At 71.1% G+C, this 56,465-nt stretch carries 49 protein-coding genes and 2 pseudogenes (1 of these 51 only partly in view); 16 read left to right on the forward strand and 35 right to left on the reverse strand.

What is annotated here, in order from left to right:
• Nucleotides 1-127 precede the first annotated feature (127 nt).
• The 12 genes from ACZ43N_RS04720 to ACZ43N_RS04775 form a co-directional block, all read right to left on the reverse strand.
• A complete protein-coding gene (locus ACZ43N_RS04720) occupies nt 128-1,027 on the reverse strand; it encodes a TauD/TfdA dioxygenase family protein (protein WP_468094946.1) in 900 nt (299 codons plus the stop codon).
• Between the two features lie 40 nt (nt 1,028-1,067).
• Nucleotides 1,068-1,436: a 4Fe-4S dicluster domain-containing protein gene (locus tag ACZ43N_RS04725; protein WP_468094948.1), complete on the reverse strand. Its 369-nt coding sequence runs from the start codon at nt 1,434-1,436 to the stop codon at nt 1,068-1,070.
• Complete coding sequence (locus ACZ43N_RS04730; RefSeq protein WP_468094949.1) at nt 1,433-3,046, reverse strand: FAD-dependent oxidoreductase; 1,614 nt, start codon at nt 3,044-3,046, stop codon at nt 1,433-1,435. Before ACZ43N_RS04730 ends, ACZ43N_RS04725 begins: the two co-directional genes overlap by 4 nt.
• Nucleotides 3,043-4,401 (reverse strand): LLM class flavin-dependent oxidoreductase, encoded by a 1,359-nt coding sequence (locus ACZ43N_RS04735; protein ID WP_468094951.1) that lies wholly within the window; start codon nt 4,399-4,401, stop codon nt 3,043-3,045. Before ACZ43N_RS04735 ends, ACZ43N_RS04730 begins: the two co-directional genes overlap by 4 nt.
• Nucleotides 4,402-4,486: 85 nt before the next feature.
• Nucleotides 4,487-5,503: an ABC transporter permease gene (locus tag ACZ43N_RS04740; RefSeq protein WP_468094952.1), complete on the reverse strand. Its 1,017-nt coding sequence runs from the start codon at nt 5,501-5,503 to the stop codon at nt 4,487-4,489.
• Nucleotides 5,500-6,348, reverse strand: a complete 849-nt coding sequence (locus tag ACZ43N_RS04745) for an ABC transporter ATP-binding protein (protein WP_468094954.1) — start codon at nt 6,346-6,348, stop codon at nt 5,500-5,502. The genes ACZ43N_RS04740 and ACZ43N_RS04745 overlap by 4 nt, the downstream gene beginning before the upstream one ends.
• Before the next feature lie 4 nt (nt 6,349-6,352).
• Nucleotides 6,353-7,399: an ABC transporter substrate-binding protein gene (locus tag ACZ43N_RS04750; RefSeq protein WP_468094956.1), complete on the reverse strand. Its 1,047-nt coding sequence runs from the start codon at nt 7,397-7,399 to the stop codon at nt 6,353-6,355.
• A 163-nt stretch (nt 7,400-7,562) separates the two neighbouring features.
• The gene (locus ACZ43N_RS04755) at nt 7,563-7,712 is read right to left on the reverse strand and encodes a putative leader peptide (RefSeq protein ID WP_468094958.1); all 150 of its coding nucleotides are present in this window, start codon (nt 7,710-7,712) and stop codon (nt 7,563-7,565) included.
• A gap of 96 nt (nt 7,713-7,808) precedes the next feature.
• Nucleotides 7,809-8,591: a TSUP family transporter gene (locus ACZ43N_RS04760; protein WP_468094960.1), complete on the reverse strand. Its 783-nt coding sequence runs from the start codon at nt 8,589-8,591 to the stop codon at nt 7,809-7,811.
• A gap of 180 nt (nt 8,592-8,771) precedes the next feature.
• Nucleotides 8,772-10,001 (reverse strand): acyl-CoA dehydrogenase family protein, encoded by a 1,230-nt coding sequence (locus ACZ43N_RS04765; RefSeq protein ID WP_468094962.1) that lies wholly within the window; start codon nt 9,999-10,001, stop codon nt 8,772-8,774.
• Between the two features lie 13 nt (nt 10,002-10,014).
• Entirely contained in the window at nt 10,015-10,584 is a 570-nt protein-coding gene (locus ACZ43N_RS04770; protein ID WP_468094964.1) for a winged helix-turn-helix domain-containing protein, read from the reverse strand.
• Between the two features lie 273 nt (nt 10,585-10,857).
• Nucleotides 10,858-11,217 (reverse strand): hypothetical protein, encoded by a 360-nt coding sequence (locus tag ACZ43N_RS04775; protein ID WP_468095546.1) that lies wholly within the window; start codon nt 11,215-11,217, stop codon nt 10,858-10,860.
• Here ACZ43N_RS04775 and ACZ43N_RS04780 point away from each other — a divergent pair.
• From ACZ43N_RS04780 to ACZ43N_RS04795, 4 genes and pseudogenes are all read left to right on the forward strand, one after another.
• A pseudogene (locus ACZ43N_RS04780) lies at nt 11,182-11,399 on the forward strand (transposase); the annotation flags it as partial. The gene ACZ43N_RS04775 and the pseudogene ACZ43N_RS04780 sit on opposite strands and share 36 nt — an antisense overlap.
• A gap of 477 nt (nt 11,400-11,876) precedes the next feature.
• Nucleotides 11,877-12,533, forward strand: a complete 657-nt coding sequence (locus ACZ43N_RS04785) for a DUF1326 domain-containing protein (RefSeq protein WP_468095508.1) — start codon at nt 11,877-11,879, stop codon at nt 12,531-12,533.
• A 46-nt stretch (nt 12,534-12,579) separates the two neighbouring features.
• A complete protein-coding gene (locus ACZ43N_RS04790; RefSeq protein ID WP_468094966.1) occupies nt 12,580-12,837 on the forward strand; it encodes a DUF2750 domain-containing protein in 258 nt (85 codons plus the stop codon).
• Nucleotides 12,777-12,923, forward strand: a complete 147-nt coding sequence (locus ACZ43N_RS04795) for a DUF2750 domain-containing protein (protein ID WP_468095547.1) — start codon at nt 12,777-12,779, stop codon at nt 12,921-12,923. Before ACZ43N_RS04790 ends, ACZ43N_RS04795 begins: the two co-directional genes overlap by 61 nt.
• Before the next feature lie 399 nt (nt 12,924-13,322).
• On the opposite strand, the gene ACZ43N_RS04800 is transcribed toward ACZ43N_RS04795, so the two are convergent.
• Nucleotides 13,323-14,432: a hypothetical protein gene (locus tag ACZ43N_RS04800; RefSeq protein ID WP_468094968.1), complete on the reverse strand. Its 1,110-nt coding sequence runs from the start codon at nt 14,430-14,432 to the stop codon at nt 13,323-13,325.
• Between the two features lie 418 nt (nt 14,433-14,850).
• On the opposite strand from ACZ43N_RS04800, the gene ACZ43N_RS04805 reads away from it, so the two are divergent.
• Together ACZ43N_RS04805 and ACZ43N_RS04810 are read left to right on the forward strand one after the other, a co-directional pair.
• On the forward strand, nt 14,851-15,366 hold the full coding sequence (locus ACZ43N_RS04805; protein WP_468094969.1) for a hypothetical protein: 516 nt from the start codon (nt 14,851-14,853) through the stop codon (nt 15,364-15,366).
• A 107-nt stretch (nt 15,367-15,473) separates the two neighbouring features.
• Entirely contained in the window at nt 15,474-16,907 is a 1,434-nt protein-coding gene (locus tag ACZ43N_RS04810) for a flotillin family protein (RefSeq protein WP_468094971.1), read from the forward strand.
• Nucleotides 16,908-17,099: 192 nt separating this feature from the next.
• On the opposite strand, the gene ACZ43N_RS04815 is transcribed toward ACZ43N_RS04810, so the two are convergent.
• Complete coding sequence (locus tag ACZ43N_RS04815; protein ID WP_468094973.1) at nt 17,100-17,633, reverse strand: TerD family protein; 534 nt, start codon at nt 17,631-17,633, stop codon at nt 17,100-17,102.
• Between the two features lie 1,286 nt (nt 17,634-18,919).
• Between ACZ43N_RS04815 and ACZ43N_RS04820 the strand changes: the two genes are divergently transcribed.
• Nucleotides 18,920-20,989: a phosphocholine-specific phospholipase C gene (locus tag ACZ43N_RS04820; RefSeq protein ID WP_468094975.1), complete on the forward strand. Its 2,070-nt coding sequence runs from the start codon at nt 18,920-18,922 to the stop codon at nt 20,987-20,989.
• Between the two features lie 108 nt (nt 20,990-21,097).
• On the opposite strand, the gene ACZ43N_RS04825 is transcribed toward ACZ43N_RS04820, so the two are convergent.
• Together ACZ43N_RS04825 and ACZ43N_RS04830 are read right to left on the reverse strand one after the other, a co-directional pair.
• Nucleotides 21,098-22,030 carry a DMT family protein gene (locus ACZ43N_RS04825; RefSeq protein ID WP_468094976.1) on the reverse strand — a complete coding sequence of 311 codons (933 nt, stop codon included), beginning with the start codon at nt 22,028-22,030 and terminating at the stop codon, nt 21,098-21,100.
• Nucleotides 22,027-22,812: a phosphatase PAP2 family protein gene (locus ACZ43N_RS04830; RefSeq protein ID WP_468094978.1), complete on the reverse strand. Its 786-nt coding sequence runs from the start codon at nt 22,810-22,812 to the stop codon at nt 22,027-22,029. The genes ACZ43N_RS04825 and ACZ43N_RS04830 overlap by 4 nt, the downstream gene beginning before the upstream one ends.
• A 275-nt stretch (nt 22,813-23,087) precedes the next feature.
• Between ACZ43N_RS04830 and ACZ43N_RS04835 the strand changes: the two genes are divergently transcribed.
• Complete coding sequence (locus ACZ43N_RS04835; protein WP_468094980.1) at nt 23,088-23,702, forward strand: TetR/AcrR family transcriptional regulator; 615 nt, start codon at nt 23,088-23,090, stop codon at nt 23,700-23,702.
• A gap of 130 nt (nt 23,703-23,832) precedes the next feature.
• On the opposite strand, the gene ACZ43N_RS04840 is transcribed toward ACZ43N_RS04835, so the two are convergent.
• Complete coding sequence (locus ACZ43N_RS04840; RefSeq protein ID WP_468094982.1) at nt 23,833-24,849, reverse strand: DUF2510 domain-containing protein; 1,017 nt, start codon at nt 24,847-24,849, stop codon at nt 23,833-23,835.
• Nucleotides 24,850-25,540: 691 nt separating this feature from the next.
• Between ACZ43N_RS04840 and ACZ43N_RS04845 the strand changes: the two genes are divergently transcribed.
• Complete coding sequence (locus ACZ43N_RS04845) at nt 25,541-28,213, forward strand: ATP-binding protein (RefSeq protein WP_468094984.1); 2,673 nt, start codon at nt 25,541-25,543, stop codon at nt 28,211-28,213.
• 236 nt (nt 28,214-28,449) lie between these two features.
• Here the strand turns inward: ACZ43N_RS04845 and pcaDC are convergent, their stop codons facing one another.
• Genes pcaDC through ACZ43N_RS04870 form a run of 5 tightly spaced genes read right to left on the reverse strand, consistent with a single transcriptional unit; the run spans nt 28,450 to nt 33,157 of the window.
• A complete protein-coding gene (gene pcaDC, locus ACZ43N_RS04850; protein ID WP_468094986.1) occupies nt 28,450-29,580 on the reverse strand; it encodes a bifunctional 3-oxoadipate enol-lactonase/4-carboxymuconolactone decarboxylase PcaDC in 1,131 nt (376 codons plus the stop codon).
• A complete protein-coding gene (pcaB, locus tag ACZ43N_RS04855; RefSeq protein ID WP_468094988.1) occupies nt 29,577-30,965 on the reverse strand; it encodes a 3-carboxy-cis,cis-muconate cycloisomerase in 1,389 nt (462 codons plus the stop codon). The genes pcaDC and pcaB overlap by 4 nt, the downstream gene beginning before the upstream one ends.
• Complete coding sequence (gene pcaG / locus ACZ43N_RS04860; RefSeq protein ID WP_468094989.1) at nt 30,962-31,567, reverse strand: protocatechuate 3,4-dioxygenase subunit alpha; 606 nt, start codon at nt 31,565-31,567, stop codon at nt 30,962-30,964. The genes pcaB and pcaG overlap by 4 nt, the downstream gene beginning before the upstream one ends.
• A gap of 6 nt (nt 31,568-31,573) precedes the next feature.
• On the reverse strand, nt 31,574-32,347 hold the full coding sequence (pcaH, locus tag ACZ43N_RS04865; protein ID WP_468094990.1) for a protocatechuate 3,4-dioxygenase subunit beta: 774 nt from the start codon (nt 32,345-32,347) through the stop codon (nt 31,574-31,576).
• A 9-nt stretch (nt 32,348-32,356) separates the two neighbouring features.
• Nucleotides 32,357-33,157, reverse strand: coding sequence for a CoA-transferase (locus ACZ43N_RS04870; RefSeq protein WP_468094992.1), 801 nt, complete (start codon nt 33,155-33,157; stop codon nt 32,357-32,359).
• 227 nt (nt 33,158-33,384) lie between these two features.
• On the opposite strand from ACZ43N_RS04870, the gene ACZ43N_RS04875 reads away from it, so the two are divergent.
• Complete coding sequence (locus ACZ43N_RS04875; protein ID WP_468094993.1) at nt 33,385-33,840, forward strand: MarR family winged helix-turn-helix transcriptional regulator; 456 nt, start codon at nt 33,385-33,387, stop codon at nt 33,838-33,840.
• 312 nt (nt 33,841-34,152) lie between these two features.
• Here ACZ43N_RS04875 and ACZ43N_RS04880 read toward each other — a convergent pair whose 3' ends face one another.
• On the reverse strand, nt 34,153-35,082 hold the full coding sequence (locus tag ACZ43N_RS04880; RefSeq protein ID WP_468094995.1) for a DUF3048 domain-containing protein: 930 nt from the start codon (nt 35,080-35,082) through the stop codon (nt 34,153-34,155).
• Between the two features lie 237 nt (nt 35,083-35,319).
• Between ACZ43N_RS04880 and ACZ43N_RS04885 the strand changes: the two genes are divergently transcribed.
• On the forward strand, nt 35,320-36,510 hold the full coding sequence (locus ACZ43N_RS04885) for a zinc-dependent alcohol dehydrogenase (protein WP_468094997.1): 1,191 nt from the start codon (nt 35,320-35,322) through the stop codon (nt 36,508-36,510).
• A gap of 31 nt (nt 36,511-36,541) precedes the next feature.
• On the opposite strand, the gene ACZ43N_RS04890 is transcribed toward ACZ43N_RS04885, so the two are convergent.
• The gene (locus ACZ43N_RS04890) at nt 36,542-37,606 is read right to left on the reverse strand and encodes an ATP-dependent DNA ligase (protein ID WP_468094998.1); all 1,065 of its coding nucleotides are present in this window, start codon (nt 37,604-37,606) and stop codon (nt 36,542-36,544) included.
• Nucleotides 37,607-37,679: 73 nt separating this feature from the next.
• On the opposite strand from ACZ43N_RS04890, the gene ligD reads away from it, so the two are divergent.
• Nucleotides 37,680-38,690 carry a non-homologous end-joining DNA ligase gene (gene ligD, locus ACZ43N_RS04895; protein WP_468094999.1) on the forward strand — a complete coding sequence of 337 codons (1,011 nt, stop codon included), beginning with the start codon at nt 37,680-37,682 and terminating at the stop codon, nt 38,688-38,690.
• 45 nt (nt 38,691-38,735) lie between these two features.
• On the opposite strand, the pseudogene ACZ43N_RS04900 reads toward ligD, so the two are convergent.
• The 4 genes and pseudogenes from ACZ43N_RS04900 to ACZ43N_RS04915 form a co-directional block, all read right to left on the reverse strand.
• Nucleotides 38,736-39,065: pseudogene (locus ACZ43N_RS04900) on the reverse strand (TOBE domain-containing protein); the annotation flags it as partial.
• Between the two features lie 28 nt (nt 39,066-39,093).
• Nucleotides 39,094-39,537 carry a hypothetical protein gene (locus tag ACZ43N_RS04905; protein ID WP_468095001.1) on the reverse strand — a complete coding sequence of 148 codons (444 nt, stop codon included), beginning with the start codon at nt 39,535-39,537 and terminating at the stop codon, nt 39,094-39,096.
• Between the two features lie 51 nt (nt 39,538-39,588).
• On the reverse strand, nt 39,589-41,775 hold the full coding sequence (locus ACZ43N_RS04910) for an OmpL47-type beta-barrel domain-containing protein (RefSeq protein WP_468095510.1): 2,187 nt from the start codon (nt 41,773-41,775) through the stop codon (nt 39,589-39,591).
• Nucleotides 41,776-41,789: 14 nt separating this feature from the next.
• Nucleotides 41,790-44,279 carry a ThuA domain-containing protein gene (locus ACZ43N_RS04915; RefSeq protein WP_468095002.1) on the reverse strand — a complete coding sequence of 830 codons (2,490 nt, stop codon included), beginning with the start codon at nt 44,277-44,279 and terminating at the stop codon, nt 41,790-41,792.
• A gap of 196 nt (nt 44,280-44,475) precedes the next feature.
• Between ACZ43N_RS04915 and ACZ43N_RS04920 the strand changes: the two genes are divergently transcribed.
• Nucleotides 44,476-45,477: a multicopper oxidase domain-containing protein gene (locus tag ACZ43N_RS04920; protein ID WP_468095004.1), complete on the forward strand. Its 1,002-nt coding sequence runs from the start codon at nt 44,476-44,478 to the stop codon at nt 45,475-45,477.
• Nucleotides 45,478-45,534: 57 nt separating this feature from the next.
• Here ACZ43N_RS04920 and ACZ43N_RS04925 read toward each other — a convergent pair whose 3' ends face one another.
• On the reverse strand, nt 45,535-46,404 hold the full coding sequence (locus ACZ43N_RS04925; protein ID WP_468095006.1) for a hypothetical protein: 870 nt from the start codon (nt 46,402-46,404) through the stop codon (nt 45,535-45,537).
• 154 nt (nt 46,405-46,558) lie between these two features.
• Here ACZ43N_RS04925 and ACZ43N_RS04930 point away from each other — a divergent pair, with 154 nt between their 5' ends.
• The gene (locus tag ACZ43N_RS04930) at nt 46,559-47,629 is read left to right on the forward strand and encodes a LacI family DNA-binding transcriptional regulator (protein WP_468095008.1); all 1,071 of its coding nucleotides are present in this window, start codon (nt 46,559-46,561) and stop codon (nt 47,627-47,629) included.
• A 38-nt stretch (nt 47,630-47,667) separates the two neighbouring features.
• Here ACZ43N_RS04930 and ACZ43N_RS04935 read toward each other — a convergent pair whose 3' ends face one another.
• Nucleotides 47,668-48,888: a glycoside hydrolase family 64 protein gene (locus tag ACZ43N_RS04935; protein WP_468095009.1), complete on the reverse strand. Its 1,221-nt coding sequence runs from the start codon at nt 48,886-48,888 to the stop codon at nt 47,668-47,670.
• Between the two features lie 243 nt (nt 48,889-49,131).
• Nucleotides 49,132-49,923 carry a VOC family protein gene (locus ACZ43N_RS04940; protein ID WP_468095010.1) on the reverse strand — a complete coding sequence of 264 codons (792 nt, stop codon included), beginning with the start codon at nt 49,921-49,923 and terminating at the stop codon, nt 49,132-49,134.
• A 292-nt stretch (nt 49,924-50,215) separates the two neighbouring features.
• On the opposite strand from ACZ43N_RS04940, the gene ACZ43N_RS04945 reads away from it, so the two are divergent.
• The gene (locus ACZ43N_RS04945; protein ID WP_468095012.1) at nt 50,216-50,461 is read left to right on the forward strand and encodes a WhiB family transcriptional regulator; all 246 of its coding nucleotides are present in this window, start codon (nt 50,216-50,218) and stop codon (nt 50,459-50,461) included.
• A gap of 107 nt (nt 50,462-50,568) precedes the next feature.
• On the opposite strand, the gene ACZ43N_RS04950 is transcribed toward ACZ43N_RS04945, so the two are convergent.
• From ACZ43N_RS04950 to ssgD, 4 genes are all read right to left on the reverse strand, one after another.
• Nucleotides 50,569-51,546: an acyl-ACP desaturase gene (locus tag ACZ43N_RS04950; protein ID WP_468095014.1), complete on the reverse strand. Its 978-nt coding sequence runs from the start codon at nt 51,544-51,546 to the stop codon at nt 50,569-50,571.
• A 223-nt stretch (nt 51,547-51,769) separates the two neighbouring features.
• Complete coding sequence (gene ddaH / locus ACZ43N_RS04955) at nt 51,770-52,546, reverse strand: dimethylargininase (protein WP_468095016.1); 777 nt, start codon at nt 52,544-52,546, stop codon at nt 51,770-51,772.
• Between the two features lie 346 nt (nt 52,547-52,892).
• A complete protein-coding gene (locus ACZ43N_RS04960) occupies nt 52,893-54,524 on the reverse strand; it encodes an ABC-F family ATP-binding cassette domain-containing protein (RefSeq protein ID WP_468095018.1) in 1,632 nt (543 codons plus the stop codon).
• A 346-nt stretch (nt 54,525-54,870) separates the two neighbouring features.
• Nucleotides 54,871-55,287, reverse strand: coding sequence for a spore wall synthesis regulator SsgD (gene ssgD / locus ACZ43N_RS04965; protein ID WP_468095019.1), 417 nt, complete (start codon nt 55,285-55,287; stop codon nt 54,871-54,873).
• A 294-nt stretch (nt 55,288-55,581) separates the two neighbouring features.
• On the opposite strand from ssgD, the gene ACZ43N_RS04970 reads away from it, so the two are divergent.
• Nucleotides 55,582-56,465 carry the 5' portion of a WD40/YVTN/BNR-like repeat-containing protein gene (locus ACZ43N_RS04970; protein WP_468095020.1) on the forward strand. Its footprint extends 163 nt past the window's final position, so the window shows 884 of its 1,047 coding nt (coding positions 1-884); its start codon is at nt 55,582-55,584; the stop codon falls past the right edge of the window.

The raw sequence follows: 56,465 nt of genomic DNA on the forward strand, positions 1-56,465 counted from the left end.
CGCCGCTCGGGCGGACCCCCGCATTCCCCCTCTTCCCTGCATTTCTCTGACCTCCCCCCCTCCCCCCCCCCCCCCCCGCCAGCCCCCCCCCCCCCCCCCCCCCCCACGCGCGTGGCGGCTGCGGTGCTCAGGCTGCGGCCGGGGTGTAGTGGGCGGCGTCGTCGCCCTCGATGACGTGGCTGAGAGTGCCGTCGACACCGGCCGGGACGTCGCCCGCGACGGTCACCCGGTGCAGCAGGCGCGGCAGGTCGCCGTAGTCGTCGGGGGCGTAGTGCTGGGTGATGCGGTTGTCGAACAGGACGAGGTCGCCGGGCGTCCAGGCCACGCGCACGATGTTCTCGGGACGCGTGATGTACGACTGGAAGATGCGCAGCAGGTCACGGGAGTCGGACGGGCCGAGGCCCACGATGCTCTGGGCGAAGCCGCCGATGAACAGCCCACGCTCCCCGGTCTCGGGATGGACACGGACAACCGGGTGGGCGGTGCGGTACTTCCTGGAGACGAACCGCCTGCGGTGCTGGGCAGCCTTCTCGCTCTTCGGGGCGGCGTAGTCGTAGTCGTTGGTGTGCACCGCCCAGAGCTTGTCGGCCAGCTCGCGCAGCGGCTCGGGCAGATCCCGGTAGGCGGCGGCCGAGTTGGCGATGAGGGTGTTGCCGCCGTAGGGCGGGACCACGATGCTGCGCAGCGTGGACGCCTTCGGGGGCGTGTGGACGAAGGTGACATCGGTGTGCCATTGGTTGGCGCGGATGCCCTCGTCGCCGTCGACCGGCAGGATGTTCGGCTGGCCGTCGACGGAGGGGACCGTCGGGTGCGCGGTGGTCAGCTCACCGAAGAGGGAGGCGAAGCGGAGCTGGCCCGCGTCGTCGAGGTGCTGGTCGCGGAAGACGAGCGCCTTGTGTTCCAGGAGTGCGGAGTTGATCTCGGTGACGACGGCGGGGGCGAGGTCGACGGAGAGATCCACGCCGAGGATTTCGGCGCCGATACGGCCGCCGATCCTGCGGATGTCGAAGTCGGTGCTGGTGGTCATGCGCGGCTGTCCTTTCGAGGGGTGATCAGTCGGGAGGTCGTCAGGAGGTGATGGGCAGGGAGCTTCCCCGGGACCCCGGCGGGCTGAGGGGAGGGCCGATGGACCGCAGCGCGCCGGGTGTGCGGCCCCGTCCCCAGCCGATGTGACGGCGGTAGCTGCCGAGCAGGCCGGCACGGGCCAGGTGCTCCTCGTCCCGGGCGGTGGAGTCGTCGGGCAGCGGGTGGGTCAGGGGTGCGACGAACAGGGCGTCGGCCGGGCAGTTCGCCTCGCACTGGAAGCAGGTCTGGCAGTCGTCGCGGCGGGCGAGCACGGGGATGCCGTCCTCGCCTCGGTCGAAGACGTCGGTCGGGCAGACCTTGATGCACTTGTCGCAGGTGATGCAGCGTTCCGCCGAGACCAGTTCGATCATGAGGCCACCTCCAGGGGTGCGGCTGACGTGGCCGACGCGTTCGTCAGGGGCTCGACACGGGTCCACACCCGGTCCAGACCGCCCGTCGTGATGCGGTGGTGCTGGCCGGGGTCCTGCTCGGGGAAGTCCAGCCGTTTGGCCATGCCGCGGGTCTCGCTCCGGGCCAGCGCGGCCGCGTACATCCAGCGGGCGTGTGCCGCCATCGCCGCCGCCTGCCTCGCCCGTATGGTGTCCGCGCCCTCGGCGTGCAGGGAGGCGCGCGACTGCTCCCAGACGCTGTCGAGGACCTCCAGCGAGGCGGTGAGCCGGTCACCGTGGCGCAGGTAGTTCTTCTCGTACGGCAGCACCTCGGCCTGGACCGCGGTGACGACCTCGCGGAAGCCGTCGGCCGGACCCGCTGCCCCGGTGGGCCGGAGCCCGGCCCCGCCCGCGGCCACCAGGCGCCTCGTGGCGGCGCGTGCGCCGAGTGAGCGGGCGTGGCGGGCCGCGCCCCGCCCCGCCCAGATGCCGGAGGAGATGGCCCAGGCGGCATTGTGGCTGCCGCCGCCGGTGAAGCCGCCGCAGATCAGCTCACGGGTCGCCGCGTCGCCGGCCGCGTACAGGCCGGGGACGGTGGTGGAGCAGTCGTCGCCGGTGATGCGGATGCCGCCGGTGCCGCGTACGGTGCCCTCGGCGAGGAGCGTGACGGCGAAGCGCTGGGTGAAGGGGTCGATGCCGAGCCGGTCGAAGGTGAGGAAGAAGTTCGGCTGTGCCAGCCGCATCGCCTGCCGGGCCGCCTCGTCCGCACGGTCGAGGCGGCAGTACACCTTCTCGCTGAGCAGCGCACACGCGATCACGGACCGGCCGCCCTGGCTGGCCGCGCCCTCCAGGACCGTGCCGTCCTCGTGGTAGAAGGTCGCGAACGAGTAGAACGCGGTCTTGGTCACGGAGGTGCCCTCGGGCGCGATGCCGTACGCGTTGGAGAACTCCATCCCGGACAGCTCCGCGCCCGCCTCCGCGGCGAACAGCGCACCGTCGCCGGTGTTGACGTTGCAGCCCAGAGCACCGCTGAGGAACGCGCAGCCACCGGTGGCCAGCACGACCGCCCCGGCGCGCACCCGGTACGGCTGACCGGCCTGCCGCCGGTGCCCCCGGGCCCCGGCGACCGCCCCGGAGGGATCGGTGAGCAGTTCGGTGACCGGGCTGTGGTCGAGGACGCGCGCCCCGGCCCGCTGCACGCGGATCCGCATCCTGCGCATGTACTCCGGCCCCTGGAGGCCGTTCCTGAGCTGCTTTCCGTCCTCTCCCGTCGGGAAGGGATAGCGCCCTGCCGCGGCCAGTTCGTTCACCCCGGCGTACGTCTGGTCCAGCACCCGGGCCATCCAGCGCCGGTCGGCCAGGTAGCCGCCCAGGGCCTCCCTGCTCGCCATGGCCGCCTCGCGCGCGGCGGGTTCCGGGGGGACGTACCAGACGCCCGTTCCGGCGGAGGCGGTGGCGCCGCTGGTGCCGCAGTAGCCCTTGTCGGCGAGGAGCACGTCCGCCCCGTCCTGCGCCGCCTTGAGCGCGGCCCAGGTGGCGGCAGGGCCGCCGCCGACCACCAGGACGTCCGCGGTGAGGTCGAGACCGGTCACAGGGCGGCCACTCCCTCTCCTGCGGCGGCCGGTGCCAGCCGGTTGGCGGGACGGGCGAGGCCGTAGTGGTCGCGCAGGGTGCGCCCGGTGTACTCGGTGCGGAACAGTCCGCGCCGCTGCAGGATCGGTACGACGTGGCCGACGAAGTCCTCCAGGCCGCCCGGCAGATGGGGCGGCATGATGTTGAAGCCGTCGGCGGCACCCTCGGTGAACCACTCCTCGATCTCGTCCGCTATCTGCTCCGGCGTACCGGCGAAGACACGGTGACCACGTCCGCCGCCGAGGCGGGCGATGAGCTCGCGCAGGGTGAGGCCGTCACGGCGGGCGAGTTCGGCGACGAGCGTGAAGCGGCTCTTGTTGCCGTTGATGTCCCGCTCCTCGGGCAGCTCGGGCAGCGGCCCGTCCAGCGGCAGCCCGGTCAGGTCGGTGCCGAGCATCCCGGACAGCTGGGCGAGCCCGTACTCCGGAACCTGAAGCTCCGTGAGCTCTTCTTCCAGTGCGCGGGCCTCGGCCTCCGTGGAGCCGATGACGGGCGCGATGCCGGGGAGCACCAGCAACTGGTCCCCGGTACGGCCGTACCGGGCGAGCCGGGACTTGAGGTCCTTGTAGAAGGACTGGCCGTCGGCGAGGGTCTGCTGGGCGGTGAAGACAGCCTCGGCGTACTGGGCGGCGAACTCCTTGCCGTCCTCCGACGAGCCGGCCTGCACCAGCAGCGGGTATCCCTGCGGGGTGCGCGGTACGTTCAGGGGGCCCTGCACCCCGAAGTACGTTCCGCGGTGGTTGATCTCCCGCACCTTGTCGGTGTCGGCGTAGACGCCGCTCTCCCGGTCGAGCAGGATCGCGTCGTCCTCCCAGCTGTCCCACAGCTTGGTGGCGACGTCGACGAACTCCCGCGCCCGCTCGTAGCGCAACGCGTGCTCCAGGTGCTCGTCCTGCCCGAAGTTGCGGGCCTCGTTCACGGTGCCCGACGTGACGATGTTCCAGCCGGCCCGGCCACCGCTGATGTGATCCAGGGAGGCGAACTTGCGGGCGGTGTGGAAGGGCTCGTTGAAGGTGGTGGACACGGTGGCGATCAGGCCGACGTGCTTGGTGACCGCCGCCAGCGCGGACAGCAGGGTGAGCGGTTCGAAGCCGCCGAGGGCGTTGTGCCGGACCTTGCCCCACAGGGCGAGACCGTCGGCGAGGAAGACGGAGTCGAGCAGGCCGCGCTCGGCGGTCTGCGCGAGGTGCTGGAAGTAGCGCAGATCGGTGACCCGTTCGGGCTGGGTGCGCGGGTGCCGCCAGGCGGCGTCGTGGTGGCCCGCGTTCATCAGGAAGGCGTTGAGATGCAGCTGACGGGGTCTGGGCGCGGTCATGGGGTTCCTCGGATCGGGGACTGCGGGGCGAGCGGGTGACAGGGGAGAGGGGGAGGGCGGAGAGGGGAGGTGTGATGGCGGCAGGTCAGCCGCCCGCGGGTACGCGCCAGGAGCTGAGCCGCCGCTCGACGGTCACCAGGAACTGGTTGAAGACCACGCCGATGGCCGAGATCGTGATGATGCCCGCGTACATCTGCGGGATGGCGAAGTTGTACTGCGAGGCGTTGATCAGATAGCCCAGGCCCGCCTTGGCGCCGATCATCTCGGCGGCGACCAGCACCAGGATCGACACCGCTCCGGCCAGCCGGATGCCGGTGAACATCACCGGTACCGAGGCCGGCAGGATGACCTTCTGGAACAGGCGGGGTGCGGACAGGTCCATCGACTTCGCCAGCTTCAGCAGGGTCGGGTCGACGTTGCGGACCGCGCTGATGGTGTTGAGCAGGATCGGCCAGGCGCAGGCGTACACCACGATGGAGATCTTCGAGGTCTCGCCGATGCCCAGCAGCAGTACGAACACCGGCAGCAGGGCCAGAGCCGCGGTGTTGCGGAACACCTCCAGCAGCGGTCCGAGGAGGTCGGCGAACGGACGGTACCAGCCGATCAGCAGCCCGAGCGGTACGGCGACGGCTACGGCGATACCGAATCCGCTGAACGAACGCGCCAGGCTGGCACGCGCGTTGTCGGCGAGCTGACCGTCTGCGGCGAGCCCCCACCAGGCGTCGGTGACCTCGCTGAACGGCGGCAGGAAGGTCCGGTCCACCAGACCGGCTCGTGGCGCGATCTCCCACAGCAGGAGCAGGGCCACGACGGCCGCGGACTTGGTCGCCCCCTTCAGCAGCAGGTACGGCAGTCGGCGGACCGTCCGCAGCGCCGTCCGGCGGACACGGGCCGTGAGGGAGGGGGCCCGGCGCGCGTCCGGGGGTGATGAGGCGCCGGGCGCGGGGGCGGTCGATGTGCCGGCCGCAGGGGACGTGGCGGACTCGGCGGACTTGGTGAGGGAAGGTGCGTGGACGGTTTCTGACGTGTTCGCCGCGTCGGTCGTGGTGGTCGCGAGGGTCGCGTCGGCCTTCTCGGCGGTCGTGCCGGTCGTGGAGCTCATACGGAGGCCTCTTCCTTCTCCCATTGCTGGGCCCTGGCCACCTCGTCGTGCAGCAGCGACCAGATCTCGTGGCGGTGCCGTGCGAACTCGGGGCTGGAGCGGAGGTCGTCCGTCGTCGTACGGGAGCCGAGAGCGACCGGCACGATCTGCTTGATCCGGCCGGGCCTCGACGTCATGACGGCGACGCGCTGTCCCAGGTGGACGGCCTCGTCGATGCCGTGCGTGATGAAGACGACGGTCTTGCCGGTGCGCTGCCAGATGCGCAGGAGTTCGTCCTGCAGCGACTCCCGGGTCTGGGCGTCCAGCGCGGCGAACGGCTCGTCCATCAGCAGCACATCGGGGTCATAGGCGAGGCTGCGGGCGAGCGCCACCCGTTGCCGCATTCCGCCCGACAGCTGGTGCGGATGGCGGTGCTCGAACCCGTTCAGGCCGACCAGGTCCAGGAACTCCCTGGCTCGTGCGGCACGTTGGCGCCGTGGGACGCCGGTGGCTTCCAGGCCGAACTCGACGTTGCCCTGTGCCGTGCGCCACGGCAGCAGCGCGTATTGCTGGAACACGATGCCGCGGTCCAGTCCGGGCCCCGTGACGGGTTCGCCGTCCAGCAGGATCCGTCCGCCCGTGGGCTGGGCGAGGCCGCCGAGCAACTCCAGCAGCGTCGACTTTCCGCAGCCGCTGGGACCGACCAGGACGACGAACTCGCCGTCCGCTATGTGCAGGTCGATGCCGTCGAGGGCGGTGACCCGGGTGGCCTGCCCGGCCCCCGTGCGGTCCTTGACGGTGAAGTGCTTCCGTACGTCCTCGAAAACGATCTTGGGCGTCGGGGATTGCGTGGTCGCTTCCGGCATGGGATCAGCTCCCGCTCTTCGCGGCGGAGGAGGACTTCTTGTAGTCGTTGAACTTGTTGGTGTAGAGGTCGGACAGCGTGACCTGGCCCTTCTTGATGTCGCCCCGCTCGGCCAGCCAGTCGATCCACAACTGGAGTTCCTTGCCGGTGATCCGGCCCGCCGTCTCGGCGACGCCGTAGGACCGCCAGAACTTCAGCGGTGCGGTGTCCTCGTTGCGGCCGCGCTTCTTCACGATCTCCGTCATCCGGTCGACGACCTCGTCGTGCGGAGTGGAACGGGACCACTCGACGGCCCGCCCCACGGCGGTGACGAAGGTCCGGGCCGTGTCCGGGTTCTGCTTCAGGAAGCGGTCCGTCATCACGTACGTGCCGGCGCTGAACGCGCCGAGCAGCTGGTAGTCCGTGAACAGTGGGCGGATACCGCCGGTTTCCAGGGCCTTGTCGCGCAGGATGCCGCCGAGTACGGCCACGTCGATCTGCTTCTGGCGCAGGGACTGCTCGGTGTTGACCGGGGGCACCACAAGTGGCTCGACCTTGTCGATGTCGGCCTGGGACAGACCGCCTCGCTGAAGGTAGATGTCGAGCATGGCCTCGGCGTGGGCTCCGAGGGTGTTCATCCCGACCTTCTTGCCGATCAGGTCCCGGGCCGAGCGGATCGGGCTGTCCTTGAGGACGTAGAAGCCGTTGTAGGCGTACTTGTCGGCGCCGTAGTAACTGATGACGGCCTTGATGGGAGCGTTGTTGGCGGCCAGCTTGACGACCGCGCCGTTGAACGCGCCGCCGAAGTCGACCTGACCCGTGGCCGCGGACTGGATGTCCTGCGGTCCGCTGATCGTGTTGCCCACCCACTTCAGCTTCACGTCCTCCAGATAGCCGAGATCCTCGGCCAGTTCGGGCAACGTGACCTGACCGGCCCAGCCCTGATATCTCAGCGTCTTGGTCTGGTCCTTGGCGGCCGGTGTTCCGGACGCGGACGCGCCGCAGCTCACCGACACCGCCGAAAGACCGAGAAGGGTGAGGAAGTGACGTCGGGTCGATGCCGTCGTGGCCATGGCAGGTTCCTGTTCGGGAAACGGGGAAAGGAAAGGCAGACGTCGAACGGCAGAGAAAAAGGATCTCAGCAGAAATGGCTATGACGAGGGCCGACGTCTGTTGAAAAAGCAGCGGCTTGCGTAGAAGCCGACTGTGAAAGGGAGCGAAGGGGAGATGTGCCTGTCAGGGAGTGCGGCGACCGACGGCACAGATGGCGCTGGCCTGACGTCGCAGATCGACGTGCAGGCGCGCGGCGAGGTTCTCGGACTTGCTCACAGCCACGAGAGTTGCAGCGAAATCCGGCCAGGTCAATGTCGCTTGCGCATGCGTCATATGTTCTCAACGGTCCGACATGCGAATGAAGCGCGGCGTTCACAATTCTCCGGACAGGCGGTGTCGTGGTGACTGCCGTTCGAGCCGCCACCGCCGTCAGCGCAGAGATTGCACGGCGTAGGAGGCACCGAGGGCGGTGGCCAGGGCGCCGAGCAGGAGACGCAGTGCCGTTTCGGGTAGCCGAGGTTGCAGGTGTGCCCCGAGGTAGCCGCCGATCAGTCCGCCGAGGCCGCAGGCCAGACCGAGGTACCAGTCAGGGGCGATGTCACCGGAGCCCGTCAGGGACAGCAGCACGAACGCCGCGGCCCCGGTCACGGAGGTGGTGAACGTGGAGGTGAGGGCGGCCGGTGCCACGCGGGCGACGGGCATACCCCGGCCGACCAGTATGGGGCCGAGGATGGATCCGCCGCCGATCCCGTAGACCCCGCCGACGACCCCGACGACGAGGGCCAGTCCGGTGATGGTCCGGGGCGAGGGTTCCGCAACGGGGGCCGGCCGGGCGGGCCCTGGGGTGCGCCCGATGAGCCACAGGCCCAGTGGCATCAGCAGAGCGGCGACCAGAAGGCGGAAGACGGTGGCCCCCGGGACGGCGAAGACCCGTATCACAGCGCCGATGACCACCCCGGGCAGAGTGCCGCTCACGAGGCGCCGCGTCAGCCGGCCGTACAGCAGGCCCTCGCGGTGGTGGCGCAGCAGGGCGCCGGGCCCGGCCACCACGTTGAACAGCAGATTGGTGGGCGTGACCGCCGGGCTGGGCACCCCGAGGACACTCAACTGCACGGGCAGCAGGAACACCGCACCCGACACCCCCACCGGCGCGGTCACCACCGCTGTGAGCAGGCCGACCCCCAGCCCGGCCAGCCCAAGTGACCATGTCACGGCAGGCTCCGCTTCGAATGTCCGGTCAGTATCGCCGCCGTGGTCCCGGTTGCCGACCCACAGGGCTGCTGAGCACCCCGGTAGCGAGGGATCCTGGCAGCAGGTCGATCGGCTCAGGCATGGGCGGGACTGCGGAATCGCTCCCCGGAATCGGTCTCCTCGAACGTCCCCGCCTCCCGATCAGGCGGGCAGGACGAACGGAGGGTGGGCGCCGTTGAGAAAGTACTCCCCGACATCGCGGAGCCGGTGGGCGACGGGCTCGTACAGGGTGTGGGTCCTGGCATTGCGCCAGAACCGGTCGAAGCCCAGCCGCGCGGAGGTGGACCGGGCGCCGACGATGTCGAGGGCGCGGGTGGTGGACTCCTGCGCTGCCCGGGCCGCGGCGCTTTCGGCCATCGCCACGAGGGCGGAGATGTCCGCACACTCGTCGTAGGTGAGGTCCTCGCCGCGCTCAAGGCCGCCTCGCACGGCTTCCAGTGCTTGATCGGTGAGTGCCGACGCGGAGCGGGTCAGGACGGTGAGTTCTCCGTAGGCGGTCTGCACCTGCGGGTCGTGCGGGGTACCGACCGGCCAGGCGGGCTGCCACGGTGCATGGCCCGTCCTGCTGTACTCACGAGCCTCGGCGAGCACTCCCTCGGCCATGCCGAGAAGGAGCTGGGCGGAGAAGAGACGCCCGACCGGCGATGCCAGGGCGGCCCGGGGTGACAGCAGGTCCTCGTCGGCGGACAGGGAGCCGAGTACGTCGTCGGCACCCACCCGTACGTCGTCGAACTCCACGCTGCCGCCGGCCGCGAGCCGCTGGCCGAAGGTGTCGGTATCGCCGTCGATCACCACACCGGGACGGGTGGGATCCACCACGACGGCGAGTGGTTCACCCGTGTCCTCCCGCACGGCGCGCACGGCGAGACGATCGGCGACCAGGACCCCGGTGATGTAGCTCTGCCGACCGTCGAGCACCAGTCCCTCGGAGGTCCTGGCCAGCATCAGAGGCGGCTCCTGACGGGCGAAACCGCCGCCCCAGCACCACTGTTCGGCTGCGGACCGTTCCTCCGTCTGCGCTGCGAGAGCGGGCCCGGCGAAGAACCGGGCGCTCCGCGCCAGGAAGTAGTGACAGCCGAGCAGTTGACCGATCGCGCCGTCGGCCGCGGCGATCTCCCGGACGACGGCGTAGGCCGTGGGCCAGTCCGCGCCGCCTCCCTGGGACTGGGCCGGCACCGTGAGCGTCAGCAGTCCCGCCTCGCGCAGCCGGGACACCTCGTCGATCGGGGCCTTGCCCGCCTGCTCCCTGGCCACGGTGTCCGTGGCCAGGTCGTCCGCCGCCTCGCGGGCCACGCGCAGCCAGTGCGCATGGCCGGGCCCGGTTCGGTCGGACGGCGAGGTGGGGTGGGACGGCGCGGAGGCAAGGCCCATGGAAGTGGTCTCCTCAAGGTCGGCCGCAGAGCGCGGCGTTGGAGCTCTCCTGCTGGTCGGGCACGTACTTGTAGCCCACGCGCCGAACGGTGACGATGCGGTGCCGGTGAGCTTCGCCCAGCTTGCGGCGCAGGCGGGCGATGTGGACATCCACGGTGCGGCCGTCGCCGATGTGGTCGTAGCCCCAGACGGCGGCCACCAGTCGCTCACGCGTCTGCACGTGGTGGGGATGTTGAACGAGATGCGCCAGCAGCTCGAACTCCAGGTAGGTGAGGTCGAGTTCGCGTCCGTCGACCTCGGCGACATGTCGGGCCGGGTCGATGCGGACGACGTCGTCTGCCGTCCGTTGGACAGGGGCCGAGCCTGCGGCGGCGACCGGTCGGATCTCGGGCCGTTGCCTGTCCTTGGCGAAGAGCTCGGTGGGATCGGTGCCCTCGGGGACGAGCACGAGGTAGCCGACGAGCGGCGCGGAGGTGTGTCCCTGGGTGTCTCTCCGAGCGGTATCGCCCACCAGGCGAAGGCGGGGCGTGTCGGAGAGGAGCGGATCGTGTGGGGTGGCCTCGGTGGGAAGTGCCGTGGTCATGGCGGTTGTCCCTCAGAAGTGTGTCGGGCCATCAGGCGCAGTGGGTGGATTCGCCTGATCGCCTGGGAAGGGGGGGAGCGGAGCGGCACGGGCGAAGGCGCGAGTCGCGTGCCTTACGCGCGGCAGCAGGCGGCACTGACGACGTGACCGAAGTCGACATGCCGACGACGAACGAGTCGTTGCTGCTTACGGGACATGTTCACCATCCTGTGCACCCCCGGCGAACGCAGTCAAGGCTTCCCTAGTAATTCCATAGGAAAAGTAGGGAAGATCTCACATTCTGAGAGGTCGGCCGTCCGTCGGAGACGTAGCCGTCTCAGCCTCGGTGGCGCTCAGGGCACGCAGGAGCGCGCGGGCGACCGCGTCGTTCCGGCGGAAGGCCGACGTGGTGGGGGGGCAGGTGAAGGCGGCGACGGCCCGGCTGTCGGTGGGGGCGTCGAGGGCGATGCGGCGGGGATGGGGGCTGTCGAGGGACGGGGCGATGACGTGGCCGTCCGTGGGGGAGACGGGGAGCAGGCCGGAGCGGTGGGTGTAGGTGGGCTCGGCGATGACCTCCTCGGCGAGTGCGCCTTCCCGATACAGGCCCCGCAGGACTGCGTGTCGCCGTACCCCAGCGATGTGTCCGATGCCCAATGGGCTCTGATCGAGCGGACTTTGACGGCCTGACGAAAAGCCCGCCCCCAACGCTGGCCGACAGGACAGCCGGCCAAAGTCGAACTGCGCGACGTATCCCACGCACTCCTCTACATCAACCGCACCGTATCCCCGGGAGGTACTTCCCGCACGGCTTCCAGGGCCACGGCACCGTCTACTTCTCTGCCGTCGGGGAGGTCCCGATGAAGGGCCCCCTCGGACTCGAGCCTGAGCTGCTCGCGCCGGCCCAGCAGGGGGAAGTGCAGTTTCGGCGACTGGGTGAAGGCGTACGGTGCGAGGCCGTCGCCCGCGCGAATGCCGGGCACCTGCTCTGGAACCGGCGGCTCGCGACCGATCTGGGGAGCCCGCTCGCCGACCGCTCGACGGTCTGGCCCGCGAGATGGGGTCCGGTGACGGGATCCGGGTACGGCGAAGGGGGACCGGTCAACGGCTGCCGGCCTGAAGCCTGCGTCGGTGATGGCCGTCCCAGTGTCGCGGCGCCGGGCCGTGCGGGCACGGGTAGCCGACCCGCAGGTTTCCCTGCCGGGGCCGTGAGGTGCAAGCTGGAAGGGAGGCCGCCTGGCGATCCTGGGAGCAGGCTCGGGACAGCGGCCTCGCCACTCCGAGGGGCTCTTCGGGCCCGGCAGGAGGGAAGCGGTATGACAGAGCAGGTCAGCACCGGTCCGCCTTGGCGCCTGGCCGGTGATTGGTTCGATGTGTGCAAGTGCGCCATACCGTGCCCCTGCACGTTTGCACAGCCCCCGACCTACGGCGACTGCGAAGGCGTGTTGGTCTGGCACATCCGGGAGGGCAGCTTCGGCGACGTGCGGCTCGACGGTCTCAACGTCCTCATGCTTGGATCCTTCACCGGCAACCCGTGGGCCGGCACCCACACCGACCCGTACGCCGCGGTCTTCCTTGACGAACGGGCCGACGAGCAGCAGCGGGGTGCACTCGGGGCCATCTTCGGCGGTGAGGCGGGCGGATGGCCCGCGCAGTTCGGGGCGATGTTCCACCCCGAGATGCGCGGCACGGACGTCGCCCCAGTCCACGTCGAGATAGACGAGGATCTCGCCACCTGGCGGGCCGAGGTTCCCGGCAAGGTCACGGCCACCGCCGAGGCGCTCACCGGTCCGACGACGCCGGATGGCGCACGCGTCCAGGTCCACAACGCCCCGGGCGCCGAGGTCGGGCCCGGCCAGGTCGCCACCTGGGGACGGGCCACCGCCGACCGCGCCGACGCATTCGGCTTCTCCTGGGAACGCACGGGGAAGTCGAGCAAACACTTCCCGTTCGACTGGAGCGGTCCCGACTGAGAACTCCTAACGAAATAAGTGCCGGGGAACGCTACGCTCGGTGGCCATGAGTCAGAGCGGTTCGCAAGCGGCAGCATTCTTCCGAGACGTCTGCCGAAGCAGAGTGGTCTGGCTTGTCCGGGATGACGACGGAAGCCCGGTTCCCCTCTCCGCGGACGGCACGCGAAGTCTTCCCTTTTGGTCGACCTCGGCCCGCGCCAAGAGGGCAGCGACGATCTGGGGGCACGGGTACGCGTTGAGTCCATGCCCTTGGACACCTGGCGCGATCGCGAACTGCCCGATGCCACCCGGGATGGACTCATGATCGGCATCAACTGGAGCGGGCCGCGCCTGGTCGGCTGGAGTTTCACGCCCATGGAAGTTCTCAACCGACTGGCGGCGGCTGACTGAGGGCTGTCCCGTAACCCCCGGTGGATCAGCGCACGGCGTCGGATGCTGGGGGCACCTCCCACGCCGTTCAGACAGTGGGGGAGCATCGCAAGGCGGAGGGGCGTCCGCATACGGGATGTATGCGGGCGTGCCGACAACGCGGCGAGGTGCCGTAGCCGGCGTCGTGCGCCCGCCGGGGATCACGGGACAGCCCTTGGCCCCCTGGCATCGCTCGCCGGATCGCGAAGTCGTCGCCGGCAAATGAGTGCGCGCCCGAGATGAGGAAGCCTCGGGGATGTCGTCGCGGACCTCCCAGCGGATCCGCAGGCGGCGGAACCAGTGCCGATGAGCGAACCTTCCCAGGCGATCCCGGTGTGCAGCACGAACCGTGAGACGGGGACTTGCCTGCGCAGAGGTACGTCAGACGGAGGGCGAGGTGGTACGGTCGCCCGCCGCCCGGAGAGTCACAGTGGCCGCGACGCCCGCCAGGGCGCCCCAGAGCAGTGCGGCGGTCACCCCCTCCCCGAGGCCGGACGCCACATACAGCAACCCCGAACGCATCTGCGTCCCGTCCCCGGCGATGCGCAGCGCCTGTCCGGCCAGCAGCCCGAGGACGACCGCGCAGACCCCGCCCGCCGCCATCGCCGGGACGGAAACCCGGGTGAGTAGCCCGGGCAGCCACCGCAGGGCGCACCAGACCACGGCGAGGAGCAGGACGTCCCCGAGGCGGTACAGGAACCAGTCGCCGAGCGGTGCGCCGGCCGGACCGGACCAGGCGCCGAGCAGCAGCCACTGGCGCAGCAGGTCACCCGGTTCACCGAACAGCCCGCCGCCCGTGACGGCCGTCTGGAGCGTGGCGGCGTTCGACTGGTACGACAGGATGACCAGGGACACCGCGACCACCGCGGTTCCGACGGTGGCGGCCAGCAGGGCGGACCGCGCCGGAACGTCCTCGCGCGGCTGGGTCTCGGCGCCCTTCAGCGCCAGCCGCGCCACGAGCACCGTCCATGCCGCAGCGGCCAGCGCCACCGGTACCGCGATCTGCCGCCCGGCCGAGGAAAGGGAGGCCAGCTGCGGCAGGAACCGGTAGCTGCCATGCCCCCCGGCCGCGATGAGCCAGGGAGCCGACACCGTCACCGCCAGGGTTGCCGCCACCAGGCCCCAGGCCCACAGGGCGAGCAGTGCGGCCCACGTCCGGCCGCGCTCCGGGGGAAGCCGCCGGATCAGGAGGAGCGCCCCGGCCGCGTAGAGGACGAACACGGCGGCGAAGCGGATCTGCATCGCCGTGTGGTGCAGGCCGAGATAACGGGAGGCGTCGGTACCGTCGAAGTACCCGCCCGCGGTGCCGCCGGAGGGTTCGTACGCCCAGGGCAGCAGCCAGCTCTGGAGGCGGGCGACGGCCTCGTAGCCGAGAACGTCGGTGGCGCCCTGAAGACGCAGCGCGTCGGCGCTCGCGCCCGCCCACCACAGGAGCAACGTCACCATCAGCCCGCCCGCCACCGCCGGTATCACCGCGCGCCGGTACCCCATGTGCTGCCCCCGTGTTCGCTTCCCGTCCCCACGCGTCACCGTAGCCCGGGAGACTTTACGTGGCCGCGGTCGCATGCGGATCACAGCGCCGCTTCGTCCTGCCCGCATCCTCTGAACCGTGGCCTCGGCGCATGGTGCTCTTCGAGTGCGGCAGAAGTCGTGCATGTTTGAGGCGGGCGGCAGTGACCTTGTCGAGCAGCGCACCGACCGCCACCGCGGACAGGCGGGTACCTGGTCCGAGGTGTTCACTGCTGCCCGGCACCGTCTCAAGTCCGTGCGTTCGGCGGTCGGAAGTGTGCAGGGGACCGGCATCAAGGGAGCGTAAAGATTGCCATAACCAGGCAGTGTCTTGGCGTCGCCCGTAGGTGAGTATGCGGTCACCGACGCGGTGACAGTGGGGGAGAGGCGGTGAGCTCGGATGACCTGGTTTCTGGGTCTCGGCATCACAGGAGTTGTACTCCTCGTCCTGTCCCTCGTCTTCGACGGTGTCCTCGAGGGCCTCTTCGACGGCGTCGACGCGCTGGACGGCCTCTTCGACGGCTGGCTGTCACTCCCGGTCATCGCCGGATTCGTATCGATGCTCGGCTTCTCCGGCGCGATCGTCATGAGCACCACCGGGCTTGGCGGGCTCGGTGCCACCGCGATCGGAGTGCCCGCCGGGGCCGCCACGGGCTGGCTCGCGTACCGCCTCAGCCGCGCTTTGCTGAGCGACCGGTCCGGCGCCGCACCGCGCGAGGGGGAGCTGATCGGCACCGCCGGCTCCGTGGTGACGGCCATTCCGGCCGACGGCTACGGCGAAGTGCTGGTCCACCTGGCCGGGCAACCCGTGAAGCTCGCGGCGAAGAGCCCGACCCCGGTGGCGCGAGGAGCCGAGATCTGGGTGGAGGAGGCGCTGTCGCAGACAGCGGTGTCCGTACGTCCCGTCGAACGCTGACCGCCGCACGGCTTCGCACAGTTGGGGCGCCGACCGTTCGGCGCTCCTCACCCACATGAACCCGTATCGACCTGCCGTCCCCTGGGAGGGCTGAGGGGAAAGACATCATGAGCCCAGTTGTCATCGCCGTGATCGGAGTCGTCGTACTCCTTGTCCTGCTTGGCCTCGTTGTGGTGACCCGCTACAAGGTGGCGGGCCCCAGTGAGGCGTTCATCGTCACCGGGCGGCGTGGCAAGCAGGCCACCGATCCGGAGACCGGTCGGGTGTTCACCGACAACAGCGGGCAGAAGGTCGTGGTCGGCGGCGGGGTGTTCGTCGTGCCGTTCGTCCAGCAGAAGTTCACTCTCGACCTGTCGTCCCGTCACATCCCTGTGGCGGTGCGCGGCGCGGTCACCCTGCGAGGCGTGAAGGCGCATCTGGAGGGGGTCGCCATCGTCAAGGTGGGCGGCACCGAGGACTCCATCCGGGCCGCCGCCCAGCGGTTCCTGATGCAGCAGGACGGCATCGTCGGCTTCACCCAGGAGGTCCTCTCCGGCGCGCTGCGGGCCATCGTGGGCCGGATGTCGGTGGAGGACATCATCCGCGACCGGGCCGCGTTCGCCGGTCAGGTCGCCGAGGAGGCCGAGGCCAGTCTGTCCGGGCAGGGCCTGGTACTGGACGCCTTCCAGATCCAGGACATCAGCACCGAGGGCTCCTACCTGGAGGACCTCGGCCGCCCGGAGGCCGCCCGCGCCAAGCAGGAGGCCGACATCGCAGAGGCCGTGGCCCGGCGCGCAGCCGAGCAGGCACGGCTGAAGGCCGAGGAAGAGATCGCGATCGCGCAGCGCACCTTCGCGCTGAAGCAGGCCGAGATCAAGGCCGAGACCGACGAGGCCGCTGCCCGTGCGGCCGCGGCCGGTCCGCTGGCTGAGGCCGCACGGCAGCAGGAGGTGCTCGGCGAGCAGGAGAAGGTCGCCGAACGACAGGCCGCTCTGACCGACCGTGAGCTGGACACCAAGGTCCGCAAGCCCGCGGACGCGGCCCGCTATCAGGCCGAGCAGGAGGCGGAGGCCCGCAGGATCGCGCTGGTCAAGGAGGCCGAGGCAACGGCCGAGCGGGCCCGGCTGACAGGTGAGGGCGAGAAGGCGCAGCGCGCCGCGCTCGCCGCGGCCGTACGCATCGAGGGTGAGGCGGAGGCCGCCGCCATCGGTGCCAAGGGTGCCGCCGAGGCCGAGGCGATGCGGAAGAAGGCCGACGCCTTCGCCCAGTACGGCGACGCCGCCGTGCTGCAGATGCTCGTGGAGGTGCTGCCGCAGGTGGTCGCCAAGGCGTCCGAACCGCTCAGCGCGATCGACAAGATGACGGTGATCTCCACCGACGGTGCCTCGCAGCTGTCCCGTACGGTCGCCGACAACGTCGCCCAGGGGCTTGAACTTCTCGGATCCACAACTGGAGTCGACCTCGCCGAACTCTTGAAGGGCATCACCGGGCGGGTCGGCGCAGCGCAGCCCGCGCCGACGGCGCCCGCTGAGCTCAACGGGAAGGTCGAGATCACCGGCTGACGCCGACATCGAAGAGAGAACGCCCGGGCGGTCCGGCAACCAACCGCCCGGGCTTCTGCACGCAGCGTGGCTGCGAACTCCTGTGTCCGGCTCGGCCGGGATACGCAGGTGGGGCCGACCGGCCGGGACGCGTTGCGAGGCCACGGCCTGCGATGACTTCGGTCGGCCGTACATCTCTGCAGATGTGCGTGATCAGGGTTGTGCGGCCCTGCCCATCTCTGCGGTGAATCCTGCGGGGTCGCTGTGGAACCCGCGGACCATCTCGTGAAACTCCCACGCTCCGGAGACATGGCGGGTGAACTCCGCAATCGTTGCAGCGGTGTATTCGGAGACCTGCGCGAAGTCGTCCTTCAGAAGCTCCTGGTACCCCTCGACCACCAGCACTCCGGCGTTCGACAGGGCACCGAAGGTCTTGGGGCCGGTGTTCTGGTGGATGGCCACGCCCACGACGACCCGTGTGAAGGAGGAAGCGAGGCGATCGAGTTCCAAGGTCATCACTTCGACGTAGCCGAAGCCCTGGCCGGTCTGGCTGTGCCGGCCCATGTTGATGGTGCCGTCCGGTGAGCGGCTGTCGTAGTGCACGACGTACACCGGCGGCCCGTAGGGCGCATGCGCCGAGTAGGTCGTGGCGATGATGTCGAGATGGTGAGGTGGCTGATTCCAGGGACTCGGATCCCACTTGAGCCGTACCTCGGCCTTGCCCACGCCCTGGCTGTCGCCGCTCACCGGATCGCTGCCTCTCCCATGTCAACCCCAAGCGGGGTGATCCCCGCATGGTGAAGTATGGCTCTCGGCCATCGTGTCGAACCCTTGTGCCGCGGGTCCTTTCCACATGCCGCCGGGGCAATGACCTCAGGTCAGGCAGTCCGTCGATGACGGTGGGCGAGGGGGACTATCAGCTCAGGGCGGGAATCCGTTGAGGGTGTCGTCGCCATGCTCGCCGTTGTGGGTAACGCTGCAACGAGCGGAGGCAGGCGTTCCCCTCGCAGCTCGACCGAGGTCGAAACAGAGCACCGCCGGAGCCGCCCACTCGTGATCCATACCGGCCAACTCGGTTTCCCTGGATGCCAGTTGCGGAGGGCGATGCCGCCGGCTGCCTCTGAGCGGGGCGGCTTCGCCCCGCGGCCGTGGTCGGACTCGGGGTTCTGACGGCTGTGGGCGCCGCGCCAGGCGGCTTCTGCCAGGCGGAAGAGCTCCGCGACGAGGCTGGGCAGAATGCTGTTCGGTCAGTCCGTGGCCGCCGGGGCGGAGGGTCGGGCGGTGCTGCTGTTCGGTTCACGCCGGAGGTAGCCGCAGAGGGCGGCGGTGCGTGCTTCTCTTCGCTGCTTTTGCCTGCGCATCGCCGTCGCCGTCGCCGCTCTCTGCCGTCGGGGAGGTCCCGATGAAGGGCCCCCTCGGACTCGAGCCTGAGCTGCTCGCGCCGGCCCAGCAGGGGGAAGTGCAGTTTGGGCGACTGGGTGAAGGCGTACGGTGCGAGGCCGTCGCCAGCGCGAATGCCGGGCACCTGCTCTGGCACCGGCGGCTCGCGACCGATCTGGGGAGCCCGCTCGCCGACCGCTCGACGGTCTGGCCCGCGAGATGGGGTCCGGTGACGGGATCCGGGTACGGACGAAGCCCCGCTCGTGGTGTTCCTGCTCTCCGACGACGCCTCCTTCATCACCGGGGCGGAGAACCCGGTGGGGACGGCGGTCTCACCGCGCACGGCGGCGTCAAGTCCCTCTCGGACGCGCTGCGCAACGACCCGGCATGACAGGGCCCGACGGCGCGGCAGCCGTCGGACAGGCGATGTCCGCAACCACAGGGTGAGTTCGGGCACCGCCGGGCGGTCGGCCGGCACCACCGACGGCGCGTCGCTCGCCGTCGGGGACGTCCGCCCGGTGGTGTTCGTGTGTCCGACCCCGGTCGGTCACACCCGCGCCACGGGCCCTTCCCCGGCATTCGTTCCTCTTGGACCATTCCTAGCGCGCACTTCACATCCGACGCATCACGTCTGGACAAGAGGTCATCCACCCATGCCTGAAGTCAACCGACGGCGATTCCTCCAGGTAGCGGGCGCCGCCACGGCGTTCACCGCTCTGTCGGCCAGCATCCAGCGGGCCGCGGCACTGCCCGCGCACCACCGCTCCGGCACCATCGAGGACGTCGAGCACATCGTCGTCCTCATGCAGGAGAACCGGTCCTTCGACCACTACTTCGGATCGCTGAGAGGCGTACGCGGCTTCGGCGACCCGCACCCGGTCACGCTGGACAACGGCAAGACGGTGTGGCACCAGTCGGACGGCATCAAGGACGTCCTGCCGTTCCGTCCCGAGGCCGACGACCTCGGCATGCAGTTCCTGGAGGGGCTGCCGCACGGCTGGCCCGACGGGCACGCCGCCTACAACGGCGGCAAGTACGACAGGTGGGTGCCTGCCAAGGGCACCACGACGATGGCGTACCTGACCCGCGAGGACATCCCGTTCCACTACGCCCTCGCCGACACCTTCACCGTCTGCGACGCCTACCACTGCTCGTTCATCGGCTCCACCGACCCGAACCGCTACTACATGTGGTCCGGCTGCACGGGCAACGACGGCACCGGCGGCGGCCCGGTCCTCGGCAACGACGAACTCGGCTACGGCTGGACGACCTACCCCGAGCGCCTCGAAGCGGCCGGGATCTCCTGGAAGATCTACCAGGACATCGGCGACGGCCTGGACGCGGCCGGCTCCTGGGGGTGGATAGCCGACGCCTACCGCGGCAACTACGGCGACAACTCCCTGCTCTACTTCAACAGGTATCGCGACGCCAAGCCCGGCGACCCCTGGTACGACAAGGCCCGCACCGGAACGGACGTCAAGGCCGGCGACGGCTACTTCGACCGGCTGAAGGCGGACGTCAGGGCTGGTCGACTGCCGCAGATCTCCTGGATCGCCGCGCCCGAGGCGTTCTCCGAGCACTCCAACTGGCCCTCGAACTACGGCGCCTGGTACATCGCCCAGGTCCTGGACGCACTCACCTCCAACCCGGACGTCTGGGCGCGGACCGCGCTGTTCATCACGTACGACGAGAACGACGGGTTCTTCGACCACGTCGTGCCGCCGCTGCCGCCGCGCTCGGCCGCGCAGGGCAAGTCGACCGTCGACGTGGGCCCCGACCTCTTCGCCGGGAGCGCGACACATGTGGCCGGGCCGTACGGGCTCGGCCCGCGGGTGCCGATGCTGGTGGTGTCGCCGTGGAGCAAGGGCGGGTTCGTGTGCTCCGAGACGTTCGACCACACCTCGATCGTCCGGTTCATGGAGCGCCGGTTCGGGGTGCGGGAGCCGAACATCTCGCCGTGGCGGCGGGCCATCTGCGGTGACCTGACCTCCGCGTTCGACTTCTCCCGCAAGGACAGCCGGCCGGCCGCGCTGCCCGGCACGGACGGATACGAGCCGCCGGACCGCGAGCGGCACCCCGACTACCGGCCGACCGTGCCGGCCGACCCGAGCATGCCGGGGCAGGAGCGGGGCCTGCGTCCCGCCCGGCCGCTCAGGTACGCACCCCGGGTGGACGGTTCGGCCGATCCGGCCGCCGGAACCCTCACCCTCACGTTCGCCTCCGGCACGGAGGCCGGTGCCGCGTTCCTCGTCACCTCCGGCAACCGTACGGACGGGCCGTGGACCTACACCACCGAGGCGGGCCGGACGCTGTCGGACACGTGGGACTTCGCAAGATCGGACGGCTCGTACGACCTCACGGTCCACGGGCCGAACGGCTTCCTGCGCGTCTTCAAGGGGCCGGGCAAGGGCCCGTCGGCGGGGCTTGAGGTCACCGCGCGGCACGTCGGCCCGGATGTGGAGCTGACCTTCGCCAACAAGGGTTCCGCCGCGGTGAGCCTGCGGATCCGCAGCGGGTACGGCGCCGGCCAGGGCCGTACGGTCAGGGTGCGGGCCGGGGCCACCGTCCGGCGCATCGTGGACCTCCGGGCGAGCCACCGCTGGTACGACCTGACGGTGACCACGAAGACGGCGCCCGGCTTCCTTCGCCGTTTCGCGGGCCATGTGGAGAACGGCCGCGTCGGCGTCAGCGACCCCGCGCTGGGCCGGGGCTCCGGGGCGTGACCTCTCCGGGAGGGCGCCGCTGACCTCGGGGAAGGGGGACTGCGGTCGAGCGTCCGCGGGCACGTGGTGGCCGCTCGCGCAGTTCCCACAAACAGGACTCACTTACGCTCAGTTCACCGGAACGGTCAGTTTCGGGAGCAGCGGCGGCTCCGTGGGGGCCCGTTGGGGTTCCAGGGACAGGACCCCGGCTGCCGGGTGGTGCTCGTCGGCCCGGTGCGGGGCGGTCGGGGGGACGCGGGTCAGGAGGATCACACCGCGTCCCGCCACCATCGCGCCGGCGACGGCGAGGAGCATCCCCGCCACACCACCGCGCAGTCCCTCGCCGAGGAGGGACAGGCCGATCACCGCGGCGGCGACGGGATTCGCCAGGGTCACCACCGCGAGAGGCGCGCCCAGACCGCCCCGGTAGGCCGTCTGCGACAGGAACAGGCCGCCCACGGCGAGTACCGCGACCAGGAGGGCCACGACGACGACCTCGACGCTCAGCAGCGCGCCGGAGGGGTCGGTCGCGGCCACCGTCACCGTCTGGGTCAGGGCGGACGCGACCCCCGACGCCACCCCTGATGCGGTCGCGTGCCGCAGCCCGGGCTCGGTGCCGCGACGGGACAGCAGCCCGATCAGCACGGCCGTGGCCCCGGCGACGGCGACCACCTCCGGCACGCTCAGGACGTCGTCCGGCGCGGAACCGGACGCGGTGACCAGGATCGCCGCGAGCCCCACCAGCGTCAGGGCCGTACCGCGCCACTCCACGGCGCAGACCCGCCGCCCGGCGAGCCGCGCCCCCAGCGGCACCGCCGCCACGAGGGTGAGCGCGCCCAGGGGCTGGACCACGGTGAGCGGTCCGTACTTCAGGGCGACCACATGCAGCAGCGCCGCCCCGGCGTTGAGCGCGACCGAACTCCACCAGGCGCCGCGGGCCAGCATCCGCCGCACCCCGGTGCCGGTGTCGCGGGACGCGAGCCGCTCCTGGGCGACGGCGGCGGCCGCGTAGGCGACGGCCGAGACGAGGGAGAGGGCGACGGCGAGGAGCGTGGCGTTCACCGGCCCGCTCCGACCAGGACGGGCTCCACGGCGGGCGCGAGCCCCACCGGCCGCCGGGCGGTCGTGGCCGTCCGCCGCGGGAGCCCGATGACGGCCAGCAGCCCGCCCGCCACGATCGCGTCCAGCCAGTAGTGGTTCGCGGTGCCGACGATCACCAGCAGGGTGACCAGCGGGTGCAGCAGCCAGAGCGGACGCCAACGGGCGCGGGTCGCGGCCATCAGACCGAGTGCGACCACGAGGGCCCAGCCGAAGTGGAGCGAGGGCATCGCCGCGAACTGGTTCGCCAGGGAGTCGGTCGCCGGGACGGCCGAGTAGACCGTCGGCCCGTACACCTGTCCCGTGTCGACGAGACCCGCAGCCCCCGGCATCCGGGGCGGGGCCAGCGGAAAGGCCAGATGGAGCAGCAGGGCGGCGGCGGTGAGAGCCGCGAGGACCCGGCGGGCCCAGACGTAGCGCGCCGGGTGCCGCAGGTACAGCCAGACCAGGAACGCCGCGGTGGCCGGGAAGTGGATGGTCGCGTAGTGGACGTTCGCGAGGTGGACCAGCGTGTCGCCGTGCAGCAGCGCGGACTGCACGGACCCCTCGCCCGGCAGACGGAGCGCGTGCTCCCAGTCCCGGACGCGGTGGGCGTTGTGGAAGGCCTCGGCGGTGTGCCCGCTCGTCAGCGTCCGGCCGAACTTGTAGAGGAGGAAGAGACCTGCGACGAGCAGGAGCTCACGGACGAGGGGCGGTCGCGGTATCGCTGCGGCCGGTTCTCCTGAAGGCGCGGTGCGGCATTCCATCCCCGGCCCTTTCCCTGACGGCGCTGGTGGCGCTGGTTTCCCTGGCGGCACGACGAACGACACGCACGCGTGCCGCTACGGCCCTGTTCCGATACGGCCCTGTTCCGATACGGCCTCGTTCCGATACGGGGCAGTTCCGATACGTGAGTGTACCGATACGGGACTGTATCGAAACCGGGGGGTATCGATACGGAGCTGTACCGATACGCTCACGTCCCGGTACAGTGGCGTCTCGACAGCCCATGGATGTGACCCGACCGAAGGAGACCGGAGTCATGACGTCGCAGGCCGCGGACGGGCCGGACACGGCCGTCGCCTCGCGCCGCTCCAAGATCACGCCCGAGCGTGAGCAGGAGTTCTTCGACGCCGTGCTCGAACAGGTCCGTGAGTGCGGCTACGACTCGGTGACCATGGAGGGCGTCGCCGCGAGCACCAGGTGCAGCAAGTCCACGCTCTACCGGCAGTGGAAGAACAAACCCCAGTTCGTGGCCGCGGCGCTGCGCGCCCGCCGCAGCGTACGGTTCGGCGGCATCGACACCGGCTCCCTCCGCGGGGACATGTGCGAGGTGGCCCGGCAGGCGAGCGAGGGATTCGCCCTGGAGGGCCGGATCTACCAGGCTCTCGGCCAGGCCGTCGTCCAGGACGAGGAGCTGCGGGCGGCTCTGCGCGACGCCCTGATCGAGCCCGAGATCGACGCCCTCAAGGCGATGATCGACCGTGGTGTCGCGCGGGGCGAGGTGCCCGCCGACCATCCGGCGCTGGAGTTCGTCCCGGCGCAGATCTTCGGTGTCCTGCGGGCCCGCCCGGTCCTGGAGGGGCGGGACGCGGACGAGACGTACATCATCAGATTCATGGAGGCGGCGGTGTTCCCGACGCTGGGCCTCACCTGAGACTCGGGCCGCTGTTCATGGGATGACCGGACGGCGACCCGACCGCGCCGCACCGTGGGGACGGGGGCGGCGCGCACCCCCCGGCCGGGTGGGGTTCCGCTGGAGCGGAGAGGAACCCCACCCGGCCGACTCACACGTCCTGGCCGTTTCCGCCGCTGGTGATCGCCGCCTTCTTGATGCCCTTGGTGATTTCGTCGATCACCGACTGCTCGGGCGCCTCGTCGCTGACGTCGATGCCGAAGCGCACCACGACGAGCCTCGAGGAGTCGGCCGGGGACGGGAACGCGAGCGACTCGACATAACCGTCGTCGCCCTTGCCGGTGGCCACCTTCCAGCGGACCAGATAGCCCTTCTCGCCGGCCACGGTCACCGCCTTCGAGGCCAGCTCCTTGTGCGAGCTGATCTTGCCGTAGCCCTCGGCGCCGTAGGCGTCCTCGGCGTTCTTGGCGATGTCCTCCTTGGCGGCCGCCTCCGCCGTGGTGGCCTTCAGACCCAGCTCCTTGGCGGGCATCGAGTAGGCGCCGCCGCGGGTGCAGGTCTTCGAGGGGTCGGCGGGGCACTTGTACTTCGCCTCCGTCACCACCTGCGCGCCGACCGGCAGCGGGGAGGTGATCCAGCCGTCGGGCACGGGGATGCTGATGCCGCTGGCCGAGTCGGTGGCGTACCCGTCCTCGGTCTGCGGCGGCTGCCCGGACCCGTCCGGCGCCGGTGACTGTCCGCCGCCACCGTCGGAGCCACCTGAACCCCCCGAGCCGCCCGGCCCGCCGTCGCCGCCCCGGCCGTTCTGCCCGCCGGAACCCTGCGACGTCGTGGCGCCGTCGTCGCCGCCGTCACCGCCGACCAGGGCGTAGGCGCCGATCCCGATGCACGCCAGGACCGCGACGGCCACGGCGACGGCTATGCCCGTGCGCAGCCCGCGCTTCGGCGCCGGGGGGCCGTAGGCCGGGTATCCGGGATACACCGGTCCGGCGGTGGGCGGGTACGGTCCGGCGACAGGCGGGAAGGCCGGGGGGCCGAACGTCCCCGCCGAGCCCGCGGGCCGCACCTGGTCCGTCCACGCCCTGCCGTCCCACCAGCGCTCGGTGGGTGGCGCGTCATTCGTCTGGCCGGGGTCGGGGTACCAGCCGGGAGGAGTCACCTGCGTCATGACGCCACCGTATGAGGCCGGAGTGAAAAGCGGATGAGAGGGGACCGGAATTCGCCGTACCGCGCGCCGTTTCAGCCCCTTGGTGAGCTTTCGCGCGATGGTCTGCTTTGAGTCGATGTCAGGGTGACGCGCTCGTGGCCTGAAGTCCACCGCGGGGGTCCTCGCCCCGCTCCGGTCGGCGTGAGCCCGTCCGCCGTTGTCCGTGAGGAGCGGCCGAGTGCCCGCACGGCCCGCACGGCCCGCACGGCCCGCACGGCCCGCACGGCCCGTACGACCCGCACGACCACCAGCCGTACCGGCGGCCGATACGCCGCTCGCCGCGCCCCACGCGGTGAAGTCGCGAAGCAGCCCGCAGACCCTGAACTCGTCCCCCTCGATGAAGCCGCCGACCGACCCCGCGAACAGCGCCCGACGGAACGGTGCCGCCTGCAGCGCCAGGGCCATGCCGCCTCCCAAAGGGCCGCGACACGAAGGACCACGACCCGCCACCCTGGGGAACTGGCGTCCGGGTGCATCAGGTTGACTGCCCATCACCTCCCGCGCGGCAGGTGGACGGCCGGAAGTGTCGCCCGACGGCCACCCGGTGTCACCCCGGACGGCAACAGGTGCCCCGACCGGACTCCACTTCCCCCGCCGGAGGGCTACGCTCGATGACCTGTACGTCGTTTGGGCGACCTGGGGAGGTAGCGGGATGACGGAGGCACGGCCCGATACGGCCGCCTCGGCTTCCCTGTGGGAGCGCGACACGGAGATCGCCGCGATCACGGAAGCGATCGAGGAACTCTGCGTCGACCGAACCTCACCGGGCAGAGTCCTGGTCTTCAGAGGCGAGGCGGGCATCGGTAAGACAGCCCTCCTCACCGAGGCCCGCCGCATCGCCGAGGAACGCGGCTGCACGGCCTGGTACGCACGCGGCGGCGAGACCGTCACGTCCGTCCCGTTCAACGTCGTGCGCCAGTTGCTCCAGCCCGCGTTACTGGAGCTGATGGACGACGAGACCCCTGAGCAGCAAGGCGACTGGTACGACATCGCGGGCCCCGCCCTCGGCCTCGCCGAACCGGGCGAGGCACCCGCCGACCCCCAGCACGTGTGCGACGGCCTCGTCGCCGCCGTGGGCCGGCTCGTGCGCCGGACCTGGCCGCTCGTGCTGCTGATCGACGACGCCCACTGGGCCGACCAGGAGACCCTGCACTGGCTGTCCGCGCTCACCGGACGGCTGTCCGAGATGCGCGTCCTCGTCGTGCTCGCCCGCCGCCCCGGCGAGGCGACCGGGGAACGAGCCCGCCATCTGCAGGAGATCGCCGCCGAGGCGGGCCCCGTCGCGAAGATCAGCGCGCTCACGCCCGAGGCCACCGCCGGGCTCACCCGCATCACGGTCGGTGAGCACGCCGACGACGCGTTCTGCCGCGAGGTGTGGGCGGTCACCGCGGGCAACCCCTACGACACCGTCGAACTCCTCGCCAAGGTCAAGGACAGCCGGTTGCAGCCGGTCGAGGACTCCGCCGCCGAACTGCGCGCCCTCAACAAGACGGCGCGCGGCCACGGGCTCGTCGCCCGCCTGGAGAAACTCGGCGTGGAAGCCACCCGGTTCGCCTGGGCGGCCGCCATCCTCCACACCGGCATCACCGTCGACATCGTCGCCCGCCTGGCCGGGCTGCCCGCCGACACGGCGCGGGAGTGCGCCGAACTGCTCACCCAGGCCCGCATCCTCACCGCGCCCGATCCGGCCAACCGTCAACCGGACGACGGCGACCTGGTGTTCGTCCACCCCCTCATCGCCACCGCCGTCTACGACTCGATCCTGCCCAGCGTCCGCACCGCGTTCCACGGCGTGGCCGCGACCGTCGTCACCGAGTCCGGGCGCGGCCCCGCGGCGGCCTCCCGCCACCTCCTCGAGGTCCTCCCCGACGGCGAGTCCGAACTCGTCGAACAGCTCCGGGCCGCCGCGACCGAACACCTCGCCGTCGGAGCCCCAGAAGCGGCCCGCCGCTGCCTCGAACGTGCGCTCCAGGAACCGCCCCGGCCCGACGTCCGCGTACGCGTTCTCTACGAACTCGGCTGCGCCACCCTCCTCACCGCCCCCGCCAAGACCGTCGAATACCTCCGCTCGGCCCTGGCCGAACCCGGCCTCGACAGCGCGCAACGGGTGAACGCGGTGTTCCGGCTCTCGCAGGCGCTCGTCCACAACGACCAGCTGGGCGAAGCCATCCGCACGGTCGAGGAGGAGGCCTCCCGGCTGGAGCCGGGGCCCGCCCGGATGCGGCTCCAGGCCGCGCGCTACATGTGGGAGGGCATCCACGCGGGCGAGGAGGTGTCCCCGACCCACTCCCAGGAGCTCGCGCAACTCGCCGCGACCTGTGCGGGCCGCGACAACTCCGAACGCGCGCTGCTCATCCTGCGCGGCTTCGACGCGATGGCCCGCGGCGAGAACGCCGAGGTGGTCGTCGAGCACTGCGACCGCGCCCTGGTCAACGGCAGGCTCGCCCCCGGACTCGGCTGGACCGACACCGAGTGGGGCATGGAACTGCTGCTGATGCTCACCACGGCGTACGCCTACGCCGACCGCCTCGACCGTGCGGAGAGCCTGTGCACGGAGGCCCTGCGCACCTATGAGTCCGCCGGGTGGAGCGGCGGCCATCTGGCCCTGGCCCACGCCTATGTCGCGCTCGCCCACCGCAGGCGGGGCCGCCTCAGGGAGGCCGAGAAGTCCCTGCGCAAGTCACTGGTGTTCGCCGAGCGGGTCGGCTGGGGCCTTCCTCTGTTCTGGACGTCGACCTGCAACCTCATCGACACGCTGCTCGCCCGCGGCCATGTGCAGGAGGCCTGGGAGGTCGCCGAGAGGAACGGCTTCGCGCCCCCGTACCCGTCGCCCATCGTGCTGCCCGACCCGCGTTCCGTCCGCGGTCGGCTGCTCCTCGCCGTGGGCCGCACCGAGGACGGCATCAACGAACTGGAGGCCGCGGAGAAGGCGGCGGACGCCCGCGGGCACCACAACACCGTCCTCGTCCCCTGGGGCGGCGATCTCGCCCGCGCCCTCGCGGGCGTCGACCCGCGACGCGCCGTGGAGATCGCCGGGCTCGTCCGCCGCCGCGCCGAGCGCTACGGCACGGACACCGCCATCGGGGAGGCCCTGCGCGTCGAGGCCGCCCTCGCCACCGGAAAGCAGGCCGCCAACCTCTACGCCAAGGCCGTCACCTACCTCGAAGCCTCCCCCTCCGCCTACGAGCACGCCGCGGCCCGCGTCGAGTACGGCATCGCCGTCCGCTCCGCCACGGAACTCAGGCGGGGGCTCACCCTCGCCGAGTCCTGCGGCGCGGACGGTCTCGCCGAGCAGGCCCGGGAGGCACTTGTCGCGCTTGGCTAGTGCTGTGACCGGACAGGTTTGCCGGACAGCTCGTGGCGTCCGGTGCCGGGGGCACCTCCCAGGCCGTTCAGGCAGTGGGGGAGCATCGCAAGGCGGAGTATCACGCGCGTACTGGAGGTACGCGGGTGATGCGACAGCGCGGCGAGGTGCCGTGCCGGGCGTCGCGAGCCGGTGAACCTTTCCGGTCACAGCACTCGGTCGTGTCCGCCGTGCGGGCGGGACTTTGCGGACACCACCTACGACCTGTCGTTCCGTCCCTCCTCCGCGAGCACCCGTTGGGCCGTCGCGAAGGCCGAGTTGGCCGCCGGGACACCGCAGTAGACGGCCGTCTGGAGGAGGACGGCGCCGATCTCGTCGGGGGTGAGGCCGTTGCGGCGGGCCGCTCGGATGTGCATGGCCAGTTCGTCGTAGTGGCCGTGGGCGACCAGGGCGGTCAGAGTGATCATGCTGCGTTCGCGGCGGGAGAGGGTCGGGTCGGTCCAGATCTCGCCCCAGGCGTAGCGGGAGATGAAGTCCTGGAATCGGGCGGTGAAGGGCGACTGGCGGGACTGGGCTCGGTCCACGTGCGGATCGCCGAGGACCTGGCGGCGCACCTCCATCCCGCGCTGCGGATACCCGTCGAAGTGCGCGCGCATCGCGCCCAGCACCGCCTCCGGGCGTTCGGCCGGTGCCAGATGGGACGCGCCGGGGAGTTCCGTGAGCGACGCACCCGGCACCGCGTCCGCGATCTCCCGCAGATGCGCGGGCGGAGTCGCCGGGTCCTCCCGGCCGGCGATCAGCAGCGTCGGCGCCGTGATCCTTGGCAGCGCGTCGCGGATGTCGAACGCGGCGAGCGCGTCACAGCACGCGGCGTACGCCTCCGGGTCGGCCCTGCGGTGGTCGTCGACCAGCTCCGGCACGGTGAACCCGGGGGTGAACCAACGGGAGTCGGCGGTCTCGGCGAGCCCGGCCAGCCCCTCCCGCCGCACCAGTCCGGCCCGCTCCCGCCACGGCTTCTCCCCGTTGAAGTGGGACGAGGAGCAGATCACCGCGAGGGACGAGATCCGCTCCGGGTGGTGCGCGGCGAGCTGCAGACCCACCGCCCCGCCGAGGGACACCCCCGCGTACGCGAACCGCTCGATGCCCAGCGAGTCCGCCAGGGCGAGCACCAGGGCGGCCAGGTCGCCGACCGTCGCCCCGGCGGCGATCAGCTCGGCGGGGGAGTCGCCGTGCCCCGGCAGGTCCCAGCGGATCACCCGGTGGGTGATCGACAGTTCGGGCGCCACCTTGTCCCACAGTCTGCTGGAGGTGCCGAGGGAGGAGCCGAGCAGCAGCGGGGGAGCGGAGGCCGGGCCCTCCGCACGGTGGTTGAGCAGTATGTCCGTCAACGTCGCTCCAAGGCACGGTCGGTGAGGTCACCGGCGGAGCCGGTGTAGCGGGCGGGGTCCGTGAGGTCCGCCAGGTCGAGGTCCTTCAGGTCCGGCTCCTCCGCCAGCAGTTCGCCCAGCGGCCGGCCCTCGGTGTGGACACGGGCGGCGGTCCGGGTGAGCAGTTCCTTGGCGCGGGCCCGGCCGAGCACCGGCGCCAGCTCGGCGGCCAGCCGCTCGGAGACGATCAGCCCATGGGTGAGGTCGAGATGGTGCCGCATGGCGTCCGCGTCCACCCGGAGGCCCTGCGTCAGCTCCACCGCGTTGCGCGCGGCGCCCCCCACGAGCCGGAGCAGCTCCCGCAGCGGCTCCCACTCGGCGTGCCAGGCCCCGGCCGGCCGTTCGTCCTCGGCGGCCAGCGCGCCGTACAGCGTGGCCGCGAGCTGGGGCGCCCGCCGGGCCGCCGCCGCGATCAGCGTGGACCGCACCGGGTTCGCCTTGTGCGGCATCGCGGACGAACCGCCCCCGCTGCCCTCGGCGACCTCCGCGATCTCCGTTCGGGCCAGCGTGAGCACGTCGACCGCGACCTTGCCCAGGGCCCCCGCGGCGAAGGCCAGCGCCCCGGCGAGGTCGGCGATCGGGGTGCGCAGGGTGTGCCAGGGCAACTCCGGTTCCCGAAGACCCAGTTCACGGGCGTACGCGGCGACCAGGGCACGGGTGTCGACCGGCGTGCGCGGTGTCCCGGCGTCGGTCACCTGGGCGAAGACGCTGAACGCGGCCAACGTGCCCGCCGCACCGCCCAGTTGGGCGGGCAGGCCGGCCCGTACGACCGCGATCCGGTCCCTGGCGTCCAGCACCAGCGACCGCCATCCCGCCGCCTTCAGCCCGAAGGTCGTCGGCACGGCGTGCTGGGTGAGCGTCCGCCCGGGCATCGGCGTGTCCCGGTGTCCGGCGGCCAGCCCGGCAAGCGCGGTCTCCGTGCCGCCGAGGTCGGCCAGCACCAGGTCGAGGGTGCGCGCGGCGACCAGCATCGTCGCCGTGTCCATGATGTCCTGACTGGTCGCGCCCCGGTGGACGTACGGGCCGTACGCGGCGCCGACCGCCTCCGTGAGGTCGGCGACCAGTGGGATCACCGGGTTGCCGCCGCCACGCGCGCGCTCCGCGAGGGACCGTACGTCGAAGGCGCCGGAGCGGGCCGCCTCGGTCACCGCCGTCGCCGCCTCCGCCGGGGCGAGACCGAGAGTGGCCTGGGCGCGGGTCAGGGCGGCCTCGGCGTCGAGCAGCGCCCTCAGGTAGGCGCCGTCGCCGGTCGCGGCCGCCGCCGGGGAGCCGGTCCACCCGGGGGCGAGCAGACCGGCGTCGGGTTCGGCCGGGGGCACTTCCCGGCCGAAGGATGGGAACGTCACCGGAACTCCAGGAAGACCGTCTCGCCCTCGCCCTGAAGGCGGATGTCGAAACGGTAGGTGTTGTTGCCCTGGTCGTGGGCGATCAGTGTGCCGCGGCGCGCCTCCTCGACCCGGGAGAGCAGTGGGTCGGCGGCCAGCGCCGCCTCGTCGCCCGGCAGATAGATCCGGGTGAACAGGTGGACGAGGAGCCCGCGGGCGAAGACGCACACGCTGAGGTACGGCGCGTTCCGGCCGCGTGCGCCGGGCCGCAGGGTCCGCGCGGTCCAGTGCCCGCCCGCGTCGGTCTGGACGCGGCCCCAGCCGGTGAACTCGACGCCGTTGCGGCCCAGGAAGCCGCCGCTCGCGGGGTCGCGCCGCATGGAGCCGTCGACCTGCGGGACGTTGCCGTCCGGGTCCGGGCCCCACAGCTCCACGAAGGCGTCCGGCAGCGGACTGCCCTCGCCGTCGAGGACGTAGCCCTGGAGCGCGATGGTGTCGGAGTGGCCGACGGGGGCGATGTCGCCGCCGCCGGGGAACGGCAGGGCGTGACCGTAGAAGGGTCCGACCGTGTGCGACGGGGTCGGGAGCACCGTCTCGGGACGGCTTGTGTCGATCTTCGTCATGGCAGGTCAGCGTCCTTCTTCGATCCAGGTGGCGTGGGGCCCGTCGAGCACGATGTCCCAGACGTAGCCCATCGAGAACTCCGGCACCGACAGGTTGTGGTCGTATGTGGCGACCAGTCGCTGCCGCGCCGCGTCGTCCGTCACCGACTGGATGATCGGGTCGTACGGGAACAGCGGGTCGCTCGGGAAGTACATCTGCGTCACCAGCCGCTGGGTGAACGCCGTGCCGAAGAGCGAGAAGTGGATGTGGGCGGGCCGCCAGGCGTTGAGGTGCTGGCGCCACGGGTACGGGCCCGGCTGGATGGTCGTGAAGTGGTAGTGCCCGTCGTCGTCGGTCAGGGTGCGGCCGACGCCGGTGAAGTTCGGGTCGAGCGGGGCGTCGTGCTGTTCACGCTGGTGGGCGTAGCGGCCGGCCGAGTTGGCCTGCCAGATCTCGACCAGCTGGCCGCGGATCGGGCGCCCGTCGCGGTCGAGGAGGCGGCCGGAGACGGTGATGCGCTCACCGATCGGCTCGCCGTGGTGCTGTCGGGTGAGGTCGTTGTCGATCTCGGTGATGTCCCGTTCACCGAAGGCGGGGGAGGACAGCTCCACCAGCTCCGGGTCCTTGCTGACGTCGATGGAGACCGGCGGCTGCTTCGGGTGCCGCAGCACCGAGGACCGGTACGGCGCGTAGTCGCGACGCGGCTGGTGCTCGACCGGCCCGCCGTCGGCGACCCGCTTCTCGTAGGCGGCGTGCTGGGCCGCGATCTCCAGGTCGATGTCCGCTTGGGTGAGTGTCATGAGGGTTCCTTAGCGTTCGAGGGCCAGGGCGAGGCCCTGGCCCACGCCGATGCAGAGGGTGGCGACGCCGGTGCCGGAGCCCTTGCGGGCGAGTTGGTGGACGACGGTGCCGGCTAGGGGGTGTTGTGAAAGTCCCGCACAGCACCCGCGGCGCCCGGCACGCACCCTCGCCGCACCGGCCAAAGACCCACCTAGCGCCGCTACGAGGGCCTTCGTCCGGCACGCCGAGGCCACGCACCGGACACCGCGGGCACCGCACTGGACTTTCACAACACCCCCTAGGCGGGCGCCGGAGGCGCCGAGCGGGTGGCCGAGGGCGATGGCACCGCCCCGCGGGTTGGGGATCGCGGGGTCGAACTCGGGCCACTCGGCGACACAGCCGAGCGCCTGCGCGGCGAACGCCTCGTTCGGCTCCAGGACGCCCAGGTCGTCGAACGACCTGCCCGCCCGGGCCGGCGCGCGGTGGACGGCCTCGACCGGTGCGAGCCCGAAGTGGTGCGGGGTCCGCCGATCCCGGTGATCACCTTGCTGGGGATGACCCAGTTGGTGAGGTCGCCGCCGGTGGACACCTGCAGGGCACCGAGGGCCGCGACGTCGATGTGGCCGCCGCGGATCACCGAGAACCGCGAGGCCGGACGCCATCGCCCCGCAGTTGTTCGACACGACCCCGGGGACCGAGAGCCCGCGCTCGTGCAGCACCTTGATCAGCACGGTCGGCACGCCGCTCAGTCCGAAGCCGTCGGCGTTGAGCGTCGCGCCGTCCGGCACATCGGCCACCGCCTCCAGGGCTGTGGCGACCACCTTGTCCATCCGTGAGGCCCCATCTCGTCCGAACACCCGGCCCCTCGGTTAGTCAGGGCACTGAGCATTTCGGTGAACTTCCCTTCACGCTGCCACTCGTCGGGTCCGCCGTCAAGGCCCGTGAGAGAGGTGAGGTCAGATGCGTGCGCGGCGCTGGACAGGCTCAGGTGGGCGGCGGGTATCGTTCAGTGTACGAACGGATTTCCGTCCGTCCCGATCGAGCCGAGGAGCGAACAATGGCCGCGGTGGACCTCTCCACCCACCCCGGGCACCTGGCCCGACGGCTGCAGCAGGCGCACTACCTGCTGTGGAACGTGATGGTCTCCGAGGAGATCACCTCGCCGCAGTTCGCGGTCCTCAACACCCTGGTCGCCGAGCCGGGGCTCGACCAGCGCACGGTGGGGGAGAGGGTCGGTCTCGACCGCTCGACGATGTCCGAGGTGATCAGCAGGCTCGGGCGCCGGGGCCTGCTCGACAAGGTCCGCGACCCGCAGGACGGCCGGCGCTTCCTGCTGCGGCTCACGGAGGACGGCGCGCGGACGCACCGCAGGCTGACCGTGCGGACGGCCCGGATGAACCAGGTGTTCCTGGCCCCCCTGTCGGAGGACGAGCGGGACACGTTCTTCGAGCTGATACGACGGGTGGCCGACGCCGCGGAGGAACTGCGCAGCCCGACGGGGTCGCTCCGCTAGAGCTGTGACCGGAAAGGTTCACCGGCTACCGGCGTCCGGCACGGCACCTCGCCGCGTTGCCGTATCACCCGCGTACATCCCGTACGCGGGTGATGCTCCGCCTTGTGACGCTCCCCCGCTGCCTGAACGGCGTGGGAGGCGCCCCGGGCACCGGACGCCGCGCGCTGTCCGGCAAACCTTTCCGGTCACAGCACCAGCGTCCGGTCCGGCTGCGGCCGGTTCATGGTCGGGCGTTCGGTTCCGTGGGCTCCCGCTCCGGCGCGGGCCGCTCGGTTCCCAGGGCTCCGGCTTCTCCGGCTCGGCGTGAACCGGTCACTTCTTGACGTACACCACCCAGACCTGGCCCTTCGCGAAGTTCATGGGCCTGCCGTCCTCGGTCGTGAAGGTCGTGCCGTCCGAGGGGGTCTTCCGCTCCCAGTCCGCGTCGAAGGCGCGGCCGTCGCGCAGGACCTCGGCCTTCCCGGATCCCACCGTCGCGGTGTACGGCGTGTTGTTGCCGAGGTAGTCATGGAACTGGGACTTCCGGATGGTCACGTGCTGTACGACCACCGTGGCCGGAGCCACGCGTGCGCCGTCGGTCAGCACGGCTTCCCGGCCGTCCATGGAGACCAGCCAGCGCCGCTCCTCGTCGGACCAGGTGAAGGTGAAGCGGGCCGCCGGGTAACGGATCGTGCGGGAGTCCTCGGGGGTGCCGCCGGGAGGTGCCTGGCCGTAGCGGAAGCCGGTGGTCAGGGCGTCGGCGCCGGGCGGGGAGCGGAAGAGCTTCCCGGGGCGCAGATAAAGGTTGTGCGGGGCGGCCTTGTCGGTGCCCCGGTAGTACGCGGAGCCGGCGTCCCCCGGGGGCCTGGCGTCCACCGGTGCTTTGTCTATCAACGGGAGCAGCTTGCCCTGGGCCCCGGAGAAGGCGAGCGTCGGTTCGTCGAACTGGCCAAGGAGCTCCAGGTCGGACTCCCGGGCGCTGCGCACGGGCCCGACGGCCTCCGGGAGCCTCGTCGCATAGACCGCCATCAGCCGGCTCAGACCGCCCTCGACCTGCTCGGCGTAGACGATGTCCGCGGCGTCGAGCCCCGTCTGGGGTCTGGCCGCCCGCACGTTGTCGATCTTCACGGCGAGTATCGAGCCGACGGGCGCCGTGGTGCCGGGGCTCTCCTTGGAACCTTCGCCCTGGCGGCCGTCGTCGCCCGAGCCGCTTCCGGAGCAGCCCGCCAGGAGGGCGCCGGCCGTGAGCGCGGCGAATACCATCCCGGTCGTCCCCCGGCGCCGAGTCCGCCGCGCCTTCGGTTCCATGCCCACCCTGCCCGCCCTTCACCGTCTTTGCCTCTGATTGTGCGCTTATAGATCCATAGATGGCTATCCCTGTTCACTTCTGACCGCATCCCCCGGGGTGGGTTCGCTCGGCAGCGGTCGTGGTTCGGACCTGGGGCTCCGGGTACTCGTGGCGGATCTGTGAGGCCGAGTCGAGGGACGGAGCGGGACGCGATGAAGGCAGTGACATGGCAGGGCAAGCGGGACGTACGCGTCGAAACCGTGCCCGATCCGAAGATCCAGGAGCCGACGGACGCGGTCATCCGCATCACCTCCACCGGGCTGTGCGGCTCCGACCTGCACCTCTACGAGGTATTGACGCCGTTCATGACGCCGGGCGACATCCTCGGTCATGAACCCATGGGCATCGTCGAGGAGGTCGGTGCCGGGGTACCGGACCTCGCCGCGGGCGACCGGGTCGTGGTGCCGTTCCAGATCGCCTGCGGCAACTGCTGGATGTGCCTCACCGGTCTGCCCACCCAGTGCGAGACCACCCAGTGCACGGGCGAGGGCATGGGCGCGGCCCTCTTCGGCTACACCCGGCTCTACGGCGCGGTGCCGGGCGCCCAGGCCGAGTACCTGCGGGTCCCGCAGGCCCAGTTCGGACCGATCAAGGTGCCGGAAGGCCCGCCCGACGACCGGTTCGTCTACCTCTCCGACGTGCTCCCCACCGCCTGGCAGGCGGTCGAATACGCCCACATCCCGCCCGGCGGCAGTGTCGCCGTGCTCGGTCTGGGGCCCATCGGTGACATGGCCTGCCGGGTCGCGCAGGTGCGGGGCGCCGAGCAGGTGTTCGGCGTGGATCTGGTGCCCGAGCGGCTACGTCGGGCCCGCGACCGCGGCGTCGAGACGTTCGACCTCAGGGACTTCGACAGCCAGAAGGAACTCGTGGCCGCGATCCGCGACCGCACGGCCGGACGCGGCCCCGACTCCGTGATCGACGCAGTCGGCACCGAGGCCCACGGCAGCGCCGCCGCCAAACTCGCCCAGACCGCGGCCGGAATGCTGCCCCGCGCCATCGGCGCCAAGTTCGCGGAACACCTCAGCGTCGACCGGCTCGCCGCCCTGTACACCGCCATCGAACTGGTGCGACGCGGCGGCACCATCTCCATCTCCGGGGTGTACGGCGGCACCGCCGACCCCATGCCGTTGCTCACCATGTTCGACAAGCAGATCCAGCTGTGCATGGGGCAGGCCAACGTCCGCACCTGGAGCGACGACATCCTGCCGCTCCTCACCGACGAGGACCCGCTGGGCGTCGACACCTTCGCCACCCACCGCATGCCGCTCAGCGAGACACCGCACGCCTACGAGATGTTCCAGCGAAAGGACGACGGAGCGGTGAAGGTACTGCTGGAACCGTGAGCGGACCCGCGGCTTCGCGGGGGCCGGGCGGCTACGGACCGAGGATCTCCGCCAGGTCGAAGTTCACCGGCTCCTCCAGTTGGGCATAGGTGCAGCTCTCAGGCGTGCGGTCCGGGCGCCAGCGGCGGAAGCGGGCCGTGTGGCGGAAGCGGACGCCGTTCTCCATGTGGTCGTACGCCACCTCGGCGACCCGATCTGGCCGCAGCGGGACCCAGGACAGGTCCTTCTTCCCCGACCAGCGGCTCGGCGCGCCCGGCAGCCGTGCCGTCTCGTGCGCCGCCTCCTCGGCCCAGGCCGCCCAGGGGTGCTCCCCCGCGTCCGGCATCCGCACCGGCTCCAGCTCGGTCACCAGCTCGGCCCGCCGCTTCATGGGGAACGCCGCGGACACGCCCACATGCTGCAGGGTGCCCGCGTCGTCGTACAGCCCGAGCAGCAGGGAACCGACGACGGGCCCGCTCTTGTGCAGCCGGTAGCCGGCGACCACCACGTCCGCCGTCCGCTCGTGCTTGATCTTGAACATGACCCGCTCGTCCTGCCGGTAGCGCAGATCCAGCGGCTTGGCGATCACCCCGTCCAGTCCCGCGCCCTCGTACTGCTCGAACCACCGCTCGGCCACCGCGCGGTCCGTGGTGGCCGGGGCGAGATGGACGGGGGCCGTCACATCCGCCAGGGCCCGTTCGAGGAGCGCGCGCCGGTCGGTCAGCGGGACGTCGGTCAGGGACTCGTCGTCCAGGGCGAGCAGGTCGAAGGCGACGAAGGAGGCGGGCTGCGCCCCGGCCAGCATCCGGACGCGGGAGTCCGCCGGATGGATACGCTCGGTGAGGGCGTCGAAGTCGAGCCGGCCCTCCCTGACGATCACGATCTCGCCGTCCATCACACACCGCAGCGGCAACCGCCCCGCGAGCGACTCCACCAGCTCCGGGAAGTACCTGGTCAGCGTCTTGCCCGTACGGCTGCCGATCTCCACCTCCGGCCCGTCGCGGAAGACGATCGCCCGGAACCCGTCCCACTTCGCCTCGTAGTGCATGTTCGGCGGGATCTTCGCCACGGACTTGGCGAGCATCGGTTTCACGGGCGGCATCACCGGCAGATCCATGCTCCGATTCTGCGGCCCCGTGAGGAGATTCGCCCGGTATGCGGTATGCGCCGCCTCCGCCTACCGTGGCCGCATGGGTGATGCGGTGGAGTTGGAGGTGGCGGGTCGGACGGTACGGCTGTCCAGCCCCGACAAGGTGTTCTTCCCGGAGCGCGGTTTCACCAAGCTGGACCTCGCCCGGTACTACCTCGCCGTCGGCCCGGGCATCCTGCGGGCGCTGCGCAACCGGCCCACCACCCTGGAGCGCTATCCGGAGGGGGTGACCGGCGAGAACTTCTTCCAGAAGCGGGCCCCGAAGAACATGCCCGACTGGATTCCCACCGCCCACATCACCTTCCCCAGCGGCCGCAGCGCCGACGAGATGTGCCCGACCGAGGTCGGGGCCGTGGTCTGGGCCGCGCAGTTCGGCACCCTCACCTTCCATCCATGGCCGGTCCGGCGGGACGACGTCGACCGCCCCGACGAACTCCGCCTCGACCTCGACCCGCAACCGGGCACCGACTACGCCGACGCCGTCCGCGCCGCCCACGAGCTGCGCTCCGTCCTCCATGACTACGGCGACCTGCGCGGCTGGCCGAAGACCTCCGGCGGGCGTGGCCTGCACGTTTTCGTCCCGATCGCACCGCACTGGACGTTCACCCAGGTCCGACGGGCCGCCATCGCCGCCGCCCGCGAACTGGAACGCCGGATGCCGGACCAGGTGACCACGGCATGGTGGAAGGAGGAGCGGGGCGAGAAGATCTTCGTCGACTACAACCAGACCGCCCGCGACCGCACCATCGCCTCCGCCTACTCCGTACGCCCCCGCCCGCACGCCCCCGTCTCCGCGCCCCTCACCTGGGACGAGGTGGGCGACGCCGTGCCCCGCGACTTCGACCTCGCCACGATGCCGGTGCGCTTCGCCGAACGCGGTGATGTGCACGCCGACATGGACGACCACGCGTACTCCCTGGAAGCGCTGCTCGAACTGGCCGCCCGCGACGAGCACGACCACGGTCTGGGCGACCTGCCGTATCCGCCGGAGTATCCGAAGATGCCGGGCGAGCCGAAGAGGGTGCAGCCGAGCCGGGCGAGGAAGCGGTGACCTTGCCGGCGGCTCGGCTCCAGGTGCCTTGGCCCGCGGGGTTCTTCACGCGGCTGATCTGCGGGTAACCGCTGTCGGTCCTCCGACCCGTGGGCCGTCGACGACCCGCCCCGCACGCGGCAGCAACAGCACGCGGACGCCATTCGCCGGGCCCAGCCGCCGCCGCGGCACCGGGTTCCGGGTGAGCAGGTGTGCCCGGTCCGGGGCGAAGCCGATGTCGACATTCGTGCCTTCGGCCAGCGCCTCCTGCCGGTCGATGCCCGGTTCGGTGACCGTGATCGTGCCGCCGGTCGTCTCCGCCTCGTAGCCGAGGGTGGGTCCGTGGAAGGTGGAGCGCAGCACCACGCCCGGGCCGGTTCCGGCATCGGTGACCGCGGCGAGCCGGACGGTTCCGGGCGCACCGTCAGGTACGCGTCGGTGGCGCCGACGGTCCCCCGGGGAGGCATTCCCTCAGCAGTTCCTCGTCCGACGTCACGTCCGCCCGTGTGTTCACGCCGGAGCGGGCCGTCTCGTGGGTGTTGTCGGTGCGGTGGCGGCGGGGTGAGGACAGTTCCGCCCGGACCAGGGGGAGGGCCGGTGCCGCCGCGGGGCCCGTCTCGACCAGGCACGCGGCGACCTCCGGGCGGTGTACCGGCTGGGTGGTCCAGTGGTGCGACAGCATCGGCAGGGCCTCGTCGGCGTTCCCGGTGGTCGGCCACAGGGCGATCGCCTCGTCGATGCCCCGCTCAAGATCCCGCAGGCTCGCTGCCAGCGGGGTGGCCACCGGGCCGAGGGAGCCGATCACCCGCAGCGCCCCCCTTCGCTCGTGGCGGGGCCTCCCCGTTGCGCAGTGGCGTACGGCGGCCATTGAGCACAGCATGCCGTACGCCACTGACAACGGGCCGGGCACGAGCGGGCGCTACAGCTCCTTGATCCGGATGTCCCGGTAGGAGACCACGTCCGTCGTGCCGTGCACCTGGAGCCCGAGGTAGCCGGAGGCGAACCGCCGCCCGTCCGTGCCGGGGTCGTCCGGGCGGGGCGGGGCGAAGTCCTGGCCGCCGGTGTTGTCGAACTCGTTGATCAGCACCCCGTTGCGGTACACGGAGTAGTGCTGGTCGACCACGCGGATCTCGTAGTCGTTCCAGGTGCCCTTCTGGGTGACGCCCGCGCCGGCGAGCCCCACCCGGTCGAAGCCGTACACCGACCCCGTCTTGTACATGTCGCCGTCGGGCCGGTCCAGGACCTGCACCTCGTGGCCGTACTTGATGGCGACCCACTCCGGCCGCGACTCCTCCGGGTGCTCGTGCACCCACGGGAACCGCACGAAGACCCCGGAGTTGGCGTTGGACGTGCCGGGCGCGTCGTCACGCCACTGCAGGCGCAGCGAGAAGTCGCCGTACTTCCGCTCGGGGAACCAGAGCATGCCCAGGCCGGCCTTCGTCGTCCCGGACGTGATCGAGCCGTCGGCGTTGCGGGCGAACGAACCACCGCCCACCTGCTGCCACTTGGCGAACGACTCCGCCGTGCCGTCGAGGATCGTGCGGTAGCCCTCCGTCTGCCCCGGCCTGCCGATGCCGGACTCCGCCGCCGCCTCCTGCACCGCGTCGTACTCGCGCTGATCGACGACCCCGTCCTTCAGCAGCCTGTCGAGGACGGTGTCCACGTGCTTCAGGAACAGCGCGTGGGACGTCCACTCCTTCTCGTCCTCGATCAGCTCGTTGATACGGCACCGGTTGTTCGTGACCCGGTTCGGCACCCCGGAGTCGACCGTGCCGACGAACACCGTCAACCGCTCGTCGTACTCCGCGCAGTTGGGAGCCGGGACGCCGCCGCCCGCCGCGACCGTGAAGGTCACCGAGCGCGCCGGGGCGGTGTTGCCCGCCTTGTCGCTCGCCCGGTACGCCACCGTGTGCGTGCCCGCGCGGTCGACCACCACGGGGGAGGCGTAGGCGAGATAGGGGCCGCCGTCCAGGGAGTACTCGATCGCGGCGACACCCGATCCGCCGTGGTCCGTCGCGCTCACGGTGACCTTCGCGTTCCTGAGGTAGGCGCCGGCCGAGTTCCGCTCGCCCTCGACAGTCACCCCGGTCACCGGCGGCGTCGTGTCGGCGGCGGGCGGTGCCACGACCGTGAACCCGACGCTCTTGTCCGCCGAGACGTTGCCCGCCTTGTCCGTCGCCCGGTACCGCACCTTGTGCGTGCCGGCCTCGTGCACCATCACCGGAGCCGTGTACGGCCGCCAGGCGCCCGAGTCGTCGAGCGCGTACTCGACGCTGTTGACCCCCGAGCCGGTGTCCGACGCGGAGACGGTGACGGTGGCCATGGAGACGTAGTCGCCCTGCGGGTTGCGCTCACCGGTCACCGTCGCCGAGGTCTCCGGGGCGGTGGTGTCGTCGGTCGGCGGCGCGACGACGGTGAACTCCACGCTCTTCTCGGCCGCCGTGTTCCCCGCCCGGTCGACCGCCCGGTAGCGGACCTTGTGGTCTCCGACCCGGTCGACCACGACGGGCGTGGTGTAGGGCACCCAGGCGCCCGAGTCGCCGATCGCGTACTCGACCCGCTCGACCCCGGAGCCGCCCGCGTCGGTCGCGGTGACGGTCACGGTCGCCGAACCGACGTACGCACCCTGGGAGTTCCGGGTGCCGCTCACCGTCACCGCGGTCTCCGGCGCGGTGGTGTCCTCGCCGGTGCCCTCGGTGACCACGAGGATGCCCTGCATCTGTCCATGGCCGGGGATGGTGCAGTAGTAGCGGTAGCGGCCGGGGGTGAGCGTGACCTCGGCGGTGTGCCGGCCACCCCGGTCGTCGTTCGGGTTGGCCAGGACGTTCAGCGGGACGTCGTTGTTGTACTCGGGGTCCGAGACGTCGAACGTCAGGGTGTGCGGCATCCCCGTCGTGTTGCCGGTGGCCGTGCTGTTCTCGAACACGATGGTCGTCGCGCCCGCCACTGCTGTCCTGGGGGCGGTCGAGTACTGGGTGATGTCGTCGCCGGCGGTCCAGGTGAGCACCTGGGCCGCGGTCTCCCCGGCCGGCTCGGCACGCCCGGACGCGGGCGTCACAGTGAGGCCGAGCACCATCAGCAGGGCTGACACCAGGGTCGCCCACACGTGTCTTCTCCGCGTCACCGCGCCCTCCTCGCGAGCTGGCCGGCGGCCGGCGTGGGGCCGCCGCCCGTGTAGGTCACCCGCCACAGGGCGGACTTGGCGTCGGAGGTGAAGAATCCGCGCCCGTAGTCGAGGAGGTAGAGCGCTCCGTCCGGCCCGAACTTCCAGTCCATGAGGTTCTTGATGCCGTCGTTGCCGATCGGGATGATCCGTTTCAGCGTCTCGGCGTGGATCGGCAGTCCGCCGCCACCGTGGTTCTTCGGGTCGGTGAGCACGGCGTGCCGCGGCTGGTCGGCGTCGTAGAAGTCGCCGACGAACCACTTGCCGTCCCAGTAGGCGGGCCACTGGCCGGAGCCGGTCGCGGCGGGGTCGTAGCGGTAGACCGGCCCGTTCATCGCGGCCTGTCCGCCGCCCTTCAGCCACGGCAGCAGGTACTTGGCGTCCTCGTTCTTGTACGAGGGGATGCCGTTCGCGTCCCGTGGGAAGTCGGGGGCACCTCCCTGCGGCGAGTACCAGATGTTGTTGCCGGTCACCGGGGGCAGGTTGACGAGCCCGTCGTTGTTCGGGGACTCGTTCTTCGGGTGGTCGCAGTCGTACCAGCCCAGCGGCTTCGACGGGTCCGGCAGGTTGCGGTCCCGGTACGGCTGCTCATTGCCCATGCAGTACGGCCAGCCCCGGTTGCCCGCCTCGGTGATGACGGCGAACGTGTCGTACTTCGCCGGGCCCCAGGTCGTCGACGGCGCCGAGGCGTCCGGGCCGACCCAGCCCGCGTAGAGGACGTCGGTCTTCCTGTCGACGAAGATGCGCGCGGGGTTCCTGACGCCCATCACATAGATCTCGCCGCGGGTCTTCCCGCCGCCCTCGTCGGTCTCCTTCCCGGTGAAGAGGTTGCCGTCGGGCAGGGTGTACGTGCCGTCCGGCTCCGGGTGGATGCGCAGGATCTTGCCGTTGAGGTTGTTGGTGTTCCCGGCGGTGCGGCGCGCGTCGGCGAACGACACGCCCTTGTAGTTGGGCTGGGGGTTGTTGCCCGAGTAACCCGCGCTGAAGCCGCTGGAGTTGTTGTCACCGGTCGCGATGTACAGATTGCCCCGGGAGTCCCAGGCCATCCCGCCGCCCGCGTGGCAGCAGCTGTGGATCTGCACCGGCCACTTGAGCAGCACCTTCTCGCTGCCCGGGTTCAGCTTGTTGGTGGCGAGGTCGAGGGTGAACCGGGAGACGCGGCGCTCGGCCATCCGGGTGTCGCGGTTGATCCGCTCGTGGGGTGTGTAGTGCAGATACACCCAGCCGTTCTGCTGGAAGCCGGGGTCCAGCTCGATGCCCAGCAGACCTTCCTCGACCTTGATCAGCTCGTCGCCGCCGCCCTTGTTGCCGAAGACGGTGAGGTCGCCGGCCAGGGTGACCTGCCTGGTCCGCGGGTCGTAGACATGGATCTCGCCCTTGCCCTTGCCGATGTTCGGGTCGTTCCAGTCGGTGACCACCGGCTGCGAGGAGTCGGCGCCGCCGCGGCCGATGTAGAGGACGCGTCCGTCGGGGGCGGTGACCAGGCCGTGCGGTTCGCCGATCTGGTCGTTCTGCCCGGGCTGGTTGGGCCGGGTCAGCCGCTCCGCCTTGTAGTTCGCGTCGATCGTCGCCTTGCAGTCGGCACGGGTCAGCCGGGACGTCCACAGCAGGGCCCCGCGCAGATGCGCACGGAAGTCGGTCTCGTCGTACGCCGACACCGTCCCGCCCATGCCCGTGTAGAAGGAGCGGCCACCGTCGTAGTCTCGGCACCAACTCACGGGGTGGTCCCAGCCGTTGGCGCTCGCGCCCGGTTGATACGTCGACTCGCGCACCCGTGCCACGGTGTGCACGGCACCGGACGGGTTCTTCACCCAGTTGAGCCACCTGTCGGGTCGCTTCCACTGCACGGCCAGATCCCTGGTGGCCGGATGTCGCCGGTCGCCGACCTCGACGGTCGCGCGCTGCACACCGGTCGGGCTCGACGCGGCCGGGCGGGCGCCGATCAGTCCCGTGAACCAGTCCGAGTACGGCTCGGCGCGGGCCGCGTCATGGATGCCGACGAAACCGCCGCCCGCCTCCATGTACGCCTCCAGGCCCGCCTCCTGCTCGGGGTCGAGGACGTCGCCGCCGCCGGTGAGGAGGACCACCGTGTTGAAGCCGCTGAGGCGGGCCCCGTCGGTGAACACGGAGGCGTCGTCGGTGGCGACGGTCTCGAACCGCTCGGCCGCGGGCCCCGAGAGCCCGATCCGCTCGATCGCCTCGATCCCGGCGTTGACGAGCGGCGATTCCTCGCCGGCTGCCGCGGAGCCGTGGAAGACCAGCACCCGGGGGCCCGATCCGCCCGGGGGCGATGTGATCGACATCGTTGTCAGCGCGGGCTCCGGCGCCGGGCGGGCGTGGGCGGCGGGGCCCGACAGCAGCCCGGCGGCCAGGACCGAGGTGGTCACGGCGACCGCCCAGGGTCGTCTTCCCCGTGGTCGTGTGTCGCTCAACCCTCGTAAGTACATGGGCACCTCCTCGGTCACAGCCACAGCGCCAAGGAAGCTAGACCCCTTTGCATGGCACGCCAATACCTATGACCGGAATGCCACGAACTTTGTCCTGGGTGTGGAGAAACACCCGGGGGTGCCGCTACCGTCTCACGGGTTCGCCGCAGGCACACACGCGTCTTCATGAATGCCGTCTCCGCATGGGGGGTTCCGCATGGACGGAATGGACAGGCGAGGCTTCAACCGACGGTTGCTGCTCGGAGGCGCAGCCACCGCGACATCGTTGTCCTTGGCCGTCGACGCCGTCGGCGCCCCCGAGGCCGCGAGCGCCGACGCGGCGGCGAGAACGGCCCCCGCGGGCGGCGAGGTCAGACACATCAAGCTGTACGCCGAGAAACTGGCGGACGGTCAGATGGGCTACGGCCTGGAGAAGGGAAAGGCATCCATCCCGGGCCCTCTCATCGAGCTGAACGAAGGCGACACCCTGCACATCGAGTTCGAGAACACCGTGGACGTCCGGGCGAGCCTGCACGTCCACGGCCTGGACTACGAGACCTCCAGCGACGGCACCAGGCTCAACAAGAGCGACGTCGAGCCGGGCGGCACCCGTACGTACACCTGGCGGACCCACGCACCCGGTCGACGCAAGGACGGCACCTGGCGGGCGGGCAGCGCGGGTTACTGGCACTACCACGACCATGTCGTCGGCACGGAACACGGCACGGGCGGCATCCGCAAGGGCCTCTACGGCCCGGTCATCGTCCGCCGCAAGGGCGACGTCCTCCCGGACAGGACCGTCACGGTCGTCTTCAACGACATGCTCATCAACAACAAGCCGGCCCACTCCGGACCGAACTTCGACGCGACGGTGGGCGACCGGGTGGAGTTCGTCGTCATCACCCACGGGGAGTACTACCACACCTTCCACCTGCACGGGCACCGCTGGGCCGACAACCGCACCGGCCAGCTGACCGGCCCCGACGACCCCAGTCAGGTCATCGACAACAAGATCTGCGGTCCCGCCGACTCCTTCGGCTTCCAGATCATCGCAGGCGAGGGTGTCGGGGCAGGCGCCTGGATGTACCACTGCCACGTCCAGAGCCACTCCGACATGGGCATGGTCGGCCTGTTCCTGGTCCGCAAGCCGGACGGCACGATCCCGGGGTACGAGCCGCACGAGCACAAACACGAGCACAAACACGAGCACGCGCACTGACGCCCCGTCCGCACCCCGGACACGACCGCACGGACCAGCCACCCGGTGTGCCTCGCCTCAGCCTTCGCCGAGGTCCAGCACGCCCCACTCGGTGCTCGACCGCTCCTGGACGTAGATGCGCGGCCCTCGCGACACGACACGTCGCCGGCCGTCCACCGGGCTGCCGTCCGCGCGGGTGAGGCGGGTCGTGGTCAGGACGTCGACGGAGGTCTCGGCGAGCGAGGCGACGACCAGTCGGTCGCGGTCCTTGCGGTAGCCGCCGAAGAACGCGACGCGCTCCCCGTCCACGGCCACGCCCGACGCGCCGCTGACCCTTGTCGTCCGTAGCCGGAGCGGTTGGCCGTGCCGTACCTCCACCAGCGGGAAGCCGGTGTACGGATACACCCAGGCCGCTCGACGGGCCACGTTGAGCGCGTAGCAGTCGGCGATCCAGTCGGCGCCGGGCGGCGGGCTGTACTCCCACAGCGCCTCACCCGTGACGCTCCAGCGGCGGGCGCCGGCGGCGCTGAGGGGATCACCGAACACGCCCTCGTCGAAGTAGCCGATCCACAGGTCGCCGGACTCGTCGGTCAGCAGGTGCTCGACGGCGTCGCCGACGCGGAACGTCCAGGTGGGGCGCCCCAGCGCGTCGAAGACCTGGACCTGCTCGTCACCCGCCCGACTGCGCGTGTCAGCGACGACGAAGCCGCCGTCCGGAAGCGAGTCGACCTTGGGGTGGCGGGCCGACACCGAACTGAGCGCGGTCTCGTACGGGACGCCGTCATCGACGGTGACGACCACGGCGTCGTACGGTCCCTGCGGTGCTTCCGTGGGCGTCCGCAGCAGCCAGTGGGCACGGCCGAAGGCGTCGATCGTGCTGTGGAGGAGACGCAGACCGTGGTACGCGCGCGGCAGGCGGGCGTACGGGGCGAGGCGGTCAGGCGTCATGGGCCTTTCTCATGGTCATGACGTGATCCTCACGGACGGCCCCGGCCTGGTGCAACCGATTTCCGACAGACACCCTCACCCGGTCCGGGGAGCGCTCTCACGCCGCTATGGCCATGGTTATCCTGATCGGCAACCGCTCTTGAGGAGTCCTGAAGTGACCGAGGCAGTGTCGCGTCCCACATTGGAGGCCGTGGCCGCGCGCGCCGGAGTGTCACGGGCGACCGTGTCGCGCGTGGTCAACGGGGGCGAGGGCGTCCGCGAGCCACTGGTGGAGCGGGTGCGCAAGGCGGTCGAAGAACTCGGCTACGTCCCCAACCAGGCGGCGCGCAGCCTGGTCACCCGGCGGCACGACGCGGTGGCCGTCGTGATCGCCGAGCCGGAGACCAGGGTGTTCGCGGACCCGTTTTTCGCCCTCCAGCTCCGCGGCATCAGCAAGGAACTGACGGCGCACGACTCGCAGCTGGTGCTGCTGCTGACCGAGGGCCCCGAGGACCACGCGAGGGTAGGCCGGTATCTCGCGGGCGGGCACGTCGACGGGGCGCTCGTCTTCTCCCTGCACCTCGACGACCCGCTGCCGGGGCTGATTCACAACGCCGGTGTGCCGACCGTGTTCGGCGGCCGGCCCGGCTGGGGCGACGGCCCGCGCGCCGACGGCCCCACCGTCTACGTCGACAGTGACAACCGGGGCGGTGCCCGGGACGCCGTACGGCATCTGGTCGGTCTCGGCCGCACCCGGGTCGCTCACATCACCGGCCCCCTCGACCAGACCTCGGCGGTCGACCGCCTCGACGGCTTCCGCGACGTCATGGTGGACGCCGATCCCCGGCTGATCGTGGAGGGCGACTTCACCCCGGGAGGCGGCGAGCGCGCGATGCGCGAACTCCTCGACCGCTGCCCCGAGGTGGACGCGGTGTTCGCCGCGAACGACCTCTCGGCCTCCGGCGCCCTCCGTGTCCTGCGGGAACGGGGACGGCGGGTGCCGGAGGACGTCGCCGTGGTCGGCTTCGACGACATGCTGCCGGTGGCGGAGGGCGCCGACCCACCGCTGACGACGGTCCGTCAGGACATAGAGGAGATGGGTCGGTTGATGGCCCGGCTCCTGCTGCGCGGCCTGGAACGACGGGGACGGGACGAGGACCGGGGCCCGGGCCGGGACAAGGGCCTGGGCGGCGCACCGTCCAGTGTCGTCCTGCCGACGACACTGGTCCGACGCGCCTCCGCGTGAGCACGGGCCACCGCCGCTGAGGCGACGCCTGCCGACTGTCAGGCACCCACCGTCACCGTGAACCGGCGCGGGTTCCCGTCGTGCGCCGCCCCGGACACGTCCGGCTGCCCGTCGGGCCGCACGTCGTCGTAGGGGAACGCGTACCCGATGGGCGAGTTGGCGTGCACCACGCGGGACCAGTGGTTGGTCACGGTGCCGCGGTAGTAGTCGCTCGCCGTGGACCCGTTCGGCTGCGTGGGATGGGAGAGCATGAGCGAGCGGTTGAACCCGGCGGCGATACGGGCGAGGAGGGCCTTTTTGACGTCGGGGTCACCGGGGTCGTTGGCGAACGGGCCGTGGTTGCAGGTGAAGATGTCCTTCGAGGTGGGTCTGGCGAAGGAGTGGCCGCCGGGGAAGGTCAGCCGGTCGCCGCCGACCCGGCCGGTGAGCACGCCCCGGCCGCCCTGGAGATCGATCCTCAGGTCGGTCGAACGGTACTTGTCCCACACCTGGTTGATGTACGCGTCCCAGTAGGAGCGGAACGGCATCTCGTCCGGCCGGTCGAAGTACGGCGCCATCAGGTTCTGCGGCGAGATGACCCGCAGGACCCTGCCGTCGCCGCCCCGGATGACGAGCCGGTCCCACGGCTGTCCGTCCCTCGCCGCCTGGGCCACCAGGTCCGCGGCGATACGGTCGACCGCGCCACTCGGCAGCGGGGCCACGGTGTGCGGGGCGTCGCCCTCCAGGGTCAGGCCGATGGGGAGGGCCGTCACCAGGTCGACGTAGCTGATGTTGGCGAACAGCTGGGTGGGGTCGAACGTGAACTCGCAGAACGACCACGTCCTGCCGAAGTTCGGGTCGGCGGGCGCGGCGAACGCGGGCTCGACCAGCGCGGGGCCGGGGTTGAGGAAGAAGTCCAGGGTGCTGTCCCGCACGAAGTAGACGCGGGCGCCGAACATCTGGGGGAGGGTCAACACGACGGGGGCGGAGCCCGCCGGGCCGAGTGGGATGGCGCAGTCCACCGGCAGCGGTGTGTGCGGTGCCGGGGGCGAGGCCGGCCGGTAGACGCTGCCGCCCGCCCGCAGCAGCACCCAGGCGCCGGTCGACTGTTCGTGCCCGGTGACGTACGCCCGGACCGTGCCCGGCAACGAGGCGTTGCGCAGGGCGAGTTGGCAGGTGGTGGGAGCGGCGGCCCGGGCCGGGGAGCTGAGAGCGCTCCCAACGGCGGGTGCGCCGACGACGGTGGCGGCTCCGGCGAGGAACCTACGACGGGAGAGCATGGTGGGGCCTCCTGGGAGTGGGGAGTGGAGGCACAGGGGGTGGGGCCCCTGCTGTGTGCCCCCACTGTTCCCAGGGGATGTTGAGCCGTCAAGACTTATGACTGAGAGCGCTCTCAGATGTTTCCGGCGTTCAGGACTTGATTACGGCTCGTCATGCGGTCGACGCTGGGGGCGCCGAGAGCGGTGTCCGCACAGGTCGGAGCAGGCCGGCGCCGCTCTCACCGCGGACCGGTACCGGCGGTCTCACCCCTGCGGCGGCGCGCTCTTGATCACCGCGAAGCGAGCCCCGTACGGGTCCGTGAGCTTGGCGATCCGGCCTACGCCCGTCAGATCGGTTGCGGGCATACGGACGCCGCCACCGTGCTCCTGCGCCTTCCGTACCGTCTCGTCGGTGTCCATGACCTCGAAGTACGGCAGCCAGTACGGTTCGGAGTCCGCCTCGGTGGGGTCCTCGTCGAGTGGGACGAGGCCGGCGAACATGTCCTTCGGCTCCTTCCCGGCCGGGTTCACACAGGTGTAGCTGCCGCCCTCGAAGTCGATCGCCGAGGTCTCCCAGCCGAACACCGCGTTGAAGAACCCGGCGGCCGCGGGCAGGTCGGGGGTGTAGAGCTCCAGCCAGCACAGCGAACCCGGGTCCGTGACGACGTCGAGCCCCGTGGTGCGGCGGGGCTGCCAGATGCCGAAGGGGACGCCCGCCCGGTCGGCGAGGATGGCCATCCGGCCCTCCTGCGCCACATCCATGGGCTGCATCAGCACCGAGCCGTGCGCCTGCTCCGTCGCCTTGGCCGTGGCGTCCGCGTCCGGAGACTGGAAGTAGACGTTCCAGGACGGCGGGCCCTGCTCCGGTGGGTTCTGCATACCGGCGGCCGCGGTCCGGCCGCCGAGCTGGAAGAAGCCGTAGCCGCCCATCTCGGGGCCGGCCGACTTGAACCGCCAGCCGAAGAGGTGGGAGTAGAACGCGCCGGCTCCCTCGATGTCGGGGGTGCCGAGGTCGATCCAGTTCGGTGCGCCGGTGACATAACGGGTGGTGAGCATCCTGGCCCTCCTCCGAGAGGTCCTTGAGGGATCCCCCTGCCTTTGTGTCGAGTCTGGCACCGCCCACTGACAACCGCCGGGACGCTGCGACCGGGTTCGGCCGTAGGGGTGGCCGCCGGGCACGGGTCCGCCGCGGACGGGCGCGCATCCACCCGCGCCCCTCACCGTGCGCCCGCCCCTCCGCGCGCCGCCGTGCGCCGGAATGCTCCCGGCGGGGACCATGGAGGGCCCGGGACGCCGTGTTGATGCGACGTTGATCGAACGTTTTTCGTCGACCGGCACCATCCTGTCCATGCACATCGACACGATCACCCCGGTCGACATCGCCTGGCAGGAGCGGGCGCTGTGCGCGCAGACGGGGGCCGACTTCTTCTTTCCCGACCCCGGCAGCTCGGTGCGGGAGGCGAAGCGCATCTGCGGTATGTGCGAGATGCGCACCGCCTGCCTCGACTACGCCCTGGCCAACGACGAGCGCTTCGGTGTCTGGGGCGGCCTGTCCGAGAAGGAGAGGCTCCGTCTGCGCACCGGACGCGGCTGACCCGCATGCGGCGTCCGGCGGGACGGGCCGGTCCCACGACCCCTCGGGGCGGCGGACGGGGCGGACGGAGGCGGGGTGACCGGTCTCCGCTCACCCGGGGCGGGCGATCACGCCGTCGCGCGCGCCGCCATCCGGGCCTTGCGGGCTGCCAGCTTCTCGTCGAACTTGAGCGCCTCCGCGTCGAGGCCGTCCATGTAGAGGCCGAGTTCCTCCTGGGCCTTCAGGCCCTCGGGGCCGAGGCCGTCGATCTCCAGCACCCTGAGGAAGCGGAGGACGGGCTGGAGGACGTCGTCGTGGTGGATGCGGAGGTTGTAGACCTCGCCGATCGCCATCTGTGCGGCGGCGCGCTCGAAGCCGGGCATGCCGTGACCGGGCATGCGGAAGTTGACGACGACATCGCGCACGGCCTGCATGGTGAGGTCGGGGGCGATCTCGAACGCGGCCTTCAGCAGGTTCCGGTAGAAGACCATGTGCAGGTTCTCGTCGGTGGCGATACGGGCCAGCATGCGGTCGCAGACGGGGTCCCCGGACTGGTGGCCGGTGTTGCGGTGCGAGATCCGGGTGGCCAGCTCCTGGAAGGCGACGTACGCGACCGAGTGCAGCATCGAGTGCCGGTGGTCGTGCTCGAAGCCCTCGCTCATGTGGGCCATGCGGAACTCTTCGAGCTTGTCCGGGTCCACGGCGCGGGAGGCGAGCAGATAGTCGCGCATCACGATGCCGTGGCGGCCCTCCTCGGCGGTCCAGCGGTGCACCCAGGTGCCCCAGGCGCCGTCACGGCCGAACAGCGTGGCGATCTCGTGGTGGTAGCTGGGCAGGTTGTCCTCGGTCAGCAGGTTCACGACGAGGGCGATACGGCCGATCTCGGTGACCTTCGACTGCCCCTTCTCCCAGGCCTCGCCGTCCTCGAAGAGCCCGGGGAAGTTACGGCCGTCGCTCCACGGCACGTACTCGTGCGGCATCCAGTCCTTGGCGACCTTCAGATGCCGGTTGAGCTCCTTCTCGACGACTTCCTCCAGCGCGTACAGCAGCCGCGCGTCGGTCCAGTCGGAGGACGGGCTGCCGAGAAGGGGAGAAGTGATCGACACAGAGGCTCCAGGGGGACGACCGGGGATGAACATGTGTGCGGTCACGCGCGCGTGACCGAACCTACGGCATCGTAGGCTACGAATCCGTAGGTTACGAAGACGTAGGGGTTAAGTGCGTGGTAAAGACCCCTGATCAGCAAGCCCCTGCACGGTGCGTTCGCGTATGCCGAACAGCCCCTGGACGCGCAGGTCCAGGGGCTGAAGCGGTGAGGTGATCACCCGGTCAGGCGTACAGCTCCCGCAGCCGCACCGAGAGGCATGTCACACAGCCCTCCAGCTTCTCGAACTCGCTGATGTCGACCACGACGGGCTCGTAGCCGAGGTCCGCGTACAGCTCCGCGGTCTTCGGGGCGCTCGCCGCCATCAGCAGCTTGTCGCCGCCGAGCAGCACCACGTGCGCCCCGGCCTCCTCCGGCACCGGCAGGAAGCGCCCGAACAGCGACGGCGCGTCCATCTTCGGTATGTGTCCGACGACCGTGCCGTCCGGCAGCGCCGTGACCGCCGACTTCAGATGCAGCACCTTGCTCACCGGCACGGACACCACCCGCGCCCCGAGCGGCTCGAACGCCGCCCGCAGCTGCTGGACCCCGGCCGCGTTGGTGCGCCCGCCCCGGCCCACGAAGACGGTGTCGCCGACCTTGAGGACGTCGCCGCCCTCCAGCGTGCCCGGGTCCCAGACCCAGTTCACCGAGCAGCCGAGCGCGGCCACTGCCTCCTCGGTCCCCGCGGTCTCCTCCCGCCGGGACTCGGCGCCGGGGCGCGCGATCAGCGCAACGTTCTTGTACATGACCACCGTGTCCTCGACGAACACCGAGTCCGGGCAGTCGTCGGCCGGGTCCACCTCGATGGTCTCCCAGCCGTGTGTACGCAGGGCCTCCCCGTACGCCTCCCACTGCTCGACCGCGAGGTCGACGTCCACTTCCGTGCGTTCGACGTGCGTGACGAGGCCTTCTGCCAGGCGGGGGCTGGGACGACGGACGAGGGCCTTCTTGCTGGGCACGTGTGGGACTCCGAATCGAACGAGGGTGTTCCGGCGCCCGTGAGGCGACGCCGGTCCGCCATCATGCAGCCCCGGCCCACCAGGACAAAACCCCCGCAGCGAGGCTGTGCCCCTCCTGAGATACTCGGCGGTAGCCGGGGCGGGGGAGGGCGGTGGGGCCGAGCGGCGGAACCCGGTGCTCCGCCGCGGGGCACGGGTCCGTCGGCGCGTGCGGGCGCGTTGTGGTCGCGCGGTTCCCCGCGCCCCTGGGGGGTCGGGTCGGCCGCCCGCCCTTCGTGGGAAAGCGCGGGGAACCGAGCGAACAGTCCCCGCCCACCCGCACCCGCCGACGAACCGACCGCCAGGATCAGCCGGTGGTTCCGAGTTCCTCCGGTGTGGTGTCGCGCATCCCTCCCTCCTCCAGCAACAGCCACCGGGTGATGCCGAGCGACGCGAGGAACGGCAGGTCGTGGCTGGCCACGATCAGTGCCCCCTCGTAGGACTCCAGCGCCGTCGTCAGCTGCCGCACACTCGCCATGTCCAGGTTGTTCGTCGGCTCGTCCAGCATCAGCAGCTGCGGGGCGGGCTCGGCGAGCATCAGCGCGGCGAGGGCGGCCCGGAAGCGTTCCCCGCCGGACAGCGTCGCCGCCGGCTGGTCGGCGCGGGCGCCCCGGAACAGGAAGCGGGCGAGCCGGGCCCGCACCCGGTTGTTGGTGGCGCCCGGCGCGTACCGGGCCACGTTCTCGGCGACCGTCAGTTCATCGTCGAGGACATCGAGCCGCTGCGGCAGGAACCGCAGCGGAACGTGCGCCCGCACCTCGCCGCCCACCGGCTCCAGCTCGCCCGCGATCGTGCGCAGCAGCGTGGTCTTGCCCGCGCCGTTGCGGCCGACCAGCGCGATCCGCTCGGGGCCCCGCAGATCGAGGCCGCCGTTCACCCGGGCCCCGTACCGCAGCTGGAGGTCCAGGACGGTGAGCACGGTACGGCCCGGTGGCACGGCCGTGTACGGCAGGTCGACGCGGATCTCGTCGTCGTCCCGTACGGCCTCCACCGCCTCGTCGAGCCGCTCCTTGGCCTCGGCGAGCTTCTCCTCGTGCATGATGCGGTGCTTGCCCGCGGACTCCTGGGCCGCCCGTTTCCGGGCACCCATGACGATCTTCGGCTCGCGTTTCTGCTCGAACATCTTCTGGCCGTACCGCTTGCGCCGGGCCAGCTTGACCTGGGCGTCGACCAGCTCGCGCTTCTGCTTCTTCAGATCGGCCTCGGCGACCCGCACCATCCGTTCGGCCGCCTCCTGTTCGGTGGTGAGCGCCTCCTCGTAGTCGGAGTAGTTGCCGCCGTACCAGGTGACCTCCCCGGAGCGCAGATCGGCGATCTGATCGACCAGGTCGAGGAGTTCGCGGTCGTGGCTGACCACGATCATGACCCCGGACCACGCCGAGACGGCGTCGTACAGCCGGCGGCGGGCGTACAGGTCGAGGTTGTTGGTGGGTTCGTCGAGGAGCAGGACGTCCGGGCGGCGCAGCAGCAGCGCGGCCAGCCGCAGCAGTACCGACTCGCCGCCCGAGATCTCGCCGATCGTGCGGTCGAGGTCGACGTGGCCGAGCCCGAGTTGACCGAGGGTCGCCAGGGCGCGTTCCTCCATGTCCCAGTCGTCGCCGACGGCCGCGAAGTGCTCCTCGGCCACGTCGCCCGCCTCGATGGCGTGCAGCGCGGCGCGGGCCGCGGCGATGCCGAGCGCCTCGTCGACGCGCAGCGCGGTGTCGAGCGTGACGCTCTGCGGGAGGTAGCCGATCTCGCCCGCCACCCGGACCGTACCGTCGGTCGGCGTCAGCTCACCGGCGATCAGCTTCAACAGGGTCGACTTGCCCGACCCGTTGACCCCGACGAGCCCGGTCCTGCCGGGGCCGAACGCGATCTGCAGGTCCTCGAAGACGGTTGTGCCGTCGGGCCAGGCGAAGGACAGGGAGGTGCAGGTGAGGGAAAGGGGAGTAGACATGAAGGGCCTCGCGGTTGCTTGCGGTGGTCGGGGCAACGCGTGCGGACACCGCGAGCGCGACACATCGAGGCGAGGGCGAACCCGCTGGGCGGGGCCGAAGCAGGCCCGCTGCCGGGGGACGGCTCGTACGCCGAGGTCGCACGCAACGCACACAGGAGCAGCCGGGATACGGCGATGATGTGTGACGCGGTGTCTCAGGACCTCAGACGAGCAACGTCCTTCTCCAATCGACGGCAACAGGACCGCTGTACAACGTAGGAGGGGGCGTCAGGGGTGTCAACGCATTAATGCGACACCCGGACCGGCCGCCCCCGGCCCGGGCGGGGCGGCGTCGGAAGGCGTGGCCTCAGCAGGCGTCCCGCATCAGCTCGGCCAGATCGTGGTCCAGGTCGACCTGGTGATGTTCGAGGCCGACGGGAACCAGCTCGGTCGTACGGTCCAGGAAACGGCGCACCTCACCGGAGAGGACGTGCACCACAGCGGTGCCCTCCGGGGCGTGGAACTCCAGCACCAGCCGCTCGTAGCCGTACGGGCGCACACGCACGTCACCCTGACCGACGGCCTCGTCCATGCCGGTCACCAGCAGTTCGCGGGCGAAGGTCCAGCAGACCTCGACACCCTCCAGCGTCGCCGGGGCGGGGAACGTCATACGGACGGCGAAGGGGTCGCTCCGGTCGTAGTGGAGCGTTGCGGGAATGCTCGGCATCCGCGGCGCGGCGGCGACGAGACGGGCCTCAACGGGCTGCTCGATGACGGTGGACAACGCCTTGCTCCCTCGTGACGGCTGGACGGACACCGGATGGCTTGGCCGGGCATGTGAAGAGACGCTGGATCGGGCCAATCCGTGCACATGGGCTTCGAGTGACCTCTGTCACCGAGTCCAATCACTGAGGTGATCCATTTCTCGTCCCAGGGCCCCGGGATACCCGAGAGGACACCGCACGGGGCCCCGCGGTTCCCGCCGAGGCCATCTGGACGGCGCCCGGGTGGTGGGCTAGCTTCGCCCGCCATGAGGGCCACGGGGCAGTCGAGAAGCAGGATTCGGACGAGTCGGACGATGGCGATGGGACTGGCCGCGACGGCGCTCGCCGCCGCCATGACCGTGCCCGCGCAGGCACACGGGGACGGCCGGCCACCCCACTGGGAACTGAAGAACACCGGCACCGAGGTGCGCTTTCGCGGTCTCGCCGCGGTCAGCCGGAACACCGCCTGGGTGGCCGGAACCGCAGGGACCGTGCTGCGGACCAAGGACGGTGGCGAGCACTGGCGCGATGTGTCACCACCCGGCGCACAGGATCTGCAGTTCCGGGACATCGAGGCATTCGACGCCCGCCGGGCGGTCGTTCTGGCCATCGGCGAGGGCGAGGCCTCTCGCGTCTACCGCACGGACGACGGCGGCGCCAGCTGGACCGAGTCCTTCCGCAACACCGACCCGCGGGCCTTCTACGACTGCCTGACCTTCTTCGACACCCGCCACGGGCTCGCCATGAGCGACCCGGTGGACGGGAAGTTCCGCATCCTGTCCACCAAGGACGGCGGCCGCTCCTGGAGCGTCCTGCCGGACGACGGGATGCCCCCGGCCCTGGAGGGCGAGGCGGGCTTCGCGGCGAGCGGGCAGTGCCTGGTCAGCTCGGGGCGGCGCGATGTGTGGCTGGCCACCGGCGGGGCCGCACGCGCGCGTGTGCTGCACTCCGCCGACCGCGGTCTGACCTGGACGGCCACCGACACCCCCGTCCCGGCGGGCGACCCGGCCCGCGGCGTCTTCGCCCTCGCCTTCCGCGACCGGTCCCACGGCATCGCCGTCGGCGGCGACTACCGCGCCGACCAGTCGTCCCCGAGGGCGGCGGCCACCACCGACGACGCCGGCCGCGTCTGGACTCCTGCCGCGCAACCGCCGCCCGCCTACCGCTCCGGTGTCACCTGGCTCCCGTACAGCCGTAC

The sequence above is a fragment of the Streptomyces sp. NPDC030814 genome (genome assembly GCF_055572155.1).

Excerpts from the sequence above, each read along its gene's own strand:
- ACZ43N_RS04720 (WP_468094946.1), bottom strand. The coding sequence starts at position 1,027 with ATGACCACCAGCACCGACTTCGACATCCGCAGGATCGGCGGCCGTATC.
- ACZ43N_RS04725 (WP_468094948.1), bottom strand. The coding sequence starts at position 1,436 with ATGATCGAACTGGTCTCGGCGGAACGCTGCATCACCTGCGACAAGTGC.
- ACZ43N_RS04735 (WP_468094951.1), bottom strand. The coding sequence starts at position 4,401 with ATGACCGCGCCCAGACCCCGTCAGCTGCATCTCAACGCCTTCCTGATG.
- ACZ43N_RS04740 (WP_468094952.1), bottom strand. The coding sequence starts at position 5,503 with ATGAGCTCCACGACCGGCACGACCGCCGAGAAGGCCGACGCGACCCTC.
- ACZ43N_RS04745 (WP_468094954.1), bottom strand. The coding sequence starts at position 6,348 with ATGCCGGAAGCGACCACGCAATCCCCGACGCCCAAGATCGTTTTCGAG.
- ACZ43N_RS04750 (WP_468094956.1), bottom strand. The coding sequence starts at position 7,399 with ATGGCCACGACGGCATCGACCCGACGTCACTTCCTCACCCTTCTCGGT.
- ACZ43N_RS04755 (WP_468094958.1), bottom strand. The coding sequence starts at position 7,712 with ATGACGCATGCGCAAGCGACATTGACCTGGCCGGATTTCGCTGCAACT.
- ACZ43N_RS04765 (WP_468094962.1), bottom strand. The coding sequence starts at position 10,001 with ATGGGCCTTGCCTCCGCGCCGTCCCACCCCACCTCGCCGTCCGACCGA.
- ACZ43N_RS04770 (WP_468094964.1), bottom strand. The coding sequence starts at position 10,584 with ATGACCACGGCACTTCCCACCGAGGCCACCCCACACGATCCGCTCCTC.
- ACZ43N_RS04785 (WP_468095508.1), top strand. The coding sequence starts at position 11,877 with ATGACAGAGCAGGTCAGCACCGGTCCGCCTTGGCGCCTGGCCGGTGAT.
- ACZ43N_RS04790 (WP_468094966.1), top strand. The coding sequence starts at position 12,580 with ATGAGTCAGAGCGGTTCGCAAGCGGCAGCATTCTTCCGAGACGTCTGC.
- ACZ43N_RS04795 (WP_468095547.1), top strand. The coding sequence starts at position 12,777 with ATGCCCTTGGACACCTGGCGCGATCGCGAACTGCCCGATGCCACCCGG.
- ACZ43N_RS04800 (WP_468094968.1), bottom strand. The coding sequence starts at position 14,432 with ATGGGGTACCGGCGCGCGGTGATACCGGCGGTGGCGGGCGGGCTGATG.
- ACZ43N_RS04805 (WP_468094969.1), top strand. The coding sequence starts at position 14,851 with ATGACCTGGTTTCTGGGTCTCGGCATCACAGGAGTTGTACTCCTCGTC.
- ACZ43N_RS04810 (WP_468094971.1), top strand. The coding sequence starts at position 15,474 with ATGAGCCCAGTTGTCATCGCCGTGATCGGAGTCGTCGTACTCCTTGTC.
- ACZ43N_RS04820 (WP_468094975.1), top strand. The coding sequence starts at position 18,920 with ATGCCTGAAGTCAACCGACGGCGATTCCTCCAGGTAGCGGGCGCCGCC.
- ACZ43N_RS04830 (WP_468094978.1), bottom strand. The coding sequence starts at position 22,812 with ATGGAATGCCGCACCGCGCCTTCAGGAGAACCGGCCGCAGCGATACCG.
- ACZ43N_RS04835 (WP_468094980.1), top strand. The coding sequence starts at position 23,088 with ATGACGTCGCAGGCCGCGGACGGGCCGGACACGGCCGTCGCCTCGCGC.
- ACZ43N_RS04840 (WP_468094982.1), bottom strand. The coding sequence starts at position 24,849 with ATGACGCAGGTGACTCCTCCCGGCTGGTACCCCGACCCCGGCCAGACG.
- ACZ43N_RS04845 (WP_468094984.1), top strand. The coding sequence starts at position 25,541 with ATGACGGAGGCACGGCCCGATACGGCCGCCTCGGCTTCCCTGTGGGAG.
- pcaG (WP_468094989.1), bottom strand. The coding sequence starts at position 31,567 with ATGACGAAGATCGACACAAGCCGTCCCGAGACGGTGCTCCCGACCCCG.
- pcaH (WP_468094990.1), bottom strand. The coding sequence starts at position 32,347 with ATGACACTCACCCAAGCGGACATCGACCTGGAGATCGCGGCCCAGCAC.
- ACZ43N_RS04870 (WP_468094992.1), bottom strand. The coding sequence starts at position 33,157 with ATGGACAAGGTGGTCGCCACAGCCCTGGAGGCGGTGGCCGATGTGCCG.
- ACZ43N_RS04875 (WP_468094993.1), top strand. The coding sequence starts at position 33,385 with ATGGCCGCGGTGGACCTCTCCACCCACCCCGGGCACCTGGCCCGACGG.
- ACZ43N_RS04880 (WP_468094995.1), bottom strand. The coding sequence starts at position 35,082 with ATGGTATTCGCCGCGCTCACGGCCGGCGCCCTCCTGGCGGGCTGCTCC.
- ACZ43N_RS04885 (WP_468094997.1), top strand. The coding sequence starts at position 35,320 with ATGAAGGCAGTGACATGGCAGGGCAAGCGGGACGTACGCGTCGAAACC.
- ACZ43N_RS04890 (WP_468094998.1), bottom strand. The coding sequence starts at position 37,606 with ATGGATCTGCCGGTGATGCCGCCCGTGAAACCGATGCTCGCCAAGTCC.
- ligD (WP_468094999.1), top strand. The coding sequence starts at position 37,680 with ATGGGTGATGCGGTGGAGTTGGAGGTGGCGGGTCGGACGGTACGGCTG.
- ACZ43N_RS04905 (WP_468095001.1), bottom strand. The coding sequence starts at position 39,537 with ATGGCCGCCGTACGCCACTGCGCAACGGGGAGGCCCCGCCACGAGCGA.
- ACZ43N_RS04915 (WP_468095002.1), bottom strand. The coding sequence starts at position 44,279 with ATGTACTTACGAGGGTTGAGCGACACACGACCACGGGGAAGACGACCC.
- ACZ43N_RS04920 (WP_468095004.1), top strand. The coding sequence starts at position 44,476 with ATGGACGGAATGGACAGGCGAGGCTTCAACCGACGGTTGCTGCTCGGA.
- ACZ43N_RS04925 (WP_468095006.1), bottom strand. The coding sequence starts at position 46,404 with ATGACGCCTGACCGCCTCGCCCCGTACGCCCGCCTGCCGCGCGCGTAC.
- ACZ43N_RS04935 (WP_468095009.1), bottom strand. The coding sequence starts at position 48,888 with ATGCTCTCCCGTCGTAGGTTCCTCGCCGGAGCCGCCACCGTCGTCGGC.
- ACZ43N_RS04940 (WP_468095010.1), bottom strand. The coding sequence starts at position 49,923 with ATGCTCACCACCCGTTATGTCACCGGCGCACCGAACTGGATCGACCTC.
- ACZ43N_RS04945 (WP_468095012.1), top strand. The coding sequence starts at position 50,216 with ATGCACATCGACACGATCACCCCGGTCGACATCGCCTGGCAGGAGCGG.
- ACZ43N_RS04960 (WP_468095018.1), bottom strand. The coding sequence starts at position 54,524 with ATGTCTACTCCCCTTTCCCTCACCTGCACCTCCCTGTCCTTCGCCTGG.